This is a genomic window from Streptomyces sp. NPDC001153 (genome assembly GCF_053598315.1).
Window position 1 is genome coordinate 170,617 of record NZ_JBSFJZ010000009.1, and the last position, 57,148, is coordinate 227,764.

51 protein-coding genes and 2 pseudogenes (2 of these 53 running past the window's edge) are annotated in these 57,148 nt (G+C 68.4%); 22 read left to right on the forward strand and 31 right to left on the reverse strand.

Going from position 1 to position 57,148, the window contains the following annotated elements; translation table 11 throughout:
• From ACWDEN_RS12985 to fxlM, 4 genes and pseudogenes are all read left to right on the forward strand, one after another.
• Nucleotides 1-635 (forward strand): annotated as a pseudogene (locus ACWDEN_RS12985) (lantibiotic dehydratase) (its annotated part extends 571 nt beyond the left edge of the window); the annotation flags it as partial.
• Nucleotides 636-724: 89 nt separating this feature from the next.
• Nucleotides 725-1,285, forward strand: coding sequence for a thiopeptide-type bacteriocin biosynthesis protein (locus ACWDEN_RS12990; RefSeq protein WP_450858925.1), 561 nt, complete (start codon nt 725-727; stop codon nt 1,283-1,285).
• Nucleotides 1,285-2,460: a lanthionine synthetase C family protein gene (locus tag ACWDEN_RS12995; protein WP_450858842.1), complete on the forward strand. Its 1,176-nt coding sequence runs from the start codon at nt 1,285-1,287 to the stop codon at nt 2,458-2,460. The genes ACWDEN_RS12990 and ACWDEN_RS12995 overlap by 1 nt, the downstream gene beginning before the upstream one ends.
• Before the next feature lie 86 nt (nt 2,461-2,546).
• On the forward strand, nt 2,547-3,770 hold the full coding sequence (gene fxlM / locus ACWDEN_RS13000; RefSeq protein ID WP_450858844.1) for a methyltransferase, FxLD system: 1,224 nt from the start codon (nt 2,547-2,549) through the stop codon (nt 3,768-3,770).
• A gap of 235 nt (nt 3,771-4,005) precedes the next feature.
• Here fxlM and haaN read toward each other — a convergent pair whose 3' ends face one another.
• The 15 genes from haaN to ACWDEN_RS13075 form a co-directional block, all read right to left on the reverse strand.
• On the reverse strand, nt 4,006-4,485 hold the full coding sequence (gene haaN, locus ACWDEN_RS13005) for a cyclophane-containing RiPP N-acetyltransferase HaaN (protein ID WP_450858846.1): 480 nt from the start codon (nt 4,483-4,485) through the stop codon (nt 4,006-4,008).
• Between the two features lie 90 nt (nt 4,486-4,575).
• The gene (locus tag ACWDEN_RS13010) at nt 4,576-5,736 is read right to left on the reverse strand and encodes an FxsB family cyclophane-forming radical SAM/SPASM peptide maturase (RefSeq protein ID WP_450858848.1); all 1,161 of its coding nucleotides are present in this window, start codon (nt 5,734-5,736) and stop codon (nt 4,576-4,578) included.
• Between the two features lie 13 nt (nt 5,737-5,749).
• Nucleotides 5,750-5,953, reverse strand: coding sequence for a HaaA family cyclophane-containing RiPP peptide (haaA, locus tag ACWDEN_RS13015; protein WP_450858850.1), 204 nt, complete (start codon nt 5,951-5,953; stop codon nt 5,750-5,752).
• 127 nt (nt 5,954-6,080) lie between these two features.
• Nucleotides 6,081-8,849 carry a cyclophane-containing RiPP biosynthesis TPR protein HaaT gene (gene haaT / locus ACWDEN_RS13020; protein ID WP_450858852.1) on the reverse strand — a complete coding sequence of 923 codons (2,769 nt, stop codon included), beginning with the start codon at nt 8,847-8,849 and terminating at the stop codon, nt 6,081-6,083.
• Between the two features lie 268 nt (nt 8,850-9,117).
• Complete coding sequence (locus tag ACWDEN_RS13025) at nt 9,118-10,542, reverse strand: DUF6177 family protein (RefSeq protein WP_450858854.1); 1,425 nt, start codon at nt 10,540-10,542, stop codon at nt 9,118-9,120.
• Complete coding sequence (gene eccCa / locus ACWDEN_RS13030) at nt 10,539-14,540, reverse strand: type VII secretion protein EccCa (RefSeq protein WP_450858856.1); 4,002 nt, start codon at nt 14,538-14,540, stop codon at nt 10,539-10,541. The genes ACWDEN_RS13025 and eccCa overlap by 4 nt, the downstream gene beginning before the upstream one ends.
• Nucleotides 14,537-15,796, reverse strand: coding sequence for a nucleotide-binding protein (locus ACWDEN_RS13035; RefSeq protein WP_351620911.1), 1,260 nt, complete (start codon nt 15,794-15,796; stop codon nt 14,537-14,539). Before ACWDEN_RS13035 ends, eccCa begins: the two co-directional genes overlap by 4 nt.
• Nucleotides 15,797-15,809: 13 nt before the next feature.
• On the reverse strand, nt 15,810-17,174 hold the full coding sequence (gene eccD / locus ACWDEN_RS13040; protein ID WP_450858858.1) for a type VII secretion integral membrane protein EccD: 1,365 nt from the start codon (nt 17,172-17,174) through the stop codon (nt 15,810-15,812).
• A 13-nt stretch (nt 17,175-17,187) separates the two neighbouring features.
• Complete coding sequence (locus ACWDEN_RS13045; RefSeq protein WP_450858927.1) at nt 17,188-17,496, reverse strand: hypothetical protein; 309 nt, start codon at nt 17,494-17,496, stop codon at nt 17,188-17,190.
• Nucleotides 17,497-18,003: 507 nt separating this feature from the next.
• A complete protein-coding gene (locus tag ACWDEN_RS13050) occupies nt 18,004-18,291 on the reverse strand; it encodes a hypothetical protein (protein ID WP_351620917.1) in 288 nt (95 codons plus the stop codon).
• 833 nt (nt 18,292-19,124) lie between these two features.
• Nucleotides 19,125-19,685, reverse strand: coding sequence for a type VII secretion system-associated protein (locus tag ACWDEN_RS13055; RefSeq protein ID WP_351620920.1), 561 nt, complete (start codon nt 19,683-19,685; stop codon nt 19,125-19,127).
• Between the two features lie 404 nt (nt 19,686-20,089).
• Nucleotides 20,090-22,213 (reverse strand): scabin-related ADP-ribosyltransferase, encoded by a 2,124-nt coding sequence (locus ACWDEN_RS13060; protein WP_450858861.1) that lies wholly within the window; start codon nt 22,211-22,213, stop codon nt 20,090-20,092.
• Nucleotides 22,214-22,215: 2 nt separating this feature from the next.
• Entirely contained in the window at nt 22,216-22,614 is a 399-nt protein-coding gene (locus ACWDEN_RS13065; protein ID WP_450858863.1) for a DUF6507 family protein, read from the reverse strand.
• Between the two features lie 64 nt (nt 22,615-22,678).
• Nucleotides 22,679-22,990 carry a pore-forming ESAT-6 family protein gene (locus ACWDEN_RS13070; protein ID WP_351620929.1) on the reverse strand — a complete coding sequence of 104 codons (312 nt, stop codon included), beginning with the start codon at nt 22,988-22,990 and terminating at the stop codon, nt 22,679-22,681.
• Nucleotides 22,991-23,045: 55 nt separating this feature from the next.
• Nucleotides 23,046-23,378 carry a hypothetical protein gene (locus ACWDEN_RS13075; protein ID WP_450858865.1) on the reverse strand — a complete coding sequence of 111 codons (333 nt, stop codon included), beginning with the start codon at nt 23,376-23,378 and terminating at the stop codon, nt 23,046-23,048.
• A 784-nt stretch (nt 23,379-24,162) separates the two neighbouring features.
• On the opposite strand from ACWDEN_RS13075, the gene ACWDEN_RS13080 reads away from it, so the two are divergent.
• The 3 genes from ACWDEN_RS13080 to ACWDEN_RS13090 all read left to right on the forward strand — a co-directional run bounded on the left by ACWDEN_RS13080 (nt 24,163) and on the right by ACWDEN_RS13090 (nt 30,499).
• Nucleotides 24,163-24,687, forward strand: a complete 525-nt coding sequence (locus tag ACWDEN_RS13080) for a hypothetical protein (protein ID WP_351620934.1) — start codon at nt 24,163-24,165, stop codon at nt 24,685-24,687.
• A 65-nt stretch (nt 24,688-24,752) separates the two neighbouring features.
• Nucleotides 24,753-26,303 carry a S1 family peptidase gene (locus tag ACWDEN_RS13085; RefSeq protein ID WP_450858867.1) on the forward strand — a complete coding sequence of 517 codons (1,551 nt, stop codon included), beginning with the start codon at nt 24,753-24,755 and terminating at the stop codon, nt 26,301-26,303.
• 206 nt (nt 26,304-26,509) lie between these two features.
• Nucleotides 26,510-30,499 (forward strand): polymorphic toxin-type HINT domain-containing protein, encoded by a 3,990-nt coding sequence (locus ACWDEN_RS13090; protein ID WP_450858929.1) that lies wholly within the window; start codon nt 26,510-26,512, stop codon nt 30,497-30,499.
• A 572-nt stretch (nt 30,500-31,071) separates the two neighbouring features.
• Here the strand turns inward: ACWDEN_RS13090 and ACWDEN_RS13095 are convergent.
• Nucleotides 31,072-31,314: a transposase gene (locus tag ACWDEN_RS13095; protein WP_450858869.1), complete on the reverse strand. Its 243-nt coding sequence runs from the start codon at nt 31,312-31,314 to the stop codon at nt 31,072-31,074.
• Between the two features lie 401 nt (nt 31,315-31,715).
• Between ACWDEN_RS13095 and ACWDEN_RS13100 the strand changes: the two genes are divergently transcribed.
• Entirely contained in the window at nt 31,716-31,952 is a 237-nt protein-coding gene (locus tag ACWDEN_RS13100; protein ID WP_450858871.1) for a hypothetical protein, read from the forward strand.
• Nucleotides 31,953-32,011: 59 nt separating this feature from the next.
• Here ACWDEN_RS13100 and ACWDEN_RS13105 read toward each other — a convergent pair whose 3' ends face one another.
• Genes ACWDEN_RS13105 through ACWDEN_RS13115 form a run of 3 tightly spaced genes read right to left on the reverse strand, consistent with a single transcriptional unit; the run spans nt 32,012 to nt 33,228 of the window.
• Nucleotides 32,012-32,491 (reverse strand): integrase core domain-containing protein, encoded by a 480-nt coding sequence (locus ACWDEN_RS13105; protein ID WP_450858873.1) that lies wholly within the window; start codon nt 32,489-32,491, stop codon nt 32,012-32,014.
• Complete coding sequence (locus ACWDEN_RS13110; RefSeq protein WP_450858875.1) at nt 32,488-33,060, reverse strand: helix-turn-helix domain-containing protein; 573 nt, start codon at nt 33,058-33,060, stop codon at nt 32,488-32,490. Before ACWDEN_RS13110 ends, ACWDEN_RS13105 begins: the two co-directional genes overlap by 4 nt.
• Nucleotides 33,061-33,105: 45 nt before the next feature.
• Nucleotides 33,106-33,228, reverse strand: a complete 123-nt coding sequence (locus tag ACWDEN_RS13115; protein ID WP_450858877.1) for a hypothetical protein — start codon at nt 33,226-33,228, stop codon at nt 33,106-33,108.
• A gap of 194 nt (nt 33,229-33,422) precedes the next feature.
• Between ACWDEN_RS13115 and ACWDEN_RS13120 the strand changes: the two genes are divergently transcribed.
• Together ACWDEN_RS13120 and ACWDEN_RS13125 are read left to right on the forward strand one after the other, a co-directional pair.
• Entirely contained in the window at nt 33,423-33,890 is a 468-nt protein-coding gene (locus ACWDEN_RS13120; protein ID WP_450858879.1) for a DUF6000 family protein, read from the forward strand.
• A gap of 1,131 nt (nt 33,891-35,021) precedes the next feature.
• Nucleotides 35,022-35,111, forward strand: a pseudogene (locus tag ACWDEN_RS13125) (TerD family protein); the annotation flags it as partial.
• A gap of 21 nt (nt 35,112-35,132) precedes the next feature.
• On the opposite strand, the gene ACWDEN_RS13130 reads toward ACWDEN_RS13125, so the two are convergent.
• Nucleotides 35,133-35,399: a GlsB/YeaQ/YmgE family stress response membrane protein gene (locus tag ACWDEN_RS13130; RefSeq protein ID WP_069779704.1), complete on the reverse strand. Its 267-nt coding sequence runs from the start codon at nt 35,397-35,399 to the stop codon at nt 35,133-35,135.
• Between the two features lie 234 nt (nt 35,400-35,633).
• On the opposite strand from ACWDEN_RS13130, the gene ACWDEN_RS13135 reads away from it, so the two are divergent.
• The 5 genes from ACWDEN_RS13135 to ACWDEN_RS13155 all read left to right on the forward strand — a co-directional run bounded on the left by ACWDEN_RS13135 (nt 35,634) and on the right by ACWDEN_RS13155 (nt 41,934).
• Nucleotides 35,634-36,725 carry a TerD family protein gene (locus ACWDEN_RS13135; RefSeq protein WP_450858881.1) on the forward strand — a complete coding sequence of 364 codons (1,092 nt, stop codon included), beginning with the start codon at nt 35,634-35,636 and terminating at the stop codon, nt 36,723-36,725.
• Nucleotides 36,726-36,824: 99 nt separating this feature from the next.
• Nucleotides 36,825-37,187, forward strand: coding sequence for an ArsR/SmtB family transcription factor (locus tag ACWDEN_RS13140; RefSeq protein WP_351622376.1), 363 nt, complete (start codon nt 36,825-36,827; stop codon nt 37,185-37,187).
• Nucleotides 37,180-39,882, forward strand: coding sequence for a magnesium-translocating P-type ATPase (mgtA, locus tag ACWDEN_RS13145; protein ID WP_450858884.1), 2,703 nt, complete (start codon nt 37,180-37,182; stop codon nt 39,880-39,882). The genes ACWDEN_RS13140 and mgtA overlap by 8 nt, the downstream gene beginning before the upstream one ends.
• 54 nt (nt 39,883-39,936) lie before the next feature.
• Nucleotides 39,937-40,614 (forward strand): lytic transglycosylase domain-containing protein, encoded by a 678-nt coding sequence (locus ACWDEN_RS13150; protein WP_351619163.1) that lies wholly within the window; start codon nt 39,937-39,939, stop codon nt 40,612-40,614.
• A 543-nt stretch (nt 40,615-41,157) separates the two neighbouring features.
• On the forward strand, nt 41,158-41,934 hold the full coding sequence (locus ACWDEN_RS13155) for a hypothetical protein (RefSeq protein WP_351619165.1): 777 nt from the start codon (nt 41,158-41,160) through the stop codon (nt 41,932-41,934).
• A gap of 48 nt (nt 41,935-41,982) precedes the next feature.
• Here ACWDEN_RS13155 and ACWDEN_RS13160 read toward each other — a convergent pair whose 3' ends face one another.
• The gene (locus ACWDEN_RS13160; RefSeq protein ID WP_351619167.1) at nt 41,983-42,402 is read right to left on the reverse strand and encodes an STAS domain-containing protein; all 420 of its coding nucleotides are present in this window, start codon (nt 42,400-42,402) and stop codon (nt 41,983-41,985) included.
• Between the two features lie 135 nt (nt 42,403-42,537).
• Here ACWDEN_RS13160 and ACWDEN_RS13165 point away from each other — a divergent pair, with 135 nt between their 5' ends.
• Complete coding sequence (locus ACWDEN_RS13165) at nt 42,538-43,227, forward strand: hypothetical protein (protein WP_351619169.1); 690 nt, start codon at nt 42,538-42,540, stop codon at nt 43,225-43,227.
• 19 nt (nt 43,228-43,246) lie between these two features.
• Here the strand turns inward: ACWDEN_RS13165 and ACWDEN_RS13170 are convergent, their stop codons facing one another.
• From ACWDEN_RS13170 to ACWDEN_RS13180, 3 genes are all read right to left on the reverse strand, one after another.
• Nucleotides 43,247-43,513 (reverse strand): hypothetical protein, encoded by a 267-nt coding sequence (locus tag ACWDEN_RS13170; protein WP_351619170.1) that lies wholly within the window; start codon nt 43,511-43,513, stop codon nt 43,247-43,249.
• A gap of 105 nt (nt 43,514-43,618) precedes the next feature.
• Nucleotides 43,619-45,334 carry an LCP family protein gene (locus ACWDEN_RS13175; RefSeq protein WP_450858887.1) on the reverse strand — a complete coding sequence of 572 codons (1,716 nt, stop codon included), beginning with the start codon at nt 45,332-45,334 and terminating at the stop codon, nt 43,619-43,621.
• A 342-nt stretch (nt 45,335-45,676) separates the two neighbouring features.
• Nucleotides 45,677-47,212: an LCP family protein gene (locus ACWDEN_RS13180; protein WP_450858889.1), complete on the reverse strand. Its 1,536-nt coding sequence runs from the start codon at nt 47,210-47,212 to the stop codon at nt 45,677-45,679.
• A 478-nt stretch (nt 47,213-47,690) separates the two neighbouring features.
• Between ACWDEN_RS13180 and ACWDEN_RS13185 the strand changes: the two genes are divergently transcribed.
• Nucleotides 47,691-48,611, forward strand: coding sequence for an undecaprenyl-diphosphate phosphatase (locus tag ACWDEN_RS13185; RefSeq protein WP_351619177.1), 921 nt, complete (start codon nt 47,691-47,693; stop codon nt 48,609-48,611).
• Nucleotides 48,612-48,627: 16 nt separating this feature from the next.
• On the opposite strand, the gene ACWDEN_RS13190 is transcribed toward ACWDEN_RS13185, so the two are convergent.
• Nucleotides 48,628-50,145 (reverse strand): LCP family glycopolymer transferase, encoded by a 1,518-nt coding sequence (locus tag ACWDEN_RS13190; RefSeq protein WP_450858891.1) that lies wholly within the window; start codon nt 50,143-50,145, stop codon nt 48,628-48,630.
• Between the two features lie 135 nt (nt 50,146-50,280).
• Between ACWDEN_RS13190 and ACWDEN_RS13195 the strand changes: the two genes are divergently transcribed.
• Entirely contained in the window at nt 50,281-50,571 is a 291-nt protein-coding gene (locus tag ACWDEN_RS13195; protein WP_351619182.1) for a Sec-independent protein translocase subunit TatA, read from the forward strand.
• A 132-nt stretch (nt 50,572-50,703) separates the two neighbouring features.
• Here the strand turns inward: ACWDEN_RS13195 and ACWDEN_RS13200 are convergent, their stop codons facing one another.
• A complete protein-coding gene (locus ACWDEN_RS13200) occupies nt 50,704-51,138 on the reverse strand; it encodes a sec-independent translocase (RefSeq protein ID WP_450858893.1) in 435 nt (144 codons plus the stop codon).
• Between the two features lie 152 nt (nt 51,139-51,290).
• Between ACWDEN_RS13200 and ACWDEN_RS13205 the strand changes: the two genes are divergently transcribed.
• On the forward strand, nt 51,291-51,866 hold the full coding sequence (locus ACWDEN_RS13205) for a TerD family protein (RefSeq protein WP_450858895.1): 576 nt from the start codon (nt 51,291-51,293) through the stop codon (nt 51,864-51,866).
• Nucleotides 51,867-51,930: 64 nt separating this feature from the next.
• Here ACWDEN_RS13205 and ACWDEN_RS13210 read toward each other — a convergent pair whose 3' ends face one another.
• Complete coding sequence (locus ACWDEN_RS13210; protein ID WP_450858897.1) at nt 51,931-52,482, reverse strand: hypothetical protein; 552 nt, start codon at nt 52,480-52,482, stop codon at nt 51,931-51,933.
• 324 nt (nt 52,483-52,806) lie between these two features.
• Between ACWDEN_RS13210 and ACWDEN_RS13215 the strand changes: the two genes are divergently transcribed.
• Complete coding sequence (locus ACWDEN_RS13215) at nt 52,807-53,172, forward strand: hypothetical protein (RefSeq protein ID WP_450858931.1); 366 nt, start codon at nt 52,807-52,809, stop codon at nt 53,170-53,172.
• Between the two features lie 72 nt (nt 53,173-53,244).
• Here ACWDEN_RS13215 and rodA read toward each other — a convergent pair whose 3' ends face one another.
• From rodA to ACWDEN_RS13235, 4 genes are all read right to left on the reverse strand, one after another.
• Nucleotides 53,245-54,444 (reverse strand): rod shape-determining protein RodA, encoded by a 1,200-nt coding sequence (gene rodA / locus ACWDEN_RS13220; RefSeq protein WP_450858899.1) that lies wholly within the window; start codon nt 54,442-54,444, stop codon nt 53,245-53,247.
• A gap of 404 nt (nt 54,445-54,848) precedes the next feature.
• Entirely contained in the window at nt 54,849-55,085 is a 237-nt protein-coding gene (locus tag ACWDEN_RS13225) for a DUF7848 domain-containing protein (RefSeq protein ID WP_450858901.1), read from the reverse strand.
• A complete protein-coding gene (locus ACWDEN_RS13230; RefSeq protein ID WP_351619200.1) occupies nt 55,082-55,498 on the reverse strand; it encodes a hypothetical protein in 417 nt (138 codons plus the stop codon). The genes ACWDEN_RS13225 and ACWDEN_RS13230 overlap by 4 nt, the downstream gene beginning before the upstream one ends.
• Entirely contained in the window at nt 55,485-55,913 is a 429-nt protein-coding gene (locus ACWDEN_RS13235; RefSeq protein WP_351619203.1) for a hypothetical protein, read from the reverse strand. Before ACWDEN_RS13235 ends, ACWDEN_RS13230 begins: the two co-directional genes overlap by 14 nt.
• A 118-nt stretch (nt 55,914-56,031) precedes the next feature.
• On the opposite strand from ACWDEN_RS13235, the gene ACWDEN_RS13240 reads away from it, so the two are divergent.
• On the forward strand, nt 56,032-57,075 hold the full coding sequence (locus tag ACWDEN_RS13240) for a helix-turn-helix domain-containing protein (RefSeq protein WP_351619206.1): 1,044 nt from the start codon (nt 56,032-56,034) through the stop codon (nt 57,073-57,075).
• Nucleotides 57,072-57,148, forward strand: partial view of a YdcF family protein gene (locus ACWDEN_RS13245; protein ID WP_351619209.1) — the 5' portion only. The gene runs 613 nt beyond the window's last position; 77 of the gene's 690 nt are visible here — the first part of the coding sequence; the start codon lies at nt 57,072-57,074; the stop codon falls past the right edge of the window. The genes ACWDEN_RS13240 and ACWDEN_RS13245 overlap by 4 nt, the downstream gene beginning before the upstream one ends.

The window sequence follows — 57,148 nt, forward strand, 5'->3', positions numbered from 1 at the left end:
TCGCCCACCTGACCCGCGCCTTGGGCCCTGCCTGGACCAGCTTCGACTGGGTCCCGCACGGCGCGCGGCTGCCGTTCCTGCCACGCGTCCGCTACGGTCGCGTGATCCTCTCTCCCAGCCGCTGGAACCTGACGGCCGACGCTTTGCTGGGCCGCGGCGCGGACACGCGGGAGTGGGCGGAAGCCATCAGCCGGTGGAGGAAGCAGTGGCACTGCCAGGGTGCCGTCGAGCTACGCGAGGATGACCGGACACGGCGGCTCCAACTCGACGTGCCCGCCCACGCCGCAGTCCTGCGTGCCCATCTGGACCGGGAAGGCCATGCCGTGCTGACCGAGGCGCCTGCCGAGGAGAGCTACGGCTGGATCGGCGGCCACGTCCACGAGATCGCCCTGCCGATGACCAGCACTCGCCCGCCGACTCCCGACCCACTCTCCGGCGTCCTCCCGGTGCTCACTAACAGCACCCTCGGACCCGTACCGGGTTCGGTACAGGCCCCTTGGCTGAACGCCAAGATCTACAGTCACCCCGACCAGTTCGAGGAGCTGATTGGCACCCATCTCACGCGGCTTACAGCTCGGCTTCCGGACGCACCTGAGTGGTGGTTCGTCCGATACCGCTCCCCGCACGACCTTGACCACCTGCGCCTGCGCATCCGCACCCGCGGCCCCGGGCAGTACGCCACCTACACCGAGCTCGTCGCCCGCTGGGCTGCCGGGCTGCCGGGCTGCGCCGCGAGGGGTTCAGCAGCAGGCTCGTGTTCGACACGTACACCCCGGAGATCGGCCGCTACGGCCCGGGCGCGGCCCTGCGCGGTGTCGAGTCGGTGTTCACGGCCGACTCGGCCTACACCATCGCTGCCCTGCAGGCTCTGGGAGCCAGCGGCATCGACGGACGCGCGCTGGCCGCCGTGGGGATGGTGGATGTCGCCTGCGGCCTGCTCGGTCCCGACGAGGGCATGCGGTGGCTGGCGAACCGCCCCGCGCCTCCGGCCCGCGTCGAGCGAGACGTCAGCGACCAGGCCATCGAACTCGTCCGCCGCTCTACGCCCCGGGCCCGCGGCTGGGGCGACGCGCTCGCCCACGCGTGGCATCGCCGCGCCGTGGCCCTGGCGCTGTACCGCGAGCACCTCACCGAGAGCATGAACCTCGACGCCGTCCTCGAGTCCCTGCTGCACATGCACCACAACCGCCTGCGCGGCCTGGATCAGGAGGACGAGCGGATCTGTCGGCGCCTGGCCCGTCAGTCCGCCGTCGCGTGGGCCGCCTGGCCGGGGGAGAGCCGCTGATGAACCACGACGCACCGCCCACACCCACCAGGCCCGGCTGGGGCCAGTCGCTGTACTCCGGGGCAGCGGGAGTCGCCCTGCTGCACGCCGTCAGAGCCCGCGCCGGCCAGGAGGACCGGGACGCGCTCCGGCCGTGGGCCGCCGCCATGGTCAAGGGCCCGATCCAGGCCGCCCCCGAAGCATGCGGCCTGTATGAGGGCGCCCCGGCTGTCGCCTACGTCCTCAGCTTCATGCAGACGAGCACCGCCGCACGTGCCCTGACGACCTTGGACAGGCACCTCGCCGATGTCACGCGCCACCGACTGAAGGAGGCACACGCCCGCATCGACCGTGGCACGTTGCCCAGCCTGGGCGAGTACGACCTCATCAGCGGAATGACCGGCCTGGGTACGTACCACCTGCACCGCGGCCACAAGAGGGAACTGCGAGACACCCTGGCCTATCTGGTGCGACTGACCGAACCGATCATCATCGAATCGCAGCCCATGCCCGGCTGGTGGACCGGCGACAGCCCCGAACTGCGACCGACGCCGCGATGGCCCGGCGGACACGGCAACTTCGGCCTTGCCCACGGCATCGCAGGGCCGCTGGTACTGCTGGCTACGGCATTGCGTCATGGCCACCAGGTGGCGGGGCATACACAGGCCATCACACGGATCTGCGAGTGGCTCGACCGCTGGCGCACCGGCACGGGCTCGCACGCCTGGTGGCCGGATCTGATCACCAGGGCCGAATACCGACGCGGCGCACTCCAGCGCCCAGGACCGAGACGCCCATCCTGGTGCTACGGCACTCCCGGCATCGCTCGCGCCCAACAACTCGCCAGCCTCGCCCTCGGCGACCGCGACCGGCAACGCCAGGCCGAACAGGCCCTGGCCGGATGTTTGGCCGACGACAAGCAGCTCGCTCAGCTCACCGACGCATCCGTCTGCCACGGCTGGGCAGGGCTCATCCAGATCGTCTCCCGGGCCGCCGCCGATGCCGTTGACGATCAACTCGCGGGATATCTACCTCGCCTGCACGCCCGGCTCGACGAGCACCTGGACCACAGCGGACTACCGGCCGGCGCGGGCCTGATGGACGGCACGGCAGGCATCCACCTGGTCCGATTCGCCGACCCTGTCGACACGACACCCGCGGTGCCCTGGGATCAATGCCTGCTGCTGAGGGGATGACACTGCGCACCACATCCGACCCCCAGAACAAATCAGTACGATCTGCCCCTGCCACATGCATGGCCGGGTACTTGCGGAAGGACACGATGAAAACCACCACCGGCGCCTCTCCAGAAGACCTGCGCAACCGTCTGGTCGACGACATCCTGAGGGAGGACGTCTCCGGCCTCCGCGACGCACGCGTCGAAACCGCCATGCGGACCGTACCCCGCCACGCCTTCCTCCCCGACGCGACCATCGAGGAGGCATACGCCAACACGAGCGTGACGATCAAGGAGAACCCAGACGAGGATGCACTTCCACTGAGCTGTGCCTCCCAGCCCGATGTCGTGCACTTCATGCTGGTCCAGCTCGCGGTCCGCGAAGGTGACAACGTCTTCGAGGTCGGGGCCGGCACCGGCTACAACGCCGCCTTGCTGAAGTACCTCACCGGGACGTCGGGACAAGTCACCACGTGCGATATCGACGCTGACGTGACCGCCTACGCTCGCCGGATGCTGGACGCCAACGGATATGGAGATGTTCGTGTGGTCACAAGGGACGGCGCCCTCGGTGCCCCGGAGCTCGGCCCCTACGACCGAATGATCGCCACGGTCGGGATGTGGGACCTCCCCGGTGCCTGGTGGGACCAGCTCGCCGTTGGCGGACGACTCGTGGTTCCGCTGCGCTGGCGCGGACTGTCCAGGTCCGTGGCCTTCCGGCGTGTGAAGGACCGGATGTGCTCCGACTCCGTGAAGATGTGCGGGTTCCTCCCGGTGATCGGCCAGGGTGGAGAGCGTAACGACTACATCGACGACAGTCGGCATGTCAGGCTGTACTGGGACGAGGACCAGCCCATCGTCCCGGAACTCCTGCGCGACTCGCTCACCCGACCGAAGTCGGTCGTCTGGACCGATGCGACGGTCGGCCCCGTCGAGTCGTTCGACGGCGTCTGGCTGCGCCTGAGCGCCACCGAGCGAGCGACCTGCCGCATCACTGCGAAGCCCGCAGCGATGGAGGCGGGCCTTCATCGGCCAGCCTCGCCGGCCCTGAGCCCCGCCCTCGTCGAGGGTGACTCGATCGCGTACCTCACTCTGGAGCGGACCGCCGAAGACGCGGGCGCCGAGCCCCGGTTCCGGCTGGGGGCCGTCGGCTATGGCCCGGCTGGCGCCGATCTCGCGGAGCGCATCTGCGCGCAGATCCGCGCCTGGAGCCCAGCCAGGACCGCCGAACCCGTGGTCACCGCCTACCCTGCGGACACACCAGACAGCGACATCGCCAGCGGAGCTGTGATCAACCGGCCTTCCGCGCGGCTCGTCATCACTTACTGACGCTTGTTGGCGCGGCCGTTGGCAGGGTGCGGTCGCGCCCATCGCAGCGAGAGCAGGGTGGAATCAGAGCGCGGCGGTCGGGGAGCATTTGAGACTCCCCACCATGGTGGCCGTACGTCGGCCTTGGCCATGTGGTCGTACGAGTCAAGCCTGTGCGCGCACTCATCCGAGCCGGATGACGATTCTGCTGCCGCACTCGCCGGAGCTCTCTACTACCGCTGGCCTCGCTCCACCCTCATGCAGTGCCGGAGTCGACCCGGTAGACGATCTTTCCGTCGTACTCGGCGAACCCGAGTGACTTGTAGAAGGCCCGTGCACCTGGATTGTCACTGTCGGTCATCCATTCCACGCGGCTGCACCCAGGGCGCGCCGCGGCGATGGCACGGAGTTCGTCCATGAGACGTACCCCGATGCCCTGTCGTCGGAGGTTGCCACGGACGTACAACTCTTTGAGGAACAGGGAGTGTGAGGATCCGGCGGCCGGCCAGAGGAACGAGTAGGCGGCGAGACCCACGATGTCCCCGATCTCGTCCTCGACGAGCAGCGCAGACGCCAGCGGCGGCGAGCCGAACAGCGCCTCCTCAACCTGGGTGCGGCGTTCCTCCAGTCGCTGGATGCCGCTGTCGATCGCGCCGTAGAACCGTTCGATCTCCTCGATCAGCTCGGCCACGGCCAGGACGTCCCGCTTCTCGGCAGGCCGGATGGTCACAGTCATCGGCGCCTCCTTTGTTCCTCGATAGCTTCGGTCGCTGCTGCTCTCGTTCGTACCAACGCCTAATCCCCGTTGGCGGTACGCCGCACGCGCCTATAGCGACGAGGCGGCCTGCGCATGCGCGTTCCAGCCGTGCTGTCGCAAGGAGTCCTGGACATGCCGGATGAGGTACTCCAGGTCTGCGCAGTAGACGGACGGATTCCTGTAGTCCTGGGCTGTGCTGAAGCGATGCGGGAGATAACCACCGCCACACACCTCGACGAGCGGGCAGGCACGGCACTTCGCGGCGAGCGCGTCCCTGCCGTATTGCCGGTGCATCAGTTTCGGATGCGACAGAGCGTCGTCGAAGGAGTGTTGGAAGACGTCGAGACCGAGCCAGGAGGCGCCCTCCTCGACCGACCGCAGGGTGTCCACGGCCTCGATGGAGCCGTCGGACTCGATCACAACGCTCGTGGGCGGGGCCAGGCCGAGCGTCTCTACCGATCCGCGCACGCCGGAGCTGAGGGCCACGATGTCCTCCAGCATTCGGACGCTGTGCCGGTACTCGGGCCGGGCGAGCCAGGCGTCGTACACCCTGCTCATCCACAGCCCGTACTCGGGCACGCTCGGGTTCGTGCGGTGTGGCGGGTCGTCGTGGGTCGCGTGCGGAAGGCCGAAGTCGATCACAGGCGGCTCGAACGCCGCCAGGTAGTCGTGGACCTCAACTGGGTCGTTGGCCAGGTCCACGACGGCGAGCAGCCCCGCGAACAGGTGCGGTCGGGACCGCACGAGCTCGATGCCGCGCACGGCAGACGCGGCGCTCGACCGCCCCGCGTGGGTCAACCGGTGTCGGTCGTTGGCGCTCGTAGGCCCGTCGAGGCTGACCCCCACCGCCACCCCGTACCGCTCGAAGAGATCCAGCCAGGCACCAGACAGTAGGGTCCCGTTGGTCTGGAGTTCGAAGCGGACCGTCGTCCGGGTCGGCACACCGTCCCGGACGGCGCCCAGCAGGTCTGCCATGTGCCGGACGCCGGCCAGCAGCGGCTCCCCGCCATGAAGCACGACATGGGCAGTCGGCAGGGCGTGTGCTGCGGCGTGCTCACCGATACGCCGAGCAGCCCCCCGGACCACGTCCAGGTCCATCCGGGCGGGCAGACGCCGCGCTGTTTGGTCCTTGGAGTTGAAGACGAAGCAATAGTCGCAGTCGATGTTGCAGCGGTTGGCAACCTTGAGGATGAACGTCCGGAAAGGCGCGAGGACTTCGGGGCGCGTCATCGAGTGGGCGCGCTCACAAGGGCCAGGGCCAGATGAGCGAGGCTGCGTGGGCCCCGTCGCCGCCCCGGTTCGTCGCGGCCTGCTCGGCCACCAGCCGCTGCCGTACGCGGGCGGCCACGCGGTCCAGGACGGCTGTGGCGCCCGTCACCGGCTCCACGCACGTCCGGCCGGCGGGCGTGATGGTATGTGGCTCGGTTACGAACGTGGGTGACGGCATTCAACGCTCCTCGTGTGGTACGTGCCGGAGGCGGCACGGTAGGACGGGGTTGAAGGGACAGAGCAGCCGGAAACGTAGCATCCTCAACGACCGGACCAGCACCGGGAATTCGGCCACATGGACGGCGTCAACCAGACCACGGCACCAGCAACCGTTCGATGTCGTCCGCGGCCCCGCGCACCCCCAACCGCCGGTACACGGTCACGGCGGCTCGCAGCGAGCCCACGCCGTGGCCAGGCCCGTCGATCGTCCAGTCGCAGCGGCCGATGCCCTCCAGCGCGTGCGCTTCCTCCAGCGGGCAGCGGATGTCCCGCGCGAGCGTGAGTGCCTGGTCGAAGTGCCGACGGGCGGCTGTCGGTTCACCGGAGGTGAGCAGCAGCATCCCCCAGTGGTTCAGTACTTCTGCCTGGCCGCACCGGTCGCCCAATGCCCGCAGGATCTCCAAACCGCGTTGGAAGGCTTCGGTCGCGCCGGCGCGCTCGCCGACAATGCCGCGCGCCACGCCCAGCTCGCTGAGCGAGGCGGCCTCACCGCCGCGGCTGCCAAGCTCCCGGTAGGCGTCCAGTGCCTCTTCCAGAAGCCGGATCGCCTCCGTCGCATCTCCGGACACACGGTGCACGACGCCAAGGTGACGGACGCTGTTCGTACGACCGAACCGTTCACCGAGCTCGGAGAAGTACGTCAGAGCCTGGCTGTGCGCCGTCCGGGCTCCGTCGATGTCTCCGGTCAGCCGTCGGACGACGCCTAACTCGTTCAGCGCGTAAGCCTGGTGCACACGGTCGTCCAGCTCCAGGTAGATGTCGAACGCTTCCTGGTGATGTCGCGTGGCCAGGTCGTACGCGCCCATGAGGCAGTGCACGACGCCCAGGTCCCGCAGGGAGTTCCCTTCCCCGTACCGGTCACCGAGTTCCCGGTAGATCGCCAGAGCCTCGCCCTGCGCCTCCACCGCAGCGTCGAACCGACTCAACTGCCGGTGTGTCATGCCGAGATCCGCGAGCGCATTCGCCTGTCCGAGCCGGTACCCCAGCTCACGGTAGAGGGCGAGGGCCTCGGACTGGGCGCGAGCCGCGTCCTCGTTGTCCGCGGTCAGGTACCAAACAATGCCGAGCTGGTTCAGGGCGTCCGCCTTGCCGCGCCGTTCGTCGACCGCTTCGTACGCCGTCACGGCGTCGTTAAGGGCTTCGATCGCCTGTGGGTAGGCGGCCATGAAGCGGCGTACGACACCGAGTTCGGCGAGAGCGTCGCCGCGGGCCCGCTGGTCGCCGGTGTGGCGGGCGGCCTCGGCGGCGGTCCGGTGGAGCCCGACGGCCTGGTCCCAGGGGCCGGCCTGGCGCAGGAAGGGCGCCATGGCCGCGGCGAGCCGGACCACGAGGTCGTACAGAGCTAGACCGTTCGCCCGCCTGACGCAGGCCAGGATGTTGGCCCGCTCGGTCTCCAGCCAGTTCAGTGCATCTACCCGCGACTCCAAGGCCGGGGTCTCGACCTGCGACGCGTCGTCCGGCGCTGGTGGTACTGCGGCACCGCTGCGCACGATGTGCCTGTTCGCGACGGCGAGAGCTGCCAGGTAGTAGGTGCACACACGCTGGACGGCCTGTACGTGGTCCATGCTGTCTCCCTCGGCGGCGAGGCCGCGGGCGTAGTCACGCAGGAGATCGTGCAGCCGGTAGCGGCTCCCCGGGTGCTCGTCGATCAGGTGGTCGTCGTAGAGCACTTCGAGGTGCCGACGGGCCACCGCGACCGAGACTTCACCCAGGGCCGCCCCGACGTGGGTGTCGAGATCCGTGCCCGGGAAGAAGCCGAGTTGCCTGAAGAAGCGCTGCCGCTCCGGCGTGAGATCTCGGTAGGAGAGATCGAACGTCGCGGTGACGGCGCGTTCCCCGGCGCGCAGCTCTCCCAGTCGGTCCCGCGCCGCCACCAGTCTCCCGCGCAGGTCCTCGGCGGTCCAGGACGGATGGTGCCGCAGCCGTGCCGCGAGCAGCGACACCCCCAGCGGCAGACATCCGCACAGTCGCACCAAATCGTCCACCACGTCCCGGTCGAGCGCCTCGGTCGGCCGTCCACTGAGTCGAACGAAGAGGTCGACAGAGTGAGCCGGCGGCAGCGCGTCCACCGACATGACAACCTCCTCGTTCGCCACCAGCCGCTTGCGGCTGGTCACCAACACCAGGCACCCGCTCCCACCGGGAAGCAGTGGCTCCAGCTGTCGGTAGCTGGCCGCGTTGTCGAGAATGAGCAGCGCCTTCTTGTCCGCGAGCCTGCTCCGCCACATGGCGGCCCGGGCCTCAGTGACCGCTCCGACGTCGTCCCCGACAGGTATCTGCTGCGTCGGTACGCCGGCTGCCGAGAGAAGCGAGGCCAGCGCCTCGCCGGCCTGCACTGGGCTGCGCCCCGGCGTGTGTCCGTTGAGGTTCACGAAGAGCTGCCCGTCGGGAAACCGCTCGGATAGCAGGTGTCCGGCATGCACGGCGAAGGTGGTTTTCCCGACGCCCGGCATACCGTCGATCACATGAACTGGCAGAGGGGCGTCACGCTCCTGCGAGTCGCGCACCGCGCCCACCAGCAGCTCCAGCTCCGCAGTACGGTCCGTGAACGCAGCGGTGTCGCGCGGCAACGAGCGAAGCACATGGGCGGCTTCCGGCGGCCCCTCTCCATCTTCTCGCCGCCCCGATGACATGGGAGGCCGCGTCTCGGAGAGCCCTGCGAGCAGGGCCGTCAGCCCCGCCATCGCCACGCCCAGCGCGACGAACGAGGACCAGGGGTGGTCCTGTAACCAGCCCAGCCAACCGGGCCACCGCGACTTACCAGATACCGCGTTTGTAACTAGCCCGACCAGCAGTGTGGTCACTGCGCCAGCTCCGGCGATGACGCCGATCGCGATCCCGCGTCGGACTCTCATACGAAGGCCCTTGCAGCCGGGTGCGTGCGCGACACCGTCTCGGTGCCGTTGACGAAACACCACGAACCGCTAACCGACCTGGTCACGAAGGCTACCCCCGTCCGACGCCACAGCTTCCCTAACGGAACAGTTCCCGTGGACCTTGGTCAAGGGCGCCTCTGCGCCATGGAAGCGTCTCGCAGATACCAGGATGGAAGCGGATTCCCCTGAGTTGGCCTCCGCATAGCTATGGGCCTCGAGGCGAGACCCCGTGGCCGGCACCGTCTGATCACCCCGTACCTGGGGTACCGGCCTTGAGGTGTGCGATGAGGGTCTGGAGCACCGGCCAGGCGGCGGCGTCGGTTCCGTCGCCGAGGGAGTAGTGCAGGGCCGGGGCTGTGGCTGTGCCGAGCTGTACGGGCCTAAACGTGAGCGGGGGGCGGCGGGCGTGGGTGAGTCCTATGGCTTGGGTGTCTCTGGTGCCGAGGGTGAACGTGACGGGGATCGGCGGGCTGGTGAGAACAGGAGCCAGGGTCAGATCCGCGTCGGCTGCGGTCAGTGTCGTCAGCATGGTCCTCAGGCCATGGGTGCCGACGAGTTCGGCGGCCAGTGCCTCGATCGCGTCCAGAGGGACCTGCTCGGCTGTCGGGTATCCGACCGTGAGCGTGATGTCCTCGGCGATGCCGGCCGTGGTGCGTGACGTGCGGTGGGTCGCGATGGCTGGTCGGTCGGGGGAGCCGATGACGAGGGCGTGGGTGGGTTGTGGGGAGCGGTTGCGGGCCAGGTCTGTCAGCTGGCGGGTTGACCAGGGGAGGTTGATCGGTTCGGCTGTGCCCCAGCCGGTGGGCGGGGCTCCTGTCAGGTGGCGCCAGGTTGCTTCCAGGACTGTGCCGAGTACGAGGTCGGCGTCGGGGGAGCGGACGGTACGCAGCGCCACGGTGAGTCGGCGTTCTTCGGTGTGCTGCGCGCCTCGCGTGAAAGCGTCCGCGACCTTCGCCAGCGTGGCTGTCGGCGCGAAGGTGCCGTCTTGCCAGGCGAGTTCGGCGCCCGAGAGGCCGTCGTAGTAGCCGCCCGTTGGATCCTTGACGATCCAGCGGTTCGGTGCGCCGACGAGGGCTGTGCGCAGCGGGATGGTGAGTCGGACATGGGGTGGAGTGACGATATGAAGGGCCCGGTTGGAGGCGGCCGTGGCGCGTAGGACGTCGGACAGCCACGTGGTGAGGCCGAGTACGGGGCGGTCGGTGATGACCACCGCGGTGGATTCAGTGAGGACGTCGATGGTGGGCAGGGCCCCGTCCGGCAGTGGGGTGGCGGTGACGTCGTCGCTGTCCGGGGGCATCTGTACGACCGCAGTGTCGGCGACCTCGCGTGGCCAGGTTGTTCCGCCGAGCAGCATCGTCAGGCGTCCGCAGAACGAACCGGCGAGGGGTTCTGCCGCTGGTATCGCGGTTGAGGCGCGTGTCTCGGTCCACCAGTACGGCGGTTGTGGTGGGGTGATGTGGGGGCCGAGGAGGCGTTCGGCCTCGCCTGGCACGTGGACCAGGAGCGGGGATTCGACGGAGACCAGGGGGCGGCCGGCCGCTGTGCACAGGTGGATGACCGCGCCGTCGTCGGTGGCGGTCAGACTCAGGTTGGGTCCGCCGGCGTACAGGGCGGCCAGCAGCGTTCCGGCGTCGGGCATCTTCTCGGTGAGCGCGATGGCGTCCTTGGTCATGCCGGAGTCTCCGTTGGCTCGGGCTCGGGTGCGAGGGCGGTCTGGATCAGCTGGTGGCGGTGGCCGCGGCGGACCAGGGTGCCGCGGCCGGGCGGCTGAGTAGAGGCGTACAGGCCGGGGAAGAGCTGGCCTTCGGTGCGGTCGCCCGTCATGACCAGGGAGGCGGTTCCGGTTTCGCGCAGTGCCGTCAGGAACGGCTCGTACAGGGCCCGCGAGGCTCCGGCGACCCGGCGGGCGACGACGAAGTGCAGGCCGATGTCGCGGGCCGAGGAGATGTAGGGCAGGAACGGGGTGAGGGGCTGCTGGCCGGCCGCGGTGAGGATGTCGTAGTCGTCGACGAGGATCACGATCCGCGGCCCGGTGAACGACGGCTCATCGGTCAGGGCGTCGGGGTCGGGGGCCTCCGGAAGGCGTTTTGCCAGTTCGGTGGCGATGCCGGTGGCGAGTGCCTGGGAGAGCGCGGCGTTGTGCGCGTAGCCGCCTCGGTAGGGCTCGGGGATGACGCCCCGCAGGCCGCGCCGCGGGTCGAACACGCCGAAGACCAGTCCGTCCTTGTCGTAGCGGTCGATGAGGGAGTGGGAGATCAGCTTGAGCAGGTTCGTCTTTCCGCACTCGTTGTCGCCGAGGACGAGCAGGTGCTGGTCGGTGCCGAAGAGGTCGAGGACGGTCGGGGAGAGGGTCTCCTCGTCGACGCCGATCGGGATCGCGTGCGGTTCCGCCGCCGTCGATGGGAGCCGTTGGGCAGGCAGTCTGGTCGGCAGGACCCGTACGGGAGGGGCGAGTTCGCCGTGCCAGGTGGCGCGCAGGGCGGCCGCTGCCTGTTCGAGGGCGGGGCCGAGGTCGCCTGTGGTAGCGCGTGTGTCGATGCGGGGAAGGGCTGTCTGGGCAAAGAGTTTGCCGTCGGTCAGTGCCCGGCCCGGGGTGTCCGCTGACAGCGTCGCGGAGAGTTTGCGGTCGACGGAGGAGTCCGCCGGGTCGTTCAGGCGCAGTTCGATGCGGCTGCCGAAGAGCGACTGGGTGGCGATGCGTACGTCGTTCCAGCGGAGCATGCCCGCCACGACGTGGATGCCGTAGCCGCTGCCGCGCTTGAGGAGGTCGGTCACGTCGTCGTCGAGGTGGGCGAACTCGTCGCGCAGGGCTCCGAATGCGTCGATGAGCAGGACGATGTCGGTGGAGCCGAGCCGGGGCAGCTCGCCCTTGGCGCGCAGATCTCGCAGCTGGTCGACCGAGTCGATGCCGCGCTCGCGGAAGATTTCCTCGCGTTCGGCGAGCATGGCGCGGACTTCGGCGACGGTGCGGGCGGCGCGCTCGTGGTCGGCGCGGGTCGCGATGCCGCCGACGTGCGGCAGGGCCGCGAGGGCGCTCAGTCCGCCGCCAGCCAGGTCGAGGCCGTAGACGGCGACGTCGCGCGGGGTGTGGGTGAGGGCGAGGGAGAGCGCGAGGGTGCGCAGCAGGGTCGTCTTGCCGGAGGCGGGGCCGCCGATGACGGCGGTGTGTCCGCCCGCGGTGTTCAGGTCGTGCACCCACGGGCCCTGCCACTGCCGGGCGGGATCGTCGAGGACACCCAGCGGCACCCGCATCGGGCCGTCGGCGACGCTGAGCCGGAGGCCGTCGGGGGATGCCTGTACCGGGCCGGCGGCCGTGTCGAGGGTGAGGGCTTCGGGCAGAGGGGGCAGCCAGATCCGGCGTACTGGTTCGGAGGCTTCGGTGAGCTGAGCGACCGCGACGCCCAGGACGGTCGGCCCGGTCTCGCGCTCACGCGGCGCCGGTGCGTCTTCTCCCGTTATGGGGACCTGTGCCGGGGCGTTGAAGGCCGGGTACGGCCAGGCGAGCGGTTCGGCGTCGGCGGCGCTGTCGTGTACGACGGGACCGCGGTACGCGCCGGAGACGAAGCCGGCCTTGAAGCGGGTGTAGGTGGAGGTGTCGACCTTCAGGTAGCCGAAGCCGGGCAGGGGCGGCAGGTGGAAGGCGTCGGTGGTCTCCAGGACCGTGCGCGATTCGTCCGCCGAGAACGTGCGCAAGCCGAGCCGGTAGGACAGGTATGTCTCCAGGCCCCTGAGTTTGCCGCCTTCGATGCGCTGGCTGGACAGCAGCAGGTGGACGCCGATGGAGCGGCCGATGCGGCCGATGGAGAGGAACAGGTCGATGAAGTCCGGTTTGGCGGTGAGGAGTTCGCCGAACTCGTCGATGACGACGAAGAGGTGAGGGAGGGGTTCGAGGTCGGGCCGGTTGGCGGCGCGTAGCGCGCGGTAGTGGCTGATGTCGGCGATGTTGCCGGCGTCCTTGAGTATCTGCTGGCGGCGTTTGATCTCACCGGCGAGGGAGGTGTGGACGCGTTCGACCAGGTCGGCCTGGTTCTCCAGGTTGGTGATGACGCCCGCCACGTGCGGCAGGCCGGCGAAGGGGGCGAAGGTGGCTCCGCCCTTGTAGTCGACGAGGACCATTGCCAGATCCTCCGGTCCGTGCGTGGTCACCAGTGCGAGTACGAGGGTGCGCAGCAGTTCGCTCTTGCCGGAGCCGGTCGCACCGACGCACAACCCGTGTGGGCCCATGCCGAGTTCGGCAGATTCCTTCAGGTCGAGCAGCACCGGTTGGTGGCGGTCGTCGAGGCCGATCGGGACGCGCAGGAAGTCCCGCTCGCCGCGCGGCGCCCACTGCCGGGCCACATCGAGGGCGGCCATGTCGTCGATGCCGAGCAGCTGCGGGAAGTCGACCGGTCCGGAGACGGGGGTGCCTTCGGTGGCGGACTCGGCGGACAGCCGCAGCGGCGCGAGGGCCCGTGCCAGGGCCTCAGCTTCGGCGAGGCCAGTGTGGTCGGCCATGCCGTGCGTCCGTGCGACCTGCGTCCCGCGGACGTCTTCCACTACGACCCGGTCGCCGTCGACGATGATGCGCACGGAGACGTGATCGGGTTCATGGATCTGCTCGGCGAGCAGGTGCAGCATCGTGACGCCCATGTCGTCCAGGGCGACGGCGGCGTCCGGGCGCGGAAGGTCTGCGGCGTTCTCCCCGTACGCGTCGCTGAACACGAGCAGCCGGCCGGTCAGAGCGAGCGCCTTCCCGTCGGACAGCCCTCGGCGCACCTCCGCCGCGTACGAGGCACGACGTGCCAGATCCGCGCCGATCACCTGGGCCAGCTGCGCTGGGTCGGGAGCGATGCGCCGTGCTTCGAGGGCGCCGTCACCGCTGTGCGGCTCGAGAACATGCGGGAGCCATTTCGCCCACTCCCAGTCCTCCATACGGTCCCCGGGCATGGCGAGCGCGATCGCCACGTCGTCCGGTGCGTGGGTCACCGCGGCCTGCACGAGCAGGGACCGGGCGACGCGCAGTACGTCCGCACGCTCTCCGATGATGCTGACGTTGCCGGCCCGGTCCAGTGGCACGGTCAGCGGATGGTCCGACACGGTGCTGTATCGCGCCTGCAGGGCGCGTGCCTCGTTCAGCATGAACGGGTCGGGCGGGGTGAGCACGCCCCCGGCCGCGTTCTGGCCGACAGCCAGTTCGTGCACAGGAACGTCGCCCACACCGACCCGCACGTGAAGGAAGTCTGTGTCCGTGCGGCGCCGCTCCCACAGCCGGGCGGGAGCACGCAGGACGTCGTACAGGGCCGTCGGGGCGGGGTGAAGAATCCGGGCGGCCGTGCGGCGCTCGCGCTCGGCCGTGCTCAGCTCGGCGCGGAGTTCCTCAAGGTACTCAAGGTACCGCTCGCGCTGGATGCGCCGCTGGCGCTGTGCCTTGCCGCGCTGGGACAGGAACAGGGCGACCGCGCCGAGCAGCGCGATGACGAGGACGACGGCGCCCAGGCCCGCGAACTGGCTGGAGCGGATGACCGTCATCATCACGACCGAGCTCATGACGCCGGCCATCGGCAGCAGCGCGGTTGCCGGGCTGCCGGTCTTGCCTTCGGGCAGGTTCGGCGGGGGCTCGATCGTGCGGGCCGCCGGCGGGAGCAGCGGACGCGTCGAGCGGGCTGGACGATGGACCTGCTGCTGCGTCAACGTACCCGCACCGCCCTCTGCAGGGACTCGGCGGCGAGCTGGGTGGCAGCGCGGCGGGTGGCCTCGCCGAGCCGGTCGGTCATGATCGGTCCGCCACCGGCCAGGTGCCGGTCGTAGGGCAGATGCACGAGGGTGACTCCGGTTTCCCGCAAATGGGCCGTGGCGGCCTTCAGATCGAGGTTGGCGTCGGGTGTGTTCGAGGTGAGAGCCACGACGGTGGAGGCGAGCGCGGCATGCGGCAGCCCACCCAGCCAGTCCAGGACGATGCGGGTACCGCCCACCCCTTCGGCGGTGAGCGGAGCGACGACCACACGTGCGTGCGCCGTGTCCATCGCCGTACGGGCCACCTCGCCGGGCAGCGTCTCGCAGTCCACGACCGTGACGGCGAAGTAACGCCGCAGCGCGAGCGTCACGGTGCGGTAGGTCGCAACGTCCAGGGGGGCGCCCACCCGCCCCTGGCTGGCGGGCAGCAGCCAGCCGCCGTCCGCTACCGGCACCAAGTAGCCGGTGATATCGGTCAGTTGCATCGAGGGAGTAAGGATCCGGGACAGCTCGACGCACGACCAGCGTACGGACTGAGCGCCCATGCGCACCGGCAGCGTGCCCAGGGCGGCGTCCGCTTCCAGGGCGAGTACGGGGTCGTGCCGGTAGTGGCTGAACGCCCGCGACAGCAGCGCGGCGGTCGTGGTCTTGCCGACTCCACCGCGGATCGACGTCACGGCGATCACCCGGCCCGTGGTCACCGGCTGCTGCACCATGCTGCCCAGCCGGCTCTCCTCGGCGACCTCCTGCGCGGCCGACGAGGTCAGCTTGCGCAGCGACCGGCCCGAACGCCGCGTCAGCGAGTCACCGTGCTTGGGCGATCCGAGCGCTATCGCGAGGCGCGGGTCGAGTGTCGGCACGGGCTCCGGCGTCGCCATGGGCAGCCGGGCCTGGCGTGGCGGCCGTACGGCGGCAAAGGCATCCGGCGGCGCTGCGGCATGGAGAGGCTGGGCTTCGGCCTCAGGGCACGGTGGTGCTTGAGGCGGCGTGAGGGGGACCGGCGACGGGGCACCCGCGCGCGGGTCAGACACAGTGCCGTACTCCATGCCGGAGGTGTCGCCGGGCTGCCCAGGACGCGGATGCTCCTCGTCCGGGTTGCGCGCGGGTAGCGGAGGCCGAGCCTCGCTGGAGGAACCCCGCTTGGTGACGTCCTCGGGGGAGGCATTCTTCAGCTCGCGCAGGACGTCGTCCTGCCAACGGCCGGAAGTCGTCATCGCCGCCACCTCCTCAGGCGAAGGTGCCGAGCAGCCGCCCGTACACGCCGAACACCCCGAGCAGCAGCGGGAACAGAGCGATCACACCGGCCGACTCCAGCACATCACCGGCCCTGCGCAGCCGTACCCGCACATGCTCGGCAGGCTGCACGGCCAGCACACCCAAGGACAGCACGACCAGCACGCCGAGAACCGCGAGCGGAGCCGCGGCTCCGGAGCGCTCCCGCCACAACCAGGCCAGCCGCAGCGCCACCACCATGGACGCCGCCAGCAGCGCGACAACCTCCGCGATCAGGGGGTAGGCACGCGACCGCAGCGCGACGACGAACGCCACGGCAACGGCCAGCAGCACCGTCCATACGGTCACGGCACGCACCGCCAGCACTCCGGCAACGGCGCCCGAGAGCGCGGTGACGACCGTCGCCAACGCCAGCCCCCGGTGAGTGGCTGCCAACGCGGCCGCCACCTGGTAACGACTGACCGACGCCCCCGCGGAGCGCCGGTCGTCCAGCCCGGACAACCCGGATGCGGCAAGCGCCAACCGCGGCAGCACTCCGAGCGCCACCACGGACACCACGGCAAGCAACGCCCCGGCGCGAGCCGATCCACCCGCACTCGCCCCGCCGCCCTGGAAGGCGAGCGCCATCTCCCAGCACGCTCCAGCCCCGGCCAGCGCCCCCGCCCCGACCAGAGCACCCCGCCCGAACGGCGAGAACCAGCCGAGCAGCAACAGCGCCACCACCACGACCGAGAGCACGGCCGCCAGCCGTACGGCCCCCGACCACCCCTGGGCGTCGGCCAGCGCCCAAGCGCCCTGGGCGCCCACAGCGGCACTCACACCGACCAGAGCCGCGGCGGGCCCCTTGCGCCCGGTCCGGCCCAGCAGTGCGCCGGCTGTCGCGGCCACCACGGCACTCACAAGGAGTCCCCATCCGGCGGCCCCGGCCTCGAAACCCTGCCGGGCCACGACCCCGGCGGCGAGTGCCCACACCACGCCCGCCCCTGCGGCCACGATCCGCCGCGCCCGTGCGTCCCACCGCCAGGCCCGCACATCCAGATCGCCGGCCGCCTCGTCACTCACGTCATGGACAACCGGAGCGGACGGCGCGTCCTCAACCCGCACCAGCCGCAGCACCGCGCCGTCGGGTACTTCCGCCGACTCCAGCGTGTCGTCCGGCTCCAGGGCGTTGCCGTCGGCCTTCACCAGGTGCCGGACCTGGGGACGATCGCCCACCCGGTCGTCGAGCAGCCGCATCACCTCGGGCAACAACAGCCCGACCGGCTCCCGGGACGGCAGTACCAGATCCACCCGCCGCTGCTCACCGACCAATGTGACTCGACTCAGTGCCGTACGGCTCACATTCCCCCGGGTTATCACGCGTTCGAACCTATCATCGGGCCGAATCCGCAGACCGCGGTGCCCCGGTGGCCTTACCGGAGGCGGGCGCGGAGGGTACGGCCGGGGCGGGCACAGACGTCCCGTAAGGAGCCTTCCCGATCACCCGGTGTTCGATGAACGACCACCCCACACACCCGGCACACCCCACAGCGGCGATCACCACCCCCGCGAACGCCTTCCCCAGCCGCTCATCCACCGTGCGCCGCTGCCGCTGCGCCCCGAACAACACGGCATCACGCAACCGACGCCGCCGCACCGATACGGACTCAAGAAGCTGACTGTCGTAATCCTGGGCTGACACGTAAAGATTCCGGTTCGCTGGTATCGGACCATTGAGTTGTGCGCTGTGGTTGGTCAACTGGGCATGCGTCACGGGCCGCGCAGACCCGCAGTTCATCGACCATGCTCTCTCATGCGGCTTTGCACGCACAACGCGGTACCAGCGTCAGCAGCGCAGGCCGACGACGCCCCAACCACGGCTCTCTGCCTCCCCGACCACCTCTCCCCAGTCGGTGAGAGGGCCGGCAAACGATTCGAACGTACCGATCCGTCCGCCCGGCTCCGCGGCGTGCCGGATGCACAGCTCACGAAGGGCTTTCAGATGTGGTTCCGCCTGCCGCCACCCATCCAGCGATCAAGGGCACATGATCGAGCAGACACCACAACAAGAGATCCGCGGCCCAGGGGCACGGCCGCTCAGGAAGCCCGAACCGGCGCCGGTGGCGTCCTCCAGACCGTGCCAGAACAACGCGTCGATCGTCACGTGCGGAGTTCGCCGACCCACACTCGCAGTCACTGCTTCTGAGCGTCACTCAGGCGGCGTCGGCTGGTCAGGCCGATCCTCGAAAAGATAGGCGTACATGGACTGAAGGTATTCGTAGAGGGATTCATCTCCTGGGAACTCGATGTCGCTCAGGCGTTCATAGTCCTCGATGGACAGACTTCTTTCTCTGAGTACCTGAGACAGGCCTTCTCGTACCTGTTGGACATAGGACTTGTCGAAAGCCATTAGGGTTGGGCGCAGATATCCCCTGGTGTCGTAGGCTTGCTCCAAGTGAAGGTACGTCTGGATGAATGTCTCCAACTGCTTGTTCACGTTCTCTTTTCCTCTACGGATAGCGACCGGCTGCCGGGTCGGCATACATGGTGATTAGTTTCCATCCGCCATCCTCGAATTTATAAACAGGTCTGATTGTTCCACCTTGGAAGCCCAAGAGTAGGAACTCACCGTGATTCGCGGAGTTGCCGTAGAAACCGGTGAAGCGCTTGTACCCGTCAGAACCGAGGATTTGTTCGATCGGTGTGGGTGGAGGTGGAGTCCCGGTGCTGCTCTCTGGCCCTGGCCGCGATGCATGCTGCTCCAGACCAGCACGGCCGGTCTTTTGCCGACACTCGCGCCGCAGGCCTTCGCCGAAGTCGGCGGCGCTATGTCATCGGAGGTCCTTGGTGACCTCGTTCACCATGGGAGTCTACGGTGCCATGCTGCAGACGTACCTGCTGCAGCATGGCACCTTCGGAGAAGAGCCTTATTAGTCCTCGCTGGGCTGTGAAGTGGGGCGCAGTTCGAGTTCTGCGGTAGCCAGCATGCGTACGATTTCGATCGGGAGGGGCGACGAATTCCATCCCTACGATCTCGGCTGGGTCGATCCGGCGCGTCTGTCCGCCGATCCCGGTTGCTTCGATGACGTAGCGATATCCGTGGGGTGCGGCGGGGTCGTCTTCGACACACCAGCTTGCAACGTACTTCTGGATGAGGAAGTCGGCGAGGTAACATACCAAGTCCGCGTGTGGCGTTACCCAGTCGTATTGCTCGACTTCGTTGAGCGGGGCGTGCGGGGACCAATCCTGTTGGGCTGGAGTGAGGCTCATCGGGTCACGAGTGTGGACGATGGCCACCGTACCCGATAGTATTTAGCCTCCGAATCACCGTCAGGATTCCCCCTGCATGTCAGCGAGGGGAATGCGCACAGAAGCCGAACTGTTTCCGTTCAAAACGACGACCGTGTACTCCGGTAGTCGTGGAAGCAGGTCTCGGAAGTCTACCCGTTGAAGCCGAGGGGCTGAACGGGGAGCATGGGTCGGATGTGTGTAAAGCGCGATTGCGGGACCATTCGCTCCACCTGCCTGAAGCTGAGCCTGCGGGTCCGGACTGGGAGCCAGATAGACAGTCGCGTCCATCAGAGCCCGGCGTACGTCAGCGTCGGGGGCGTACCCCGTTGCGGCAAGTTGAACGGCAGCATCCACAGGGTCAGATGGAAGGGGCATGCCGAGGGCCCTGGGGGATGGTCGGTAGTTCGGGTTGTGGTTGAACTCGTCCGTGATCCGACCATGCGGATCGACCTTCCAGGCGCCGACGATGCCGATGGGAGGGACCTTCCCCGCTGGATCGAAATAGGGGTCGATTGCATAAACCCAGCCGCCCGGCCGGTTGGCTGCCTGGGCACGCACATCCTCGGTTACCGGCGGAACTGCTGCCTGCGCCTTATTCATTGCCACGACCCCTGCGTTGCCTGTGTGCTTGCTCCTGCTCGGCCACACTGGCCAGTCGTGCCCGCTCTGCAGGAGGGACGTCGGTGAAGATGTCGACGGTGAGTGGACGACCAGTCGATGGCCAGCGGTATGCCCTCCGCCCTCCGCCCATTTCGAGCGCCATCCTGCTGGGGTACACGTCGCGACAGGAGCCCTCGACCGCTGGAGTCAGCCCCTGATCTTCCAGATCTCCTCGTACCTGGACGAGAGCCGTGAAGAGATTCCACGATGTGTGATGCGAGGCGCGCTGCCCCCAGGCGATGTGGACGGTGTACTCGTCGCCTTTGAAGGAGGCAACGAGGTGTCCGGGAGTCTCGCCCCCGTCGGAGACCAGCACAATCTCCTTCTGGTACAGGATCTCTGTTTCAACGGACACGCTCAGCCTCGGGGACGTAGTGCGGGTTGGGGATGAGGTCGCCGAGCTCACCTGTCGCGTAATCGTATGGATAGGCGCCCTTGATGTACTCACTGCGAATTCCTCCGGGGAAGGCTACCTCCTCTTCGTAGGAGAGCGGGTGGTCCCCCAGAGACCGGTTGATGTCGATCCCGCCTGGCACGTCAATCTCGTATGTGTACTTGCCTCCGAACTCGTCACCGATGTCGTCACGGTACGAGGTGCTGACGAACGCTGAGTGCTCACTGTCCTCAACGTACTGGGCCAGGTCCGTGTTGGAAGGGTCTCGTGGTTCGAAGCCGCTCTCGAAGATCGTGTCGGGGGCACGGTTGTCGCTGCGGAACAGGGGTTCATGACCTTCGCGCCACACCACCGGCATGCCAAGACGACCCAGATCCACACTGCGATCAGTCGCTGCTGCCAACCGATCGGGCTCGTCACCTGGCGCTGCCGCATGCCCAGAACCGCTGCCTGGGCCATCCACGCCGCCTCCGGATCCTGAACCTTCGTGGCCTGTGGTGTGCCCGCCAGCGGAAGGGGCATCGTGGCCGACGTTGTTCCCGGCAGCGTGATCGCCGCCGTCCTGGCCCGAAATGTGGCTGCCTGGGGCAGGGGCCTCGTGGCTTGTGGACGAGCTGTCGGTGAAGCCGCTACCTGTGCCATCAGGAAGCTGAGATGCAGCGTCACGCGGGGTGTGCTCGGCTCGAGCTCCGGCACCGACCAGGTCACGTGAGTGATCCGCCAGCCGTGGCGCACTCAGCTCCTGGCGATCGTTCGAGGACAGTTCGTGCGCGGCTTCGTCGACGTGCTGCCGCAGGCTGCCGTCGGCGTTGAGGACGTGCCCCTCGTCGGTGAGGAAGACGACCTTCCCGGTGGCCTTGTCGACATAGGGAATGGCGTTGGCCGGGATCTTGGGGGAGCGGAGGGCGTCTGCCTGTTTGAGCAGGTCGGCCGTCACGCCGGTGTGCAGGTTCCTCAGTGTGGAGAAGGTGTCGCCGACCCTGGCGAAGGCGAACTTGCTCACCTTGCCCACGTACGTCATGGGGTCGATGACCCGGCCGACCTTGCCCACGGCCGACACGGTGCGGACGACCGCACCACTCTTGCCGGCGCCTGAGGCCGCGGCGCCGGCTCCCTCGGTGCCCAAGAGGGTCAGGACGTTGAATCCGAAGGAGCCCGCGGCCCGACCCGGGTTGGTCTTCCACTGGTCCCAGGCGACCAATCCCTTGGCGGTCTGGTTGAGGACGTGGCGGGAGTCACGCAGCCAGGACGGGAGGTCTTTCTCAGGTACCCATCCCCAGGCGCCCAGAGTCACGAGGGTCATGCCGACACCGGTGCCGAGTTTGGCCAGGTTCTTCCATGCTTCGCCGGCGGCGTCGGCGCCGTCCCAGCCGACCAGGGTGCCCAGGCCATGGACGGTGGCCACCACGCCGTCGTCCCAGAATCCGTCCCAGACCTGCTTGGTCTGGTGGGCCAGCCAGGCCCAGCCCTCGTACTCCTTCTCAGCAGGCGCGCCCCAGGGAGTTTGCTTCGCCTGGTCGAGGTCGGCGGCGTTGAAGCCGTACATGTTGCAGCTGTGGGAGCCGTCGTCGGCGACCAGCGGGCTGCCGCCGATCAGAGCCATGATCTTGTTGTAGGCCCTGCGCTCGGCGGCCTCGAAGGCGGCGACCGTGTGGTTGACGTCGTGCCACAGATCGTTGTTGTGGTCGACCTTGTCGTGGTCCTTGCGCCAGTTGTCATCCCCGGACACCGAGTTCACGAAGGCGGTCGCCTCCGCCTTCAAACTGTCCAGCTTCTTCACCAGGGGCTGGACTTCGAGACTGTAGTCCGACAGGGCGTTCGCGACCTTCTCCAGGTCGTCGGCGAAGGCATCGGACTTCGTCTTCACCGGCAGCGTGGTGCCGAACAACTGCTCAGCCTCGGGAGCCGAGTAGAAGGAGGACAGGTGCTGGAAGGTGGTGTGCACGTCCGAGCCGGACGCACGGAACTGGCCCGCGTCCGCGGTCAGCAGCATCACATCGGTGTCCAGGGTGTCCAGGTCACCGATGAAGTGCGGTATGCCTGAAGGGTCGATCAGCTTGGCCTCGTCGCCCATCGTCACCGGCCCTTCGTACGGTGGCCCGTCTCACCGACACCGGGCAGGTCTACCTTCGGTTCCTTGGCCGCCTCGCGCTGCGCGTTCGCGGCGTGCTCGAGGTCACCGGCTATGTAGTAGCGGGTGGCCTGGTCCGCCCCGTGGAGAGAATTCGAGGTGCGCTTGGCGATGTACACCAGGTCTCGGCTCCAGTGCTGCATGAACTGGCCCAGCGCCGAGCCGACCAGCCCCACCGTGCTGGTGTACGGGCCGTACTGGCTGGTCAGCGTGCCGGCCGCGGAAGCGGCCTCCTCCAGGTTGCTCTGCATCGCACTGCCGGCGTCCGCCATGTTCTTGGCAGCGGTGCCGCAGTCGCCCAGCACCTTGTACACCCCAACCGGGTGAATGTCCCACCCCGTCACGACAATCCCCTCATCCCCGTATGCGCCTGCTGGGCGCGTCGTCCGCCCGCCAAGTCCTTTCGTGTCAGCCGATGTTGTCGACAGCCGCCTTGGCCTTGGCGAGGGTGGCCTGAGCGGTGCCGTCGTTCTGCTCCAGCGTGTTGCGGACCAGACGGATGATCTCGCGCACCTCGGACGCGGCCCGGTGCCAGCGGACCTCCTTGCCGTGGTACTCGTCCGAGACACCGTCGGCCTGGAAGTCGGCCATCGCCGCCTTGACCGCCCGGTCGCGGTCGGTCAGCACGCGCTCCAGCTGACCGATGATGCCGGCCAGGCTGGTCTGCACGTCGGCGGAGGCGCCGGTGTCGTACGAGCGGCGGTCCTGGTTCTGAGCCATGATCAACTCCCCCTTGAAAACGGTGACCCAGCTGTGACTTGCTCTTCGAGGGCGGTTATCGCGCGCCGAAACGGGCCGCGTCGAAGTTGGCAACGCCCATGTTCTGGTGCGCGTTGTCGCCCAACTCCATGTCACCACTGCCGAACGCGGTGTCCATACCGGACTGACCACCCACGATCGCGCCAAGTGAGCCGTTCAGTTCTGCCGTGATCTCGTCGGCATGCGCCTTGAACGTGTCGAACGCGGCCTTGCCCGCTCCGTTGAACTTCCCCTCCAACGGCTCGGCTGCCTGGATCAGCAGCCGGATCAGCGTGCCCAGGTCGTCGCTTGAAGCGACGGTGCTCTTGCCGAGCTGCGACAGGGTCGTCGACCCCATGTCGAACTTCATCTACCCACCCCCGTAAGCGTGATGTCCGTGCGCAGAGACTGTTCAGTCGCCGCTACTCCGTCTCGCGACGCCCAGAACCCCGCAGTGCATCGAACATCCTCTCGCATCCTGCGTTGCAGGCGCAACGTGAATGAGCATGAGTTGGCGTGATCTGGTTCACGAGGCGGAGACGTGTGACAGAGCGGTCTGGCCAGTACGGATGGCGGCGGACTCAAGTCCAGCTTGCCGAGGACTGGCCGGTTGACGAGGCCCGGGTCGGCGAGGGCTTCTACTGGCCGACGGGCGTGTAGGCCGCCACCGGCCGGGACTTTCAGCAGTACCAGGACAGTCGAAGCGGCGCAGGCTCCGTCGTGGGCCAGTAGCGGCGTGATGTTCCACGTGAGAGGACTCGTGCATGAGCCACCCGGCTATGAGTCACCCCGCGATCCTGCGCCTTGGGCAGGTACTCGAAGCGCCGTTGCCTTCCGCTCCCTTCTCTGTTTTTAGGTAAGGACTCGCTAAATTGGTGTAATGTGAAACCATATTGAACGGCATGCAGGGTGCCGGTGTGAGATCTGTTGGTGTTTTATGTGTGTTGTCCAACGTTTGTGACGCTACGTCTTCACCTCGCCGTGAAATGACCATGCAGGTTCCGTGAACTTTCTATGAGGATGGTCACGTTGTTTCCAGACCTGACGCTGTTTTAGGGTCTCCGTCGACCACTTATTTTTGCTTTACATCTGTGCAGGGGGGACCGCAGATGTTGTTCCGTCATGCCGTCGCCCGTGCCTGGAAAGGAATTCGGGTGACTCCTCGTATGCGCAGGATGTTCCCGGTCGCGGGGGCTGCTGTTTTTCTGGCGATTGCGGGCACGCCGATGCTCGCGTCCGCCGATCCGCAGCCGACCGGGGGAACTGCCGGGGCCACGCCGCCGTCCGCGGTGGAGGACTACGCGTATCCGAACGCGGATCAGATCCAGAAGGCTCAGGGCATCAAGCTGATCAAGGGCGACGGGCACATCACCCTCGCCACGTGCGACGACTCGGCCCAGCAGATCAAGGTCCTCACCGTGCAGGGGCCCAGTGGCGACACCCAGGGCGCGTACTGCTTCAAGGCGAGCGCCAGGAGCGGCTACCTCTCCCTCGAACTGCCGCGGGTGTTCGCTCTGGAGACCGCCGACCACCCCATCAGTGCCGACTTGCGGCCGCAGGCGGATCCTTCGGCGCCGGTGAAGACCGTCAGCGTGGACAAGAACGGCTACCAGAGCGTGGGCGAGGGCGCGGCCGGTGGTGCGCCGTCCGTGCTGCTGGAGTTGCGGGTCACCGGCTGACCCGGGCCCGGCCTCTGCCTGCCCTCCCTCTCACCCGTTCTCGCATGACAGCAAGGAACCTTTTCATGTCCGGCTTTCATCCGCGCGCCGCGTGGACCGGCGGTCTGATCGCCGCCACCTCGCTGACCGCCGCCACTCTGGCCGTCACACCCGCCACCGCCGTATCCGGCCCGGCCGCTTCTGCCGCGGTCTCGGCCGCCACCGCCCGCCTCGATGTGGGTGGCCAGCGCGGCTGTTCGGCCACCCTGGTCGCCCCGCAGTGGCTGCTGACGGCCGCGAGCTGCTTCGCCGACACCACCGGCGGCACGCTCGCCTCGGGTGCGCCGAAGCTGAAGACGACCGCCACGCTCGGTGGCAGCGCCCAGCAGGTGGTGAACCTGGTGCCGCGCACGGACCGGGACGTGGTGATGGCCCAACTGGCCAAACCCGTCAGCGGTATCACCCCCGTCCCGGTAGCGGCCGCCGCGCCTGCCGCCGGGGACGACGTCCAGGCCGCCGGGTTCGGGCGTACCCACGACGAGTGGGTGCCCGACCAGGTCCACGCGGCCGCCTTCACCGTCCAGGACAGCGCCGCCACCACTCTCGATCTTGCCGCGAAGTCGGACGGTGCGGCGATCTGCAAGGGGGACACCGGCGGTCCGGTGCTGAGCACCACCGGAGCGGTCGTGGGTGTCAGCAGCCTGTCCTGGCAGGGCGGTTGCCTGGGCACCGACCCGGCCGAGACACGCGCCGGCGCGGTGGCGGCTCGGGTCGACGACCTGGCCTCCTGGGTCCAGCAGGTCGCCTACGCCCCTGTCTTCGCGGCCGCGCCGTGGAAGCACGCCGTGCAGATCACGGCCGGCTACTACGCGGGCGACTCCGCGAACGGCACCCGCCACATGGACCTGATCGTCGTCTGGGACGACGGCAAGGTCACCCTCTACCAGGGCGGTTACGGCAACGACCCCGCCCGTCCATTCGCCGCGGAACACCAGCTGCAGCCCGAGAAGAGCATCTTCACCCACGCCGTCAACGTGACCGGAACCAACACCGGCGCCGCCACCGATGGAGTCTTGGTGCGCTGGTCCGACGGTGAGATGACCCTCTACACCGCGGTCGACGCCAAGGGGTTCCACGGCGAGAAGCAGCTCGCCCCGCCCCACACCGCCGAATGGCAGAACGACGCCCAGCAGCTGACCGCCGGCCGCTTCACTGCCAACGGCCTGCGCGACGACCTGCTGGTGGCCTGGAAGGACGGCCACGTCTCCGTCTTCAGCGACCTGGCGGTCAACGGGCTGAAGAAGCAGACCCAGACCGTCGCCAAGAACAACACCTGGCCCTTCGCCGAGAAACTCGCCACCGGCTCCTTCACCGGCAAGACCACTGATGACCTGCTGGTGCGCTGGATCGACGGCGAGACCACCATCTACCCCGGCATGACCGGCAAGGCCCTGCCCGGCGAGATCAGGATCCGGCCCGCCAAGTCGGAGTGGAAGGACGCCGCCGTCGTCACCGCGGGCGCCTTCACCACCGCCAATGACGTCCTCGTCCGCTGGAACGACGGCCACGTCAGCCTCTTCACCGGCGTCGACGCCAAGGGCCTCCACGACCAAGTGCAGCTCGCACCCGCCGGCTGACGTGCCCGACGGCCTTTGACGAGGCGGCCCCGGTACGACCCGCGGGCCGCCCCTAGGCATCCCACGGCGCAGCGGCCGACGACCCATGACCACAGTCACGGCCAGGCCTGTGCACCCCCCGACAACCGAAGACACGAATCGAGTCCGCAGTGACACATCCACGCCGCCCTGGGCGCGTGGCAGCAGGGGCTCAGCGCGCAGTTCGCGTGCTGTGCCTGGGCCTGCTGCCAAGCGCGCTCGTCCTGGGCCTGCTGGGACCCGCGCCCATCCCCGCCAGAGCCGACGGAACCGGTCCGACCGAGACCGGTATCTCCGGTGCGCTCCCGGACACTGACCGCGCCAAGGTGGTACGCCTGTGGGAAACGGGCGGCCCCGGCGTACGGGCCGCGGCCGAAGTCGCTCTCGTCGGCAGTGACGACGACGTCAAGAACTTCCTCTCCCAGGCCTCCGACATCGCTGTCCAGGACGAACGGGTGACCGTCGCCCAGTTCGCCAGCGTCGGCGGTCTCAGCCTCCAGGACGCCGCCCGCAAAGCGCTCGACGGGACGCCGGACGACCTGAAGGCGTTCCTGAAGGACGGCTGGAAGCAGCCGCTGGAGCAGGACCAGCGGGTCCGCGTCGCACAGATCATCGACGCGGGCGGCCCGGAGGTGCAGAAGGCCGGCCGCGCCGCGCTCAACGGCACCCCCGATGACATCAAGACGTTCCTCGACAACGACCAGTACAACGACCGGGAACAGGACGAACGGGTCGAGGCCGCCCAGATCATCGCGGCCGGCGGACCGAACGTCCAGGCGGCCGGCCGCATCGCCATCAACGGCACCCCCGACGACATCCACGAGTTCCTCCAGGTCGGCCAGTACGTCTCCCGTGCCCACGACCAGGAACACGCCACGATCGCGCAGCTCGCCGACCAGGCGGCCAAGGCGGGCAAGCTGGCCGGGCAGCAGACCCAGGCCGCCAAGGACGCCTCCGCCCGAGCGGTGACCGCGGCCAAACTCGCCAAGCAGGCCGCGCAGAAGGCTGCCGCCGAGACCGAAGCCGCGCACAAGGACACCCAGCACGCGGCCGCCGCCGCTGCCCGCGCCGCGAGTGCGGCCAAGCAGGCCGCCACCGCGGCACAGACAGCGATCGACGCGGCCAACGCCGCCACCGACGCCGCCCGGGTCGCCGCCAATGCCGCCTCTGCGGCCGCGGCGGCCGCTGACGGTGCCGCCCAGGCCGCCTCCCAGGCCCGGGACGCCGCCGCGAACGCGGCCGTCGACGCCGGCCAGGCGGGCGCCGCCCGCAAGGCAGCCCAGCAGGCGCGGGATGCCGCCGCGGGCGCCCGCGCTGCCGCCCAGGCCGCCGACTCGGCCCACACCGCCGCCGCCCAGGCCGCCGACGCGGCAAAGGCGGCCAGCGGCGCCGGCAGTGACGCCACCGATGCCGCGAACGCGGCCGACCAGGCCAACACCCTGGCCGACGAGGCCGGTGCCCACTCCGTCGAAGCCGCGAACGCCGCGGCCAGCGCGCACCGGCATGCCCGCGAGGCCAGCCGTGCCGCCGACGCCGCCGAATCCCTGGCGAACGAGGCCGCCTCCGACGCCGGCGAGGCACGCGACGCCGCCAACGACGCGGCCACCCATGCCGAGAATGCGGCCAAGGCGGCCGACGACGCCGCCGCCCACGCCGGGCAGGCCGCGACCGCCGCCAAACAGTCCGCCGCGCACGCCCAGGAAGCCAAGAAGGCCGCCGACGCCGCCAGCGCGGCCGTCGCCAAGGCCCAGAAGGTCCACGACCTCGCGGTCCGCATCGACACCGAGCGGCTGACCGCGCGCACCAACGAGGCGATCAACCGCGCGAAGGACCTCAAGGCCCAGGAGGACCAGCGCGCCGCGGCCCAGCAGGCAGCGGCCCAGCACGCCAAGGACCTGCAGACTGAGGCGGCCAAACTCGCCGACCAGGCGGCCCAGCCCGGCGCGGACCCCGCGCAGATCGCCCCGGAAGCCCGCAAGGTGGCCCTGGCCACGGCCAAAGCCGGCCGCGCCTGGAGCCAGTCCGCCGCTCTCGTGGCCCTGGCCGGCACGGCCACGGACGTGACTGCCTACATCCGCACCGGTCGCCAGCAGGCCGGGTCCCAAGACGACCGCCAGGACGTCGAACACCTCGCGGAAGCCGCCGGCTCGGCGGATGTCCGTGCCGCCGCCGCCAGAGCGCTGGACGGAGACGACTCCGCGGTGAGCGCGTTTCTTGCCACCGGCCAGTACGAGGCGATGAAGCAGGACATGCGCCTGTACATCGCCCGGACCATCGCAGGCGCCGGCCCGATCGAGCAGCAGGCCGGACGCACCGCGCTGAACACCGACACCACGGAAGCTCTGCGCCAGTTCCTCACCACCGACGATGCCCAGGCACGCACCCAGGACGAACGCGTCCGCGCCGCCCAGCTCACCGACCCCCGCAACAGCAGCAACGGCGCGGAGGTGAAGGCCGCGGCCCGCATCGCCCTGGAAGGGCCCTCGAACCTGCTGCACCTCTTCATCACCGTCGGCCAGTACAAGGCGCACCGGCAGGACCAGCTCGGCGCCACGCACGAGGCCCAGATTCAGCAGCTGATCGCACAGGCCGCGGGCATCGCCGCCACCGCCCAGAAGAACGCAGCAGAAGCGAGCAAGGCGGCAGCCAACGCCGCCCATGCCGCAGACGAAGCCGCTGGCTACGCCAAACAGGCCGCACAGTCCGCCAACGACGCCAAGAACTACGCCACCCGGGCCGACGGCTACGCCAAACAGGCCGAACAGTCCGCCAACGACGCCGCCGCCTCGGCCAAAACCGCCCGCCAAGCCCAACAGGACGCCGAGAACGCGGCCGCCGCGGCCGTCACCTCCGCCACCCAAGCCCAGCACTCGGCCACCGCCGCACGCGGCTCCGCCGACTCGGCCTGGACATCCGCCCAGCAAGCCCGCGCCTCCGCCACGGCGGCAGGCAAAGATGCCACCGAGGCCAACCAAGCGGCAACGGAGGCATACCACTCTGCGGTCACAAAGCAGCGCCAGGAAGAGGCCTGGCTGCGACAGCTGTACGCGGAGCAGGAGAAGCACGCCCAGCACGATGACGATGACAGCTGGGTCCCAGCTTGGCTGAAGGACACCGCCAACACGATCGGCGACTACGGACAAGCCATCCTCGGAAACCCAGACATCTGGAAAGGCCTGATCGAGACCTTTGCCAGTGTCGGGGCCGTGGGCCAAGGCACCGAGGACATCGCCGGTGGCGTAGAACTCTGCCTGAGCGGCGTCGGCTGCCTCGTGGGCGCACCGGCCATCGCGTTCGGCGTCGCGACAGCGGGCGCGGGAATCTACGGAATCACCGACGGCATCAGCCGCTTCAACAACGGCCTCGGGCAAGCCCTGCGCGAGGCCCAGCAAGAGGAAGCGGGCGGAACGGAAGAGAGCTGCAGTCAGTGCTTCGTTGCCGGCACTAAAGTGCTCATGGCCGGTGGCTCGACGAAGAAGATCGAGGATATCGCGGAAGGCGACAAGGTCGTCGCCACAAACCCGCTTACCCGGAAGACCGAGCCGCACAGGGTCGCCCATGTCATCATCACCGATGGCGACAAGCACTTCGACGAGCTGGCCATCGCCACACCGAGCGGCTCGCAGAAACTGATCGCGACCTACGAACATCCTTTCTGGAGCCCGTCGCAGAGCCGCTGGGTGCAGGCACGCGAACTGCGACCCGGCTCCACCCTGCTGAGCAACGACGGGAAAACGGTACGCGTACAGGCGAACCTCACCTTCGACCAGCGCGTACGCACGTACAACCTAACCATTGAGGACTTCCACACCTACTACGTTCTGGCCGGGGCGACGCCAGTACTCGTACACAATGGATGCAAAGAAATCGTCCTGGATAACTACGGCAACTACGAACAAGCCCGGAACAAGGCCCTGGACCTCCTGGGGGAAGTTGACCCGGCGACTCGGGAACCGTACTTCGGCCGTCTAGAATCCTCTCCTACAACCTACGGCAAGGTTGTAGGATTCACTACGCGAGTGAACGGTGTGTTCAAAAGATTCAGGCTGGACTACGACCCGGTTAAGGGGCCTCACATCAACGTCGAGATCGGCAAGGGAGATTCTGCACAGAAGTGGGCTGTACCCTGGGACGGAACAGAAGCAGACTTCGAGAAAATACTTGGCGGTAACTCATGACGCTCGAAGAGGTGTACGGAACCAGACCAGATCTACTGCCGCGCTCCATGGTTCGAGTAGTTCGAGGCGATCAGTCACACGGACGACGGATCGCCTGGGCCGGACGCTCTGGCGTGAAGCTGCTTGATCTGGCCGAGCATCTCGAGTACGAGCGTAAAAGTCTGCGTGCCTTCCCTCGCGGATCCGACGGTGCGATCGTTTGGGGCTCGGTAACCCGTGAGGTCGTGCTTTACTCGGCGGATTCAGACTCCATCGACTTCTGTCGGATACTCGAAGAGTATGCCCCGAGTGCCGGTAACCTTATCTTCTTCTGGGGGAGTCTGGCAATTCCGACCGTAGAGATGGAGTTCGATTCCACTCGGTCTCACCTTTCAGAGATTGCGGAATCTAAGCCAGAATTCTGGATCTACTCCCCTGGTGATCGAGTTGTGTTGGAGAAATCCTTCTCGGGTGTGCTGACTGTGGCACAGGTGCCTGCGAGCCTCAACGGCCCACATTCCGCCTAGCGCACCCTAAGTTCGACCCAGCAAAGCGGTCCACCGACTTCGTCGGTGGACCGCTTTGCTGGGTCTTCAAAGTTGAGCGGTACGGAGGTGTCCGCGGGCTCGGCGGGTGGGGACACAGCGTGTCCGTAGTCGTTGGTTGTCGGCGTTGCGGAAGCCGAACGCGTTGCGGGCGACGAGCTTGATCACGCGGTTGCTCCCTTCGCTCTTGGCGTTGCTGCATCCGGTGTCGATGAACGCGGCGATCTCGGGCCACCAGGGGTCGAGGTGGTGGCGAGCTGGCGGGCTTCGGAGATGTCGGAGTCCGCGCACCAGACGAGGAACTTCCAGCGGGCGTGGCCGATTTCGTGGCGATCGGCTCCGGTGCGGGCCAGGGCGAGGAGGGGGGCCGCGTCCGCCGCACTCAACTACTCGGCGGCCTCATCAACGGGCTGCGCGCAAGTTCTCCTTGGCGATCCAGGCTGTCAGCAGCGTCTGCTCGATCACCCCGTCGCCCAGGAGCGTGTTCCACATGGTGGCGAACTGTTCGTCGCTGAGGTCCTAGCGGTTGCGCAGGAGGCGTCGCCTGGCTTTCCATTCCGGATCACTGGCGCGTCGGCGCCGACCGCCGCCCTTGCCGGTGGTGCGGCGCCTGGCGCGACCTGCCGGCCCGTGGAAGGCGGTGTACACCCGCTTCCGCCGCTATGCAGATCGGCCAGGCCTGAGACGAGGGCGTGACGGCTCATGCGCGCTGTCTGCGGTCGTACACGAGGACCAGCGGTTGCGGCGGGCACAGCTCGGTCACCACCACTCTGCACCACGTCTACGAGTTCATCACCCAGGACGGCCGCGTCATCCGGTTCGACGAGGCCAACGGCCCCTCGGCCGTTGGCGAGGACGTCAGCTACGGTGCGGCCCTCGACCTGTCCGAGCAGCCCTGTAGGGTGCCAATAGTGCCGTACGCCTTGTGAGCTGGGCGTTCGCCTGCGCAGCCGGGATCTTTTTCAGGCGGTGTCGCGGTACTCGCGAATCAGTCCGCCGAGGATGTCGTGGCGCTGGATGTGCTGGGCCGGGAACGGTATGACGTCGGGTCGTCGCAAGGCGCCCGGAGATCCAGTGCCCGGTGCGGCCTTCCCGTGTTGTGGTGCGCCGCGTACTCGGCGAGGACGCGTCGGCCGTGTTGCTCGTTGTAGATCAGGATCCGGTCGGTGCACTCGGCGCGGACGCTGCGGATGAACCGCTCGACGTGGGCGTTCATCCTCGGCGCCTGCGGTGCGGTCTTGAGAATCTCGATGTTCTCGCTGGTGAACACGGCGTCGAAGGCCTGGGTGTAACGGCTGTCCCGGTCGCGCAGCAGGTAACGGAAGCCGGAGACCCGATCGCCGAGATCGGCCAGGAGGCTTCTGGCGAACTGGGTGGCCCAGGCCGCCGTTGGGTGGGCGGTCACGCCGAGGATGTGCACGGTGCGGGTGCCGACCTCCATGACGGCGAAGGCGTAGAGCCTGGTCAAGCCCGCGGTATCGACGTGGAAGAAGTTGGCTGCGAGTAGGCCGGAGGCCTGGGCGCACAGGAACTCGCGCCAGTAGGCGCGGTGTTGGGGCCGCGTCGGGGTGCTGGCCCGAGTCCGGCGGAACGCAGGATACGGCGGACGGTGGAGGCACCGACCCGGTACCCGAGCCGACGCAGTTCGCCCTGGATGCGGGTCGAGCCCCAGGTCGGGTTCTCGCGTGCCAGGCGCAGGATCAGAGCGGTGACCTGCTTGGATATCGGCGGCCGCCCGGTCCGTGCGGGTTCCTGCCGCCACTTCCAGCGGATCAGGAATCGGTGCCAGGACAGCAGTGTGCCGGGGGTGACCAGGCGGTGTCGGCGGAGCCTGCCGGGCAGGTGCCGAGCGAGAGCGGCGAGGACCGCACGCTCCGGCCAGGTCAGCCGCGGTCGGACGCCGAGCCGCCGACGCAGCGCCGCATTCTCATGGCGCAGCGCGAGCAGTTCTACGTCCCTCGCCCGGTCGGCACAGGAGAGGAGCAGGATCAGTCCGAGGAGCCGAATGAAGATCAGGTAGAGCATGCGCAACGCCATGCAGTCCGAGCCTGTCAGGACTGTCGACCCTCGCAAAGTTCCTGGTCAGCAGCGATACGTGAGTTTCGGCACCCTACAGGGGTCGGTGAAGGCGACGAGTTGGGTGTAGACGTGGCTGACGGCGGGGGACAGCCTCGTCAACTGGTCGTTGATAGTGGTGTCGGACATGGTGATGGCCTCGCTTCCCGAAGGGCTTGAGGAATGAGGTCCCCGGCCGGGGGAGCGGTCCCTGGGGGCCGCAGGTGTCGCCGGCGCGTGCGCATCGCGAGTGATCCGGACGGATAGGCCGATCCATGGCGTCGCGGTGGTCACCGTGATCCCACTTGGCGCGTCGGCCGCGACCCCGACGCTCGCACACGGGCATGACGTCAAGCGCCGGTCAACCGATCGTGTCCGCCCACTTGCTGCGTCGATTGGACCGAGTCACGTTCGCGCGGAAGCTGGGCAAGGCCGCCAGTCAGATAAGCCCCCGTGAACTGGGCATTCTGCTTGATGGGGGATGGCGCGAGCGTAAGACGGCAGCCTGGCTCATTGCCGTTGCTGGCAGAAGGGAGTTCCGCGGACGTCTCGGCGAACTCCTGGTCGCCAGCGAAGGATTCTACGCGGGACAGGCGTACTGCGTCATGCTCGCCATCTTCGCCACCCCTGCCGACGCCGACCTTCTGGTCGCTTACTTCGACCGCTACCTGCTCTGCCTCGACCTCGACTACGACCAGGCATGGCCTCGGCACGCTGCTGCTCGACGCTGGCCGGGCAGCCCAGTTCCTGGCTCACGACGGCCCTTGGCAGCAGAGGATCGACCCGCCCAGCAAGGGCTACGAGGCCCCTGAGAGCTACCGGGAGTTCATCGGCCGGCTCTGCCTCTTCGCCAGAGTGCCAGGCATTGCGCGGCAGTGTGACGACAGCCCCGCCGCACAACCAGGGTGGTCACCGCCCAGCGCCCTCAGCTTGGGAAGCGAAGGCGCTTGTACGTGCTTGTATGCGCTGACCTGCGTAAATGTGCTATCTGGCGTGTGCCGCGGAGGCGGTTTCGCACCGGTGTTGACCGTGGTTGTCCGCCCTTATGGGCACGCTTTGGGCACGCCGTCGGTCTGTGGGGGCGGGAGTGCCGTTCAGTGCGCTGCCGCGTGTCGGATGTCTTGCCGCGAGGAGTTGTACGGAGAGGGGCATTGCAGGTGCACACCAGCGATGCTGTCAGTGGCGGCCGCTGTCCGGTGGACATGCGTCCGTCATTGCCCGGCGAGTAGACGACCTTGACACCTCGACCGCAGCTCCTGCGGCTGTAACCAAAAACGCCCAGCGACACGCCGGGCTGGGTGGCTGGCGCATTTGAGGGCAACCCTGCGGACGAGTGCGCCGTTCGTATCGGGCGGCTCAGCCGTGGACGTACCGTCCCTTGCCTCTTCCAGCGCCGTGCTTGTCCTTGCTTTCGTTGCCCAGGTCGTCCGACGGCGCGGTGACGGCCGGAGTGGCGGAAGGCACTGTCGGGGACGGTACCCGGGCTGCCGGTATGGAGCTGGTCGTTACCGGGGCGGGAGAAGACGGCGGGGAGGGGGGCATCCTCGACGGAATTCATCGACGTACCAAGGGCCAGCTCCATGCCGCAGAGAGTGGCCTGGGCGGCCAGTTTGCGGCGGCCGCGCGGACTGGAGTGCGCCGCACTTCGGGTTGACAGGTCCGCGGACCGAGAGCGGGAGCGATGGAAGGCGCGGGCATGGTGGTGGTGCCGCCCGGACCGGGCGGACTCGGTGTCCGTTCGTATGCGGCAAGCCAGCAGGCCACCTGCTCGGCTGTGGGCCGGGTCCTTGGCGAGCAGTAGTCGGAGAGTTGCTGCGGTATCCCGGGTGCAGTCGGGCGGGCGGCGATGGCACCCCGTCGACGTGTTGCTGCACCACGGCCAGCGAGCTGGCACCACGGAACAGGGGCCAGCCGGTGAGCAGTTCGTACAGCACGCCGCCGATGGAAATGGCTGGCAGTTGAAGGCCATCGGTGAGCCTGGCGCCGGGCGTACGTTCCGGGATCTGCTGCCTGCGATTGCCAGCCATCTGTGACCGGCACTCTCGGCGCTCGGGTCAGTCTCGGGAGTTGCCGAAAAGGATGCGGTAACCGATGAGCAGCACCAAGGATCCGGCGATCGCTGCGCCCCATGTGTAGAGGTCGAAGAAGTGCTTCTCGACCGAGCGGTGGAGGAAGTGGGCGGAGAGCCAGCCGCCGATGAAGGATCCCGCGATTCCGATGAGAGTGGTGCCGATCAGCCCGCCCGGGTCCCGGCCGGGCAGCAGGATCTTGGCGATCCCTCCGGCGAACAGGCCGAGGATGATCCAGCCGATGATGCCCACTTCGTTGTCCTCCAGTCGGGTCGGGTCGGCCGGGGTCCGCCGGACACCGGTGCTTCGGATTGCTTGTTTGCGCAAGCCTATGGATCGATGCGAGGACCGGCCAGCGCTTGTGGTGACTGGTGATGAGCCGTTGTGGTGCTGTCACTGGCTCATGACATTGCGCAAGCCGGGAACTGGAAGGCTTAGGTTCACGTTGATTACGACGGGAAGCGGAAGCAGCTGCGGAGGACGTGCATGAGTGTGTCCCTGACCAAGGGCGGCAACGTGTCGCTCAGCAAGCAGGCTCCCGGCCTGACTGCGGTGACGGTCGGGCTGGGCTGGCAGGCGGGCACCGGCTATGAACTGGACGCCAGCGCGCTGTTGTGCGACCAGTCGGGCAAGGTGCTGTCCGAGGAGCATTTCGTTTTCTTCAACAACCTGACCAGCCCCGATGGTTCGGTCCACCACGCCGGCAGTGGCAGCCCCGCGGGCGCGGACGACCAGCAGATCCATGTCGACCTCACGCGGGTCTCCGCCCAGGTCGAGACGATCGCCTTCCCGGTGTCCCTCTACGAGGGGGTTTCCCGCGGCCAGACCTTCGGGCAGGTGCACCGGGCACACATCCGCGTCCTCGACCGGGACAGCGGCACTGAACTGGTCCGCTATGACCTCGCGGCCGGCGGCCTGTCGAGGGAGACCGCGTTGGTCTTCGGCGAGCTGTACCGGCACGGCGCGGAGTGGAAGTTCCGCGCCGTCGGCCAGGGCTACACCTCCGGTCTCGCCGGCATCGCCACCGACTACGGGGTGGACGTCCTGCGCGAGACTGCCCCGGCCGATCCGGTCCCGGTCACCCCGCCGCCGGTGAGCACACCTACGTACGCGCCGCCGACGCCCACGGCACCGCCGCTGACCGTCGTCTCCGCACCCACCTCGACACTGGCGGGATCCCCGCAATCCTCAGGGAGTTCTTCCGTGTCGTGCTTCTTCGACCCCAACCACGGTCCGGGCATGACGACTGTGACCTGGTCCCCGCAGTGGGGCGTGCCCCGGCCGGTGCAGGCGTGCGGCGGCTGTGCCCAGCGGGTGCTGACCACGGCGCCGCCGTTCTACGCGCCCCCGCAGCAGGGGTATCCGCAGGCGACGGCACCGCAGGGTTATCCGCAGCAGGGGTACGGACAGCCGTACCAGGACCACTATGACCACCAGCCGCAGGGCGGTGGCCGCCGGTTCGGTGCGGGCGCGCTCATCGGTGCCGGTGCGGCAGGTCTCGTCGGCGGCGCACTGCTGAACGAGGCGTTCGACGACGACGAGCCGGACGTGGTGGTCAACAACTACTACGAGGACTGATCCACTGCCCTCTCGGTGCGGGAATGTCCGGCATTCGGCCGCCTACACTGAGTGGGCACACGGGTGTCGGCTGTGTAGAGGGCTGGACGGGAGAGGACTGTGACGGGGAACGTCAGTGGTTTCGAGGATCCGTCCGCCGAGGTTCTCACCCAGGCAGCCGCGGCCTTTGGACTGCTCGCCTCGGCAGCCCGGCTGCATCTGATGTGGGCGCTGTCGCAGGGCGAGAGTGACGTCACGCATCTCGCCGACCGGGTCGGCGGAGCGCTGCCCGCCGTCAGCCAGCATCTGGCCAAGCTGAAGCTGGCCGGGCTCGTGAACTCCCGCCGCGAGGGCCGACGGCAGGTGTACTACGTCGGTGACCCGGAGGTCGTCACCGTGGTGCGGGTGATGGTCGGGCAGCTGACGGCACGTTCGCAGCATGCCCTCGCGCCGGTGCGCGAGCTGCGCGGGACCGGTGGCTGAGACCACCGCGGCCCCGGGGCAGGACGCCGAGCCGCCTGGCCCGTCGGCCGTATGCGCCCCCGGAGGAGGGGCTTCGCCGGATCTGTCCGCGCCGACCGTGTTGGAGACCTTGCGGCGGCTGGACAGCGGGCCGCGCGGGCTGACCGAGGCACAGGCCGAGGAGCGGCTGGCCCGGCTGGGGGAGAACACTGGGCCCGCCTGGCGCGCGGCCTCCTGGCCACGGCTGTTCCTGAGGAGCCTGCGGGACCCGTTCACCGCGGTGCTGGCCTGTCTCGGGCTGGTCTCGGCGGCCGTCCTCGCCTGGAGCACCGCCTCGGTGATCCTGCTGCTCGTCGTGGTGAGCTGCGTCCTGCGGGCCTCTGGGGAGCACAGGGCCGACCGGTCCACGGCCGCACTGCGCGAGCTGGTCGCCACCACCGCCACCGTGCTCCGGCGGGCCGACGAGGAGGCAGCTCCGGCGACCCGTGAGCTCCCCGTGGTCGAGCTGGTGCCGGGAGATGTGATCCGGCTGGGGCCGGGCGACCTGGTGCCGGCGGACGTACGCCTGCTGCGGGCGAGCGGCCTGACCGTGCACCAGGCCGCGCTGACCGGAGAGTCCGCACCCGTCGTCAAATCCGCCGACGACCTGCCTCGCTCGGCCTGCGGCGGGCTGTTCCAGCAGCCGCAGCTCTGTTTCCAGGGCAGCAGCGTGGCCTCCGGCAGTGCCACCGCGGTCGTCACCGCGACCGGCGCGCACACCCGGTTCGCGGCGGCGCACGAGCGCAGGGCCGGCCGGCCGGAGGCGAGCGCCTTCGACCGTTCGGTCCATGGCATCTCCTGGATCCTGATCCGGTTCATGCTGCTCACCCCGCCGCTGGTGCTGATGGCGAACGCGGCGCTGCGCGACCGCGGCCTGGAGACACTGCCGTTCGCCGTGGCGGTCGCGGTCGGGCTGACCCCGGAGATGCTGCCGGTCCTCGTCACCCTCTGCCTCGCCCGTGGGGCCTCGCTGCTGGCCCGCACGCACGGCGTGATCGTCAAGCGCCTGCCGGCCCTGCACGACGTCGGCGCCGTCGACGTGCTGTGCCTGGACAAGACCGGCACCCTCACCCAAGACCGGCCCGTCGCCGACCGCGCCCTCGGCCCGGACGGGCTGGACGCCCCCGAGGTCCTGCACTGGGCCGCCGTCAACGCCTGGTGGACCCTTCAGCTCGCCGACCTGCCCGAACCCGACGCCCTCGACGAGGCGATTCTGGACGCCGTCGACGAGGACACGCTCACGGCGTACGACGGGGTCGCGGCCGTGCCCTTCGCCCCGGACCACCGAGTCTCCGTGGCGGTCGTGCGCACCCCCGGCCGCCTCGGCATGCACACCCTGGTCGTCAAGGGAGATGTCGAGGCCGTACTGGACCGCTGCGCCGTCCCGGACGACGAGCGGGAACGGCTGCGCGCCCTCGCCGCTCGGCAGGCCGACGGCGGGGTGCGCGTCCTGGCGGTCGCCACCGCGGAGCGATCCTCCCTGCGTCGCGGCTACACGCTGACCGATGCACATGGGCTGACCTTGCGGGGCCTGATCACCCTGCGGGACGCGCTCGCGCCCACCGCCGCCGACGCCCTGAAGGTCCTCACCGACCGGGGTGTCACCGTCAAGATCCTCACGGGGGACCATCCGGGAACGGCGGTCCGCGCTTGCCTCGATCTGGGAATCATCGTGACCCATGACGCCGTGCTCACCGCCGACGTCATCGACCTCCTCATGGACGCCGAACTCGCCGCGGTCGCCGCCCGTACGACCGTCTTCGCGCGCTGCACCCCGGAACACAAGGCTCGGATCATCGCGGCCGTGCGCACCGCCGGACACACCGTCGGCTTCCTCGGCGACGGGGTCAACGACCTGCCCGCGCTGCGCGCCGCCGACGTCGGCATCGCCCCCCGCAATGCCGCCGACGTCGCCCGGGAAGCCGCGGACGTGGTGCTCGCCGAGAAGGACCTCACCGCGATCGCGCACGCCGTCGCCGCGGGCCGACACGCGGGCGGCAACATCGTCACCTACCTGCGCACCACGCTCTCGTCCAACCTCGGCAACGTCCTCGCCATGCTCTCCGCCGGTCTGCTGCTGCCCTTCCTGCCAATGCTCCCGGCCCAGGTCCTGCTCCAGAACCTGTGCTTCGACGCCGCCCAGCTCACGTTCGCCCACGACCGGCCCGCCCCCGCCGCCCTGCGCCGGCCGACCGTGCTGGACCCGAGGGAGCTGCTGGGCTTCATCACCGGCTTCGGTGTGCTCAACGCCGTCGCCGACCTGGCCACCTTCGGTGTCCTCGCCCTCGCGATGCACGGGCAGGGGACAGGGGTCGACGAGGCGGTGTTCCACTCCGGGTGGTTCACGGAGAACCTGATCACGCAGGCCCTGGTGATGGTGCTGCTGCGCGCCGGCCGCCGTACGGCCGAGTTCCGCCGACCGGGCCCGGTCGCCTCGGCGGCACTGGCCCTTGCCGTCATCGGCCTGGCGCTTCCCCCCTCACCGCTGGGCCCGATGCTCGGCCTGACCGCCCTGTCGCCCGTGTACTACCTGCTGCTCACCGCTGTCCTGATCCTCTACGCCGCAGGTCTACTGGCGGCCAGGGCGCGCTTCGAGCGCGGTGGCGGCAGCGGTTCTGCTCCGGTGGGCCGACCCAGTCGATCGTCGGAGCCCGGCGCCGGTTCACGCCCGTCTTAGTCTCCCTGCTGTACAAGGCTGTCGACCGAAGGCGGGGTACGAGGAAGGCGCGCCATGACAGAGTCCGGGGCCCCCAAGCGCCGACGGTGGCTGCTCGTGCTGGTCTTCGCCCTGGTCGTGTACGTCATCGTGCGCGCGGCCCACACCCCGCAGGGCGATCCACCACCTCACGGGAAGGCGTCCGCCTCCCCATCGACCCCGTCGGCTGGCTCCACCGCCCCGTCCCTGTCGTCGGCGACCTCGTCGTACGACCCCGCCGACTACGCCGCCTCGGTCCGTACCCGGGCCCGACAGGCCGGTGTCAGCGCCCAGTTGGTGATGGCGATCCTCTACAACGAGGCGTACAAGCCACATGACCCGTCGTTCGAACGGGCCTGGCAGAAGTACAAGCCGGATGCGGCCTTCGGCATCGCCAACATGCACCGCGCCACCTTCGACGAGGTCAAGAAGGGCCGGGACTTCGCAGGCCGCCGCTGGGAGGAACTGCCGGACGACCGTGACCTCGCCGTCGAAGCCGAAGCCTGGTACCTGCACGACCTGTCGGTCCAGCTGCCGGCCCACTGGACCGCCCCCTACAAGAGGAACGACCTGCTGGCCCTCGGGTACAACACCGGCGCGGGCAACATGCTCGCCTTCGCCCGCGGCGCGACCCCGGACAGCCAGGCCCGCTCGTACCTGGACCGGCTGCATGCGAACTGGGCCGAGGCGGGAAAGGCGGTAGAGGCATCCTGAGGCTCCTGGCTTGCGGAGTTGCGCAATAATCGAAGTTCAGCGGGGGGCCCGCCCCCGGTATCGGGGGAAGGAAGGGCGTGCATGCCGCGCGGGGACTACAGGCGAGTGCGTGAGGCGAACCTGCGGCTGGGCGCTGCCGTGGCCGAGGTCGAGGGACTCTATTCGGCGTTATTGAGGGCGAGTTCTTCCGAACGCCGCCGAAGGCTGCAGACGGAACTGGCGCGGGCTGCCGGCCGTCTCGCCGATCTGGCGGCTTCGCCACCGCACGCCCGCTCCTCGTCCGTTGGTGTGCGGCGGTCACGGTGGGGACGCAGACGGGCACTGGCCGAGCGTGGCGCCGCGTGGATCACAGCGCGGTTCGGACAGAACCCGCGCTGAACTCGGCCTTCAACGCAGCTGGTCGAACGTCCCAGGGTTCCTGGCTCGGGACGGTGCCTTGTCCGGCGCCCGGCAGCTGGTACAGGCGCTGTGCGCCCGGCTCCTGGGCGATCGAACTAGTTGCTTGCTTGCGTAATGCAGCAAGGGTCTGTCGAGAATGGGCCCATGACCACCCATGACAACCCGCACCCTGGCCCCGAGCACTGGACCGAGCTCCTGCACATCCGCCTGGAACGGATCGAGGGCCTGCTCGCTCCGGCCGAGCAGACACCCGAGTCCCAGCGTCCCGCATGGCAGCGGCACACCCGGGGCGAGCAGCGCTGGGCGGTGATGGCCGCGCTGCTGGTTGCCGTCTGGGTGCAGTGGATGCTGCCGGAACGACTCAGCATCCACCCACACTGGCTGCTGCCCGCCCTTGAACTGGGCATGATGGCGGCGCTGTGGGTGGCTCATCCGCACCGGCGGATCGAGTACCACTCTCGTCTGCTGCGCGCACTGGGCCTGCTGCTGGCCGCCGCGGTCAGTCTCGCCAACGGCTGGTCCGCCGTCATCCTGGTACGCGACCTGCTGCACGGCACCGAGGGCTCCAACGCCGCGGCTCTGCTGACGACCGGCGGCGGCATCTGGCTGACCAACATCATCGCCTTCAGCCTCTGGTACTGGGAGTGGGACCGGGGCGGACCGGTGGCCCGCGCCCTGGGCACGCACCAGCACCCGGACTTCCTTTTCCCTCAGATGCAGCAAGAGGGCATCGCCCCCGACGACTGGGAACCGCAGTACATGGACTACCTCTATGTGGCCCTCACCAACGCCACGGCTTTCAGCCCCACCGACACCATGCCGCTGTCCCGCTGGGCGAAACTGCTGATGTCCGCCCAGTCCACGATCTCGCTGCTGACCCTGGCGCTGGTCATCGCGCGCGCGGTCGGGGTCCTGCAGTGACCCCGGCAGATTGAGCCACGGCACGTGCCATCAGGCGCTCGTCTGGCATTACTCGCCGTCCGGCATGGTTCCTTCGCGGTTGTCGAGCAGGTGGGTCAGACCCAGTCGCTCGAATGTGTTGCGGGCCTGGGCGCTTGCGTGGGTGACGATCACCTTGGTGCCGTGTTGTTGGGCGGCACGCAGCACGGGGAGGAACGCCTTGCCGCCCTCTCTGTCAAGGAAGGTGACCCGTTGGAGGTCGATCTCCAGAGTGCGGGGAGTCGGGCGGAGGGTATTGCGCAGGTTGTCGGCGACACGGCCGGCGTTCTTGGATGTGATCTCTCCAGAGAGTCGGACGACGGCGTGAGCCGGGTCCTGGGCGACATGGTGTGTGCGTCGCTTGCGTCGATGCAGCAGGCGCAGCACACGGTGGCGTGCGGCTTCTCGAAGCCCGCGGATGTGCGGCTTGGGGGTGGGGGATTCCGGCATCGGGACTCCAGATCAACGGCAGTGGGAGGACCCCCAGTCCTTTAACAGTTGCGCAATCGGGGAACTAATAAACTCAATCCTTCGGTTGTACGTCGATGTGGTCGATCCGCAGAGGTTGTGGACGGTGACGCTCTGATGCGCGGGGGACAGATGCAGGGACCTGAATCTTCTGAGGCCGAGATCGACGTGACGTTCGGGCGCGTCTTGGACGAGGCCCTGAAGTCGCAGCAGGTCACGGAGGCGCTGGGGCGCTCCGGCGCGGTTCTCAACCGTGAGCAGCTGCGTACTCGGGCGCTCCAGGCGCGGGCCGAGATCGCCGGCGCCGCAGCCATCGAGTACCGGACGTTCCTCCAAGCCAGGGCAGTGGCGGCCGCGACGAGTGGGCAGCAGGATGCGAGCGGTGCCCAGGGGGCCGAGGCCCAAGGCAGTGGCGGGCTGCTTCCGGTGCTGGCGGTGCTCGTGCCCAGTCTGGCGGCCGTTTCGGCGGCTGTCTTCCTCGTGATCGGGTACGGCCTGCGGGTGTTCGGAGGGCGCCCCTACATCAGCGGCGGACTGATCACTGCCGGGCTGATCGCCGCCGCTGTGACCGCAGGCGGGCTGATCGGGGACTTCATCTACGTGCTCGTGGCGGCGGCACGCAATCGATCGGACGGTCAGAGGGGTGCGCTGGACGGTACAGCGCCGGAGCTGACAAGGGCGCGGAAAGAGTGGGAACTGGCTCTGCTTGAGCGTGGTGTCGTGCCGTTCCTGCTGGGGCGCCTGGAGGAAGCAGGCGGCGCGGAACGGGGAAGTCGCCAGGTCGCTGATCCGAGCCGCCATCTCTGACAGACCGACTGACAGTGGTCTACGTGCCGCTCTGAACCCGCAGGATGATCCGGTCCGTGTCGTACAGGACCCATCGCGGAGTCGCCACGCCTGACAGCCGCAGTCGGCAGGCGGTGACGCCTTCGGGGCTCGTCCACCATCCGGTGACGGATCCCGGCCACGGCCACCCGGCCTCGTCGTACACCTCGACCGGCTGATACGCGCCCCGCGCCTCGTCATGCGGCGGCAGTGGACATCCTCGCGCCAGTTCCTCGAGCACGCCTTCCGCGGTAGTCGTCTCCCGCACGGCCCCGGTCCTCCCCCATCGCCTCAATGGACGGTTCCATCATTGCGCAAGCGATGATGTGTTCGCTAAGAGTGGCGAGATGAACACTTGTGGCGATGAGTGGTTTCAGGCGTCGGAGTCGGGCTGGCTGCGGGCAGCGGCGTATGCCTGGGCGGGGGTCATGCTGACGCCGTTGAGGGAGACGGTCCTGTAGGGACTGACCTGGGCGCAGCTCTTGGACTGGTCGGCTGTCTGGGCGTGGGCGTTGGAGACCGCGGCGTGGGTGTCGGCGGGGGCGGGGGAGGAAGTGCCTGCACTGCCGCTGTTGCTGGGGTAGCTGGTGCCACTCGGCCAGTCGCTGCCGATGACCAGCGACAAGCCGCTGCCGCTGCCCTGCTTGAGGTGCGAGGAGGGCAGGCCCAGGGCACTGGCCACCGCCTGGGCTTCCGGCTTCTGCCCGGTGCCGTAGGTGAGGGTGGTGGTGGCCGCGGTGGCAGGGGCGTTGGCCGTGGTGGTGTCCTGGCTGAAGCCCTTGTCGGTCAGGGCGCCGGCCAGCTCGGAGGCACGGCCGCCGACGGTGGTGCCGTTCTCGATGGTCACGGCGATCTGGGAGGGGGCGACGGCCTGGGCGGTGGGGGAGGCCGCTGCGGACTTCTTGCCCGAACCGGTCGTCAGCGACTGGTCGTTGGCGATGCTCGCGAACAGCGACTTCGCTCCCGCACCCGGGACGACCCGGTCCTTGTTGTTCGGATCGGGGGCGGTCTGCATGGTGGCGAACGTGATCCGCTTGGAGGGAACCTTGTCCAGGTCGGAGGCCAGCCCCACCAGCTTGCTGACGCTGCCCAGGCCGTCATCGACGGTGAGGGCCTTGGTCGCGGCATCGGCGAGGTCGTAGACCTTCGTGGGGTCGGTGAGGGTGCCGGCACTCTTGAACTTGCGGATCATCGCGCCGAGGAACAGGTGCTGGGAGACGGTACGGCCGAGGTCGCTGCCGTCGCCGAAGCCGTGCCGGGAGCGGACGAACTCCAGGGCCGCGACGCCCTTGAGGGTGTGGTCGCCCTTGGACAGTTTCAGGTGCGAGTAGGTGTCGTAGACGTTGTCGCTGACGCACACGTCGACGCCGCCGACCGCGTCGGACATGCTGACTACGCCGGAGAAGTCGAGCTTGACGAAGTGGTCGATGGGGATGCCGGTGAGCTGGTGGATGGTGGCCACCTGGCAGGCCGGGCCGTATGAGAGAGCGCTGTTGATCTGGCCGTAGTAGCCGGACGTGGACTGCTTCGACGTGGGGTCGGTGCAGGCCGGCACGTTGGTCATGGTGTCGCGAGGGATGCTCATCACGGTGGCGTTGGAGCGGTCGGCGGCTATGTGGACGACCATCTCCACGTCGGCGTTGCCGTTGCCGGTCTGCACGCCGGTCTTGGAGCAGCCGCCGCCGAGCGCGCAGTCGGCGGCGCTGGTGCGGCCGTCCGATCCCATCACCAGGATGTTGATCGGCGTGCGGCCGAAGGCGTCCGCCTTTTCGCTGCCGCCCTTGCCGTCGAGCGCGATGCTGTTGATGTTGCCGTTCAGGTGCTCGTAGAACCACCAGCCGGCGCCGGCCGTCACCAGGACCAGGACGGCCAGGCATGTCCCGGCGATCCGCAGGACCCGCCTGCCCCGGCGCGTCGGCCGGACGCGGCGGCGTGAGTTTCCACGGCCGGAGGACCGGGACGCGGCCCGTGCCGCCGCCCGGCCGCCGGGCGGGCGCCCGTCTGCGGGCTTGTCGGTGCGCTGGCGGGGCACCTGGGCGGTGCGGTGGCGTGTGGCGCGGCCGGTGGAGCCGTCCCGCAGGTCACTCATGTCACACTCCCAGGAACGGTCGGGCCCAGCAGACCCTCGCGGGGTGCGGCCAGTGTTCTGCGGCCGGCCCGTCGGATGAAGTGGGGTTGCACCTCGATTGCGTGGTTGCGCAATCTAGCAAACATCCGTGCCGCTCCTCACCCGGCCGGTCTCGGCTCACAGGTGCCGGATCCGTTGTGTGCCCGCGTGGTCACGTCGCGTGTCGCAACGCCAGGCTCGGCACCCTTCCGGGTTCGGCCTCTGGGGACAACGTGATACGTGGCGTCGAAGGTTCCGCCTCACTCATGCCCTGCGGGTGAGATTCGCCTCGGCAAGCTGGTCGTCACTGGGTTCCGCACCCCGTCATCCGTACGAGAGGTCGGAGCAGGGGGAGTCGTCCGCGGAGCGGGTGTTCGAGGTCACCGGCGTGTGCGGGGGTGAGGCCGGGCTGGCGGAGGCGGCGTAGGTCTGCCCCAGGATCACGGTGATGCCTCCTCCGGTGAGAGCTTGCAGTTGGGCGCCGGGAAAGAGCCGAGCGACTTGCTTTGCCTGGGTCCTGAGGGGCGGGGCGTACTGGATGAGCGTGACGGTCTGGCCCCGGCGGGTGGTGTTGCCGGTGCCGGCAACGGCGAAGCCATGGCGGGTCAGTGTGCGCGCCGCGGTGGAGGCGAGTCCGCTGGTGTGGGTGGCGTTGTAGACCACCACGGTGATCCCGTTTCCCCAGACCACCGGCTCAGCGCTCGGCGGGTGGCTGGTTGCCCGGCTTTCGGGCCCGGCCATGCCGGTGTTCCTGTCATCAATGGGGCGGTCGGCCTGCAGTGCCGCCCACAACTTGTCGGCGTCCGGATGGACAAGGGCGACGCGGGCGCGGTCGTAGCGCCACGGGACGGTGACGAACTTGGTGTTGTGCAGGTCGATGTCCCTCAGCGACATGACGAAAGAGATCAGCTTGTCCGCCGTTCCCAGACCGGAGTCGACGGTCAGCGACTTGGTGGCGGCTTCCGCCAGGGGCAGCAGGTTGGCCGGAGTGAGCCCGGCGCTCTTCACCTTCTTGATCAGGCCGGCCACGAACGCCTGCTGCCGCTTGATGCGCCCGATGTCGGAGCCGTCCCCGATGCCGTGCCGCATCCGCACGTAGTCCAGGGCTTGTTTCCCGGACAGTGTCTGCTCGCCCTTGTGGAGGAGAAGCCGGCCGCGGGTGACGCGGCCCGGGCTGAGATCCTTCTGGTAGATGTCCTGCGGCACGCACGCGGGCACCCCGCCGACGGCCTCAGTCATCTGTGCGAAGCCTTTGAAGTCGATGACGATCGTGTGGTCCACGCGCAACCCGGTGAGCTGTTCGACGGTGTTCTGGGTGCAGGCGGGGTTGCCCCTCGCGGTCTCGCCGACGGAATAGGCCGCGTTGAACATGGCGTTGGCCCGTGTCTGCGTCCAGGATCCGTCCGGGAGTTGGCAGGGCGGGATCGTGACCAGCGCATCACGGGGGATCGACACGGCGAGGGCGTGCCGGTGGTCGGCATAGATGTGCAGGAGGAGCGCAGTGTCGGAGCGGCCGACGTCGTGCTTGCTCCCGCCGCCCAGCGCGTTGTTGCCGTTGACGCGTCCGTCGGAGCCGATGACGAGGACGTTCTCCCCTCTGCCCGTCGCTCTGGGACGGTTGCTGGAGAGGCCGTCACTGTCGAAGGTCTTGATGCTCCCGTTCAGGGTCACATGGATCCAGCCGAGCCCCGCAGTGACCAGGATCAGCAGAGAGAGGCCGCTCATGGCCAGCCTCCGGAGCCGGCTGTCACGCCTGCGCTTGCGTACGGGAGTCCGTGAGCGCGTGCGGTGGGACGGAGGAGGCGCGGTCACGCGGTGGCCGTGCTGCCGCCGCGCCGGTGCCTGGTGGCTGATGGGCATGCGCGGGCCCCTCCTGTGCCGGGTTCTTGGTAAGCCATGTGCGGAAGGTATGGCTCATATCGCCCCGAAGTTCCACATTTGCGCAATATAGCAACCAATAGGGGCGGTGAGGCGCTTCGGCTCCGCGCATATCTAGAGCACGGCGAATTCCGCCGGCTCACCGCGCCTTCCGGCGTGCGGCCGTTCGGTCCGGGTGTCCGATGGCGCCCGCACTGAGTGGGCACGCGGGTCTAGTCCCCTGCCGCCGGGAGGGCCGGCGGCAGATCTACCACATCGATGACCCCCGCCGTCGCCCTCGTCCTCCAGCTGATGTCCGGCCAGCTCGTCGGACCATCCCAGCCGGGAAGAAGGCGGTGAGACGCCGATTCCCGATGTGGCCTGCATTTTGCCCGCGTGTAGTAGCTTCTGCCTGCCAGAGTCGCTGTGACCGGTGCCTGCGGCTCCGGCCTCGCGTGCATGTCGAGTCAAAGGCCAGTCAATGTCTGTTCTGACCTATCCCGAAGCCGTGGGCGTCGGCCTGCTGCAAGGCGTCACCGAGCTGTTCCCCGTCTCCAGCCTGGGGCACAGCATCCTGATACCAGCTCTCCTGGGCGGGCACTGGAAGCACGATCTGGACGTCTCCGCCGACGGGTCCCTCTACCTCAATGAGCTTGTCGGTCTCCATCTGGCCACGGCGCTCGCGCTGGTCGTCTACTTCTGGCGCGACTGGGTCCGCGTCATCCGGGGCCTCGCGACGTCCATCACGCAGCGCCGGATCGAGACTGTTGACCAGCGGCTCGCCTGGCTGATCGTCACCGCGTGTGTCCCGGTCGCGGTCGCCGGTGTCGCGCTCGACAAGGTGTTCCGTACGACGCTCGGCAAGCCCGTCCCGACGGCGATCTTCCTGGCGCTCAACGGCATCGTCCTCTTTGTCACAGAGCAGCTGCGGCGCGGTGGGACCGGCCGCAGGCGGGCCGGGGCCGCAGTCGCCCCAGGCGAGGAGCATCTGTCGGAGGAGGAGCAGTCGGATCTGCGGATCACCCGGATGACCATCCGCCAGGCCGTGACGATCGGCGCCGCCCAGATCCTCGCCCTCTTCCCCGGCATCAGCCGCTCGGGCTCGACCATCAGCGCGGGCATTTTCAAGGGCCTGGGCCACGAGGACTCCGCGCGCTTCGCGTTCCTGCTCGCCACGCCGGTGATCGGCGGAGCCGCGCTGCTGAAGCTGCCGCCGCTGCTCGGTTCGCAGGGCGACGGCCTGCGCGGTCCGCTGCTGGCGGGAAGCGTGGCCGCGTTCGTGGCGGCTTACCTCGCCACGCGCTTCCTCGTCCGCTACTTCGAGAACCGCACCCTCATCCCGTTCGCCATCTACTGCTCCGTGGCCGGACTCGGCAGCCTCGCCTACTTCACGCTCGCGTAACCGCGTAACCGCCTCGTCAACCACCCGAACCGTACGACAGGTTGGAGCACAGGTCGTCGTCCGCCGAGCGGGCGTCAGCCGTCACCGAGCTGGGCACGGCGGTCGGGGTCGTCGGGGCGGAAGAACCCGCTGCGGCGTAAGAGCTGCCCAGGACCACGTTGATGCTCGATCCGCCGATGAAATCGAGCCGGGCGCCGGGAAAGAGCCGGGCCACCGACTCGGCTTGTGACTTCAGGTAGGTGCCGTACTCGATGACGGTGGTGGAGTCGTCCTGGCTGCCCGACGTCGCGGTGCCGGTGACAGTGAAACCGTGCTCCGTGAGTGACGAGACGGCCTTGGACGTGAGGCTGCCGATGGTGGTGCCGTTGTAGACGGCGACGCTGATACCAGTGCCCGACACGTTCCCGGTGGCGCTGGGCGATGCGGATGCGTGGTCCTGGGCCTGCTTCCTTCCGTCGGCGTCCTTGCCGTCGATGGTGCGGTCCGCCTTGAGTGCCGCCCACAGATCGGAGGCATCCGGCTCGACGACGGCGACACGTTCGCCGGCGTACCGCCAGGGGAGGGTGACGAACTTCGTGTTGTGCAGGTCGATGTCCTTCAGCGACATGGCGAAGGAGAGCAGCTTGTTCGCCGTGCCCAGTCCGGGGTCGACCGTGAGTGACTTCGTGGCGGCGTCGGCCAGCGGCAGCAGGTTGGTGGGGGTGATCCCGTCGCTCTTGACCTTCTTGACGAGGCTGGAGAGGAAGGCTTGCTGCCGTTTGATCCGCCCTATGTCGGAGCCGTCACCGAGACCGTGCCGTATGCGGACGTAGTCCAGGGCCTGCTGTCCGGAGACCGTCTGCTCGCCCTTCTTGAACAGCAGGCTGCCCCGCGTGGCGCGGTTGGGGTCGAGGTCCTTCTCGTAGACGTCCTGCGGCAGGCAGACCTGCACCCCGCCGACCGCGCTGGTCAGTGCGGCGAAGCCCTTGAAGTCCACGACCACGGCGTGGTCGACACGCAGGCCGGTGAGCTGTTCGACGGTGTTCTGGGTGCAGGCCGGATCGCCCTTGTCCGTCTGCCCGACGGAGAACGCCGAGTTGAACATGGCGTCGGTCTGCGTCTTCGTCCAGGAGCCGTCCGGCAGTCTGCACGGCGGGATGGTCACCAGGGTGTCGCGCGGGATGGAGACGGCGAGGGCGTGCCGGTGGTCGGCGTAGATGTGCAGCAGGATCGCGGTATCGGAACGGCCGATATCGTTCGTATCGCCGCCGCCGAGTGAGCTGTTGCCGTTGTTGCGCGCATCTGTTCCGATGACCAGTACGTTCTCGCTCCTGGACGGGCCGGCCGCGGGACGGTGCCTGGACAAGCCGCCCGCGTCGAAGGTGTGGATGCTGCTGTTCAGCTTCAGGTAGATCCAGCCCAGGCCCACCGCGCCGATCACCACGACGACCAGCGCGATGAGCAGCATTATTCGCCACGGGCCGCGCTTGCGGCCCCGCGCTGTCCTGCCATCCCTGGTCGTGGTCATCCGGGCGCCCCCATCCGTCCGCTTCATACAAAGAGGACGACTGGCTCTACCCAATGGTTGTACAGTTGCGCAACGTGGCAATTATGACAGAGGGTATGCTGCGCTGCCCGGTCTGCGCCGCCGCCCGGAGAAGGAGCTGTTCGGCGAAGAGATGGGGGTCGGATGCTTGGTAACGGGCTGGAACCCTGGCAGCTGCTGATCGTGGCCATCGTCATCATCCTGGTGTTCGGTTCCAAGAAGCTGCCCGACACGAACCGAGGGCTGGGCAGGTCGATGCGCATCCTCAAGCCCGAGGCCAAGACCCCGGAGGGCGAGGGCGCCACGCGGTCCACCAGCGCTTCAATCGAGGATACGACGCCGCCCTCGACCAAGCCCGTCGACCGCGTCCTGAGGGCTGTTCCCAACGACACAAGCGCAGCGCGTCCGGCCACCGACAGGCGCAGAGCGCGCTGAGCCCCTCGTCGTCGGCTCGTCAGGTGCTGATCGCACGAGGACGTCACCCACAGCGGCTCGCTCAGCACCCAGAAGCCGCGCCACGCGGCCCATACGGGCTGCTGGACGGAACGGCTGCTTCGCAGTCGCCGCTCAGGTGGCGTCAGGATCGAACGCCGTGCACGTGTCCGGTCCGGCCGCTGCCTCCTTCGACAAGGGCGTCCGGCCCCCGGTCGTCGGCGCCGTGTTCTCTTCGGCCCTCGCCGCACCGCGCACCGCGTCGGCGACTTCCGACAGCTCCGCCCTCGGGTCCAGCGCGCCACGGATCTCGTCCATCCCGAGGCCCTCGCCATCGAAAACATGCTTGCGGATGAACGTCTTGGGATGCAGATCCTCGAACTCGAAGTCCTTGAACTGCGGACCAAGTTCAGAGCGGACCTGCTGCTTGGCGCTCTCGGAGAACTCCCGCACCTTACGCACGAACCCGACCACGTTCTGGATGATCTCCGGCAGCTTGTCCGGGCCGAAGAGCAGTACCACCAGGATCCCCAGCGTCAGGAGATCCAAGGCGCTGATGTTGGGGAACATCCGATGCCCTCGCCTTCGCCTCGCCCGGCCCGCCCCATGCGGCACCCACGCCGGAAATACTTTAGGCGTTGCGCAACCATAGGAACTATGGCAGGGCACCCTTCGTTGCATCTGGTGACCGTAAGGGCAGCCCAGAACTGAGGGGACGAGTCGTGGGTATTTCCCTGGCCAAGGGCGGCAACGTGTCGCTGAGCAAGGAAGCGCCGGGCCTCACCGCGGTGGAGATCGGTCTGGGGTGGGACGTGCGTACCACCACGGGCGCGGACTACGACCTGGATGCCTCCGCGCTGCTGCTGAACGCGTCCGGCAAGGTGGCCACCGACCAGCACTTCATCTTCTACAACAACCTACGCAGCCCCGACGGCTCGGTCGAACACACTGGCGACAACCTCACCGGTGAGGGCGAGGGCGACGACGAGGTGATCAAGGTCAACCTCGCCGCCGTACCCGCCGACGTGGACAGGATCGTCTTCCCGGTCTCCATCCACGAGGCGGACACACGCGGGCAGAGCTTCGGCCAGGTGGGCAACGCCTACATCAGGGTGGCCAACCAGGCGGGCGGCCAGGAGATCGCCCGCTACGACCTGTCCGAGGACGCCTCCACCGAAACCGCGATGGTCTTCGGCGAGCTGTACCGGTACGGCGGGGAATGGAAGTTCCGGGCGGTCGGCCAGGGCTACGCCTCGGGCCTGCGCGGGATCGCGGCCGACTTCGGGGTCAACGTCTGAGAAGGAGGAATCGCCAGGGATGCGCTGCCCAGCGCGGCCCTGGTGGCCACCTTCGGGCAAACCCTCACGACGCTGCGGCCGATCGCTGCGACTCCGGTCGGTCCGCCGGCCCGCTCGTCCTGTGGCGGTCCAGGCACGCGGTTCCCCACAGGACGACGGCTGCACCGATACCAACGATCGTCCGGGCGGCGGCGGCCGATCTCGCGGCGAGATCGACGGCGCAGCCTGCCACCCCGACAGCGACCATCAAAGCACCGGTCAGGTGAAACCGCGGCTGTCGGAAGAGCACGGCAAGCGGCAGGAAGTGCAGGCCGACGACGAGGGCGATCAGGCCCGGGATGAGCCTGGGAACGCCGCTCATCACAGCGATGGCAGTCACCACACTGATGACTGTCCACTGCAACACATTGATCCCGGCGAAGCGGCGGCGCACGTCGTCGGGAAGCGGACCACCACCCGGGCGACGCAGGCCACGTCCCGTGCGCCAGACACCCGCCGCGACGGCACCACACGCCAGAGCCGCCACCGGCAGCAGCGACCCGCCCGGGGCACTCGCGCCCGCAAGCCACCACGCCAGGCCGAACACGGTCAGGAAGGCAAGGCCGGCCCGATCCATCGAAGGCTCCCCCCGATTCTTATGGTCGGCGCACCACTCAAGCGGGAGCGCACCCATTCCTCCCGCGGCAGTACGAGGCTCCGGAGGTCGCTCGGTGGCTCCGACGTGTCTCGGACCCTTTCGCTAGCGCGGGGAGGGCTCCCTCCCTGTCGACGACAGTGCCGGAGACAATGCGGTCGGCTCATCTCCTTCAACGAGTCGGCGCCGCCAAGCGGTCGGCCCTCGTGACGCCTATCCTGATCAAGGCGCTCCGGTGGACACATGACCACCACCGACGGCGCAGGCGGCCTGACCGTGAACGGCCGTACAGGGGGAAGGGTGATGATGGGCTCGTACTGGTGGGTGCTGATCGTCTTCGGGACGGGTGGCTTCGGGTGGGCCGCCGACACCGTTCGTACCGCGTTGAAGAACCGGCATGAGCGGAAGCTGGAACTGATGGAAGTCGCGAAGCAGGAGCGTCTCGCACTCGAAGCGGCCCACCGGACGCCGGAACCCGTGTGTGGGTGTACACACCACCTGGCCAAGCACGACAAACAGGGCCGGTGCCACGAACGCGTGGAGATCCCCATGGCCTGGGACGAGAACAAGAAGCCGTTGCGCTACGAGGCCGGGCAGTGCAACTGCCAGCAGTACGTCGGCCCGCAGCCGTTGTCGCAGGTGTATGCGGAGGAGCTGACGGATCGGGCCTGAGCCTGGGTACGCGGAGGCGCTCCGGACGATCGAGGCCGAGTTCGCGGACGTGGGCTTTGGCGGAACTCCCTGCTACGCCTGCATGGGCCGCTGGACCTTGATCGACTGCAGTAGTCCGACGGCCACCCACACCGAGAACATCGACGAACCGCCGTAGGAGACGAACGGCAGCGGAATGCCCGCCACCGGCATGATGCCGAGCGACATGCCGATGTTTTCGAAGGACTGGAAGGAGAACCAGGCGACGATGCCCGCGGCGACTATCGTGCTGTACAGCTCGGTCGTCTCACGGGCGATACGGCAGGCACGCCACAGGACGACGCCGATCAGAAAAATGATGAAACCGGCGCCCACGAAGCCCAGCTCCTCGCCGGCGACCGTGAACACGAAGTCCGTCTGCTGTTCCGGAACGAACTGCCCGGTGGTCTGCGCGCCGTGGAACAATCCCTCACCCGTCAGGCCACCCGAGCCGATGGCGATGCGAGCCTGGTTGGTGTTGTAGCCGACTCCGGAGGGGTCCAGGTTGGGGTCGGCGAAGGCCGCGAAGCGGTTGATCTGGTACTGGTCCAGGATGTGCAGCTGCCACACGGCGATGGAACCGAGGATGCCGACGGTGAGCAGGCCGAAGATCCAGCGGTTGGAGGCACCCGAGGCGAGGAGCACGCCCAGGATCGTGACCGTCATGACCATCGTCGAACCGAGGTCGGGCATCATCAGAACGACCATGATCGGCACGGCGGCCAGGCCCAGGGCCTGGATCACGGCACGGTTGTCGGGATACTTCTTGTCACCCGCGTCGACCTGGGCCGCGAGCAGCATCGCCATGCTCAGGATGATCGTGACCTTCACGAACTCGGACGGCTGGAGGGAGAAGCCGCCCCCCAGCACGATCCAGTTGCGGTTGCCGTTGATCGTGGCACCGAGCGGCGTGAGTACCAGCAGCACCCCGAAGACGGAGAGGCCGTAGAGCATCGGCACCGCATTGCGCAGGGCGCGGTGACCCAGCCAGATCGTGCCGATCATCAGGACGAACCCGATGCCGAGGTTCATCAGGTGCCGGACGAGGAAGAAGTGCGGGTCGCCCTGGTTGATCGCGGTGCGGTTGCGGGTCGCCGAGTAGACCAGCAGCGAGCCGATGAGTGAGAGAGCAAGGGCGGCCAGCAGTATCGGCCAGTCCAGCCGGCGGACCAGTGAGTCGCGGGCGAAGAGCCGGATCCACCTGGGACGCTCGGGGCCGTAGCCCGAGACGGAGAAGCTCTTCACGCTGGTCATGTCGGCATCCTCCGGCCAACCGGGCAGTGCGCCCGCAGATATCGCGCACGGACCATCAGCAGCCCGATGCGTCCGTCCATCCCGTCGAAGATGAGAAGTGTGGCTGCCGAGATAGTAGCTGCACGATTGCGCAAAGCAGCAACTTATTGCCGCCATCGGACGGGATGACGCCGCGCACGCGGGCGGGCTGGATCCGGCAGCGTGCCTTGATCAGTCCCGCCCGTCCCTGCCGGGGCTTCTCGGAGGGGGAACGTCTCGATCGGCTACGCCCGGCAGGGACGGAGACTCAGGGGCTTACCTTGGCGATGGATACGGCGACACCGATCACGAAGCCGCACGAGGCGCAGATCAGCATGATCAGCAGGGGCCCGTGTAGCGTGCGAACCAGCTCGCCGCGCGGCCTATCACGGCTTCCACCAGGCCCGCCACGGCCGAGTGATGATCTCCCGGTAGGTGTGGTGCGAGGGGTTGCGGCCCCCGTGCGTGAAGACCCAGCTCTGCGGTTCGGCGAAGTCGACACTGCTCGGCGAGCTCTCGCCGCAGACCGCGCACTGCATCGCATAGGTGGTGGGTTCGGCGTCGGGCTCCTGGTCGGGCTGGAGGGTCCAATCCTTGTGGCACGTGATCGCTCGGATGCTCACCGACACACCTCCTGCAGGGTGGCAGTGACGTACGGGTGCTGGAGCGCGGAGCGGAGGACTTCTGCGTCGGTGAGGGTGTCGTCGTCGGGCAGCTCGCACCAGCCGCCGAACCAATCGTCGATCTGCTCCAGGCCGGGTGCGACGAGCCATGCGTTAGTGGAGAGATGCCGTACCGGTAGGTTGGCCCAGGTTTCGGCAGTGCCAGTTCCCACGGCGTAGTAGACGCGTTCGTTGGGGCCGTCGTAAAGCACCGGACCGACCGCCGCACCGGTGGCCCGCAGGTGGGCCAGGGCCAGGAAGCCGATGTCCGCAGGGGTTCGTACGAGGTCCCAGCCCTCACCGACTCGGAGCAGGCGCAGCCCAGGCACGTCGGCGACCATGGGCGCATTTCGCAGGGCATCACGAACGGACATCACGTACCCCTTGGCACAGGCGGCTGGTGCCCGCTCCCCGTGATGACGCGGGGGCAGACAACGGCCTGGTGGAGCGGACCACGATCAGACGGGTGCCTGTGGCCGCTATCTGCCGCTCCCGATCGGCGGCCATGCGCTTTGGGCCGAGGTGGCTGAATGCAGGCACAACGGCGCCATAAATGTCTGGCAGCTCCAGCGCGTCCAGGAGTCCGACGAAGGCGGGCGAACGGACGACCACCGTCGACTCCCGGTCCGTGAACACGCCGCACAGCGCCAGCTCATGCTGCCGACAGTACTCAGTGAGGCAGCCGATCAGCGCCGCGTGGCGGGCGAGGCCGCCGGTGGCATGGCGCAGGTAACCGAAGACCTGGGGGAAGGCGACGGAGCGGCGTTCCGTGATGAGTTCGTCGTCCATGCCCTCAGCGTCGGCCGACGCGAACGGCCTTGAAATGACCTGCTGTTGCGCTTCCGTTGCACTTTCCGCCCCACGCCGTCACAGAGAGTGCTTCGATGCGTGAGGAGGGAGGTCATCCGTGGTCAGCGTGCAGCAATGGACCGGCCGGGAAGCAAGCGCCCTGCGGGCCGCGCTGCGCATGAGCACGCGCGCCTTCGCCGAACATCTCGGTGTCGCCCTACGCACGGTCGCGAAGTGGGAGAGCCTGGGCGCGGAGACCCAGCCTCGGCCTGACACGCAGGCCATCCTGGACACCGCGCTCGCCCGCGCAGACTCCGCCACCCAGGCCCGGTTCGAGACGCTGCTGTTCCCTCAGCGGAAGAGCGCCCGGCCGGCGGACCACGAGACCTGGACCGAGGACATCGAGCGCGCTGTCGTCTGCATCAGCCGCCAGAACTTCCCGTTCGCCACTGACCTGTTGAACCGCTGGCTGGGACGTCTCGACCCCCGCCAACTGGATGCAAAGGGCTTGTACTTGTACGGCCGGTCCCTGGTGCTTCTCGGTGACCTCCAGCGGGACCAGGGAGCAATCCTCGGCCCGCTCTCCGCCCGGCACTCCTACACCTTGGCCCGCGGCATGTTCACCGAGCTCGACATCCCGCGCCGAGTGGCCCAGATCGATCTTTCCCTCGCCGTCGTCCGCGAGATGTCGGGAGAGCTCGGCGTCTCCGCTCGCCAATACGAACTCCTTGCCGCGGACGAGCGCCTGAGCCCGCGCGACCGAGCCAGAGCGCGGCTGTGGGTGGGTACCGCGTTGAGCAAGGAGGGCAACAACGAGTACGCCACCCAGGTCATGACGGCCGCCACCCGCGCCTTCGAGGACCTGGGCGAGCCGGAGGACTGGTCGGTCGCCCACCAGAAGCTGGCCCTCGCCCACCGCGGTGCCGGCGACTTGAAGCAGGCCCTGCACTACATCGGCATCGCGCGCACCACCGGTACGGTCGACTCCCCGATGCAGCGGGTCCGGCTGGACACCGCCTACGGGCACATCCTTCTGTCGGACACGGCGACCCGGAATGATGGGCTGTCCGTCCTCGATCAGGCGGCGCAGATGGCCCGGCAGTACGGGCTGAGTCACCAGCTGCGCAGCATCGAGGGCATCCGAAAGGGCCAGCAGGGATGAGCCAGGGAGTGCCAGTGCCGGAGCACGAGCAGCGCCAGATCACCAACGAGCAGTTCCACGATGCGATGCTGAT

Bases quoted from the DNA above. Each gene is read 5' to 3' on its own strand.
- ACWDEN_RS13060 (WP_450858861.1), bottom strand. From the start codon at position 22,213: ATGGGCGACGAGGCCAAGCTGATCGACCCTTCAGGCATACCGCACTTC.
- ACWDEN_RS13165 (WP_351619169.1), top strand. From the start codon at position 42,538: ATGCGCGGGGGACAGATGCAGGGACCTGAATCTTCTGAGGCCGAGATC.
- ACWDEN_RS13195 (WP_351619182.1), top strand. From the start codon at position 50,281: ATGCTTGGTAACGGGCTGGAACCCTGGCAGCTGCTGATCGTGGCCATC.
- ACWDEN_RS13190 (WP_450858891.1), bottom strand. From the start codon at position 50,145: ATGAAGCGGACGGATGGGGGCGCCCGGATGACCACGACCAGGGATGGC.
- rodA (WP_450858899.1), bottom strand. From the start codon at position 54,444: ATGACCAGCGTGAAGAGCTTCTCCGTCTCGGGCTACGGCCCCGAGCGT.
- ACWDEN_RS13035 (WP_351620911.1), bottom strand. From the start codon at position 15,796: ATGACGACTTCCGGCCGTTGGCAGGACGACGTCCTGCGCGAGCTGAAG.
- ACWDEN_RS13230 (WP_351619200.1), bottom strand. From the start codon at position 55,498: ATGTCCGTTCGTGATGCCCTGCGAAATGCGCCCATGGTCGCCGACGTG.
- ACWDEN_RS13075 (WP_450858865.1), bottom strand. From the start codon at position 23,378: ATGAAGTTCGACATGGGGTCGACGACCCTGTCGCAGCTCGGCAAGAGC.
- fxlM (WP_450858844.1), top strand. From the start codon at position 2,547: ATGAAAACCACCACCGGCGCCTCTCCAGAAGACCTGCGCAACCGTCTG.
- ACWDEN_RS13085 (WP_450858867.1), top strand. From the start codon at position 24,753: ATGTCCGGCTTTCATCCGCGCGCCGCGTGGACCGGCGGTCTGATCGCC.
- ACWDEN_RS13120 (WP_450858879.1), top strand. From the start codon at position 33,423: ATGACGTCAAGCGCCGGTCAACCGATCGTGTCCGCCCACTTGCTGCGT.
- ACWDEN_RS13025 (WP_450858854.1), bottom strand. From the start codon at position 10,542: ATGACCAAGGACGCCATCGCGCTCACCGAGAAGATGCCCGACGCCGGA.
- ACWDEN_RS12995 (WP_450858842.1), top strand. From the start codon at position 1,285: ATGAACCACGACGCACCGCCCACACCCACCAGGCCCGGCTGGGGCCAG.
- ACWDEN_RS13160 (WP_351619167.1), bottom strand. From the start codon at position 42,402: ATGCCGGAATCCCCCACCCCCAAGCCGCACATCCGCGGGCTTCGAGAA.
- haaN (WP_450858846.1), bottom strand. From the start codon at position 4,485: ATGACTGTGACCATCCGGCCTGCCGAGAAGCGGGACGTCCTGGCCGTG.
- ACWDEN_RS13185 (WP_351619177.1), top strand. From the start codon at position 47,691: ATGTCTGTTCTGACCTATCCCGAAGCCGTGGGCGTCGGCCTGCTGCAA.
- ACWDEN_RS13010 (WP_450858848.1), bottom strand. From the start codon at position 5,736: ATGACGCGCCCCGAAGTCCTCGCGCCTTTCCGGACGTTCATCCTCAAG.
- ACWDEN_RS13215 (WP_450858931.1), top strand. From the start codon at position 52,807: ATGGGCTCGTACTGGTGGGTGCTGATCGTCTTCGGGACGGGTGGCTTC.
- ACWDEN_RS13235 (WP_351619203.1), bottom strand. From the start codon at position 55,913: ATGGACGACGAACTCATCACGGAACGCCGCTCCGTCGCCTTCCCCCAG.
- ACWDEN_RS13055 (WP_351620920.1), bottom strand. From the start codon at position 19,685: ATGAATAAGGCGCAGGCAGCAGTTCCGCCGGTAACCGAGGATGTGCGT.
- ACWDEN_RS13070 (WP_351620929.1), bottom strand. From the start codon at position 22,990: ATGGCTCAGAACCAGGACCGCCGCTCGTACGACACCGGCGCCTCCGCC.
- ACWDEN_RS13175 (WP_450858887.1), bottom strand. From the start codon at position 45,334: ATGAGTGACCTGCGGGACGGCTCCACCGGCCGCGCCACACGCCACCGC.
- ACWDEN_RS13210 (WP_450858897.1), bottom strand. From the start codon at position 52,482: ATGGATCGGGCCGGCCTTGCCTTCCTGACCGTGTTCGGCCTGGCGTGG.
- ACWDEN_RS13135 (WP_450858881.1), top strand. From the start codon at position 35,634: ATGAGTGTGTCCCTGACCAAGGGCGGCAACGTGTCGCTCAGCAAGCAG.
- ACWDEN_RS13115 (WP_450858877.1), bottom strand. From the start codon at position 33,228: ATGTCCGACACCACTATCAACGACCAGTTGACGAGGCTGTCCCCCGCC.
- ACWDEN_RS13150 (WP_351619163.1), top strand. From the start codon at position 39,937: ATGACAGAGTCCGGGGCCCCCAAGCGCCGACGGTGGCTGCTCGTGCTG.
- ACWDEN_RS13180 (WP_450858889.1), bottom strand. From the start codon at position 47,212: ATGCCCATCAGCCACCAGGCACCGGCGCGGCGGCAGCACGGCCACCGC.
- ACWDEN_RS13110 (WP_450858875.1), bottom strand. From the start codon at position 33,060: ATGGCGTTGCGCATGCTCTACCTGATCTTCATTCGGCTCCTCGGACTG.
- haaA (WP_450858850.1), bottom strand. From the start codon at position 5,953: ATGCCGTCACCCACGTTCGTAACCGAGCCACATACCATCACGCCCGCC.
- haaT (WP_450858852.1), bottom strand. From the start codon at position 8,849: ATGAGAGTCCGACGCGGGATCGCGATCGGCGTCATCGCCGGAGCTGGC.
- ACWDEN_RS13155 (WP_351619165.1), top strand. From the start codon at position 41,158: ATGACCACCCATGACAACCCGCACCCTGGCCCCGAGCACTGGACCGAG.
- ACWDEN_RS13200 (WP_450858893.1), bottom strand. From the start codon at position 51,138: ATGTTCCCCAACATCAGCGCCTTGGATCTCCTGACGCTGGGGATCCTG.